At 62.7% G+C, this 57,671-nt stretch carries 39 protein-coding genes and 1 riboswitch (2 of these 40 cut by a window edge); of the genes, 21 read left to right on the top strand and 18 right to left on the bottom strand.

Annotated elements, in window-relative coordinates; all coding sequences use genetic code 11:
- From ACYQ6J_RS16520 to ACYQ6J_RS16530, 3 genes are all read right to left on the bottom strand, one after another.
- Positions 1 to 66, bottom strand: partial view of a beta-xylosidase family glycoside hydrolase gene (locus ACYQ6J_RS16520; protein ID WP_460185296.1) — the 5' portion only. The gene continues 597 nt to the left of window position 1, outside the view; only the first 66 of its 663 coding nucleotides appear in the window; its start codon is at positions 64 to 66; its stop codon lies off the left edge, out of view.
- A 72-nt stretch (positions 67 to 138) separates the two neighbouring features.
- On the bottom strand, positions 139 to 1,134 hold the full coding sequence (locus tag ACYQ6J_RS16525) for a hypothetical protein (protein ID WP_460185297.1): 996 nt from the start codon (positions 1,132 to 1,134) through the stop codon (positions 139 to 141).
- A 65-nt stretch (positions 1,135 to 1,199) separates the two neighbouring features.
- Positions 1,200 to 2,042, bottom strand: coding sequence for a sugar phosphate isomerase/epimerase family protein (locus ACYQ6J_RS16530; protein ID WP_460185298.1), 843 nt, complete (start codon positions 2,040 to 2,042; stop codon positions 1,200 to 1,202).
- Between the two features lie 218 nt (positions 2,043 to 2,260).
- On the opposite strand from ACYQ6J_RS16530, the gene ACYQ6J_RS16535 reads away from it, so the two are divergent.
- The 3 genes from ACYQ6J_RS16535 to ACYQ6J_RS16545 all read left to right on the top strand — a co-directional run bounded on the left by ACYQ6J_RS16535 (position 2,261) and on the right by ACYQ6J_RS16545 (position 5,476).
- Positions 2,261 to 2,986 (top strand): hypothetical protein, encoded by a 726-nt coding sequence (locus tag ACYQ6J_RS16535; protein WP_460185299.1) that lies wholly within the window; start codon positions 2,261 to 2,263, stop codon positions 2,984 to 2,986.
- A 129-nt stretch (positions 2,987 to 3,115) separates the two neighbouring features.
- Complete coding sequence (locus ACYQ6J_RS16540) at positions 3,116 to 3,970, top strand: PSP1 domain-containing protein (RefSeq protein WP_460185300.1); 855 nt, start codon at positions 3,116 to 3,118, stop codon at positions 3,968 to 3,970.
- 210 nt (positions 3,971 to 4,180) lie between these two features.
- Positions 4,181 to 5,476 carry a cytochrome-c peroxidase gene (locus ACYQ6J_RS16545; protein WP_460185301.1) on the top strand — a complete coding sequence of 432 codons (1,296 nt, stop codon included), beginning with the start codon at positions 4,181 to 4,183 and terminating at the stop codon, positions 5,474 to 5,476.
- Between the two features lie 115 nt (positions 5,477 to 5,591).
- Here ACYQ6J_RS16545 and ACYQ6J_RS16550 read toward each other — a convergent pair whose 3' ends face one another.
- Positions 5,592 to 7,175 (bottom strand): class I SAM-dependent methyltransferase, encoded by a 1,584-nt coding sequence (locus ACYQ6J_RS16550; protein WP_460185302.1) that lies wholly within the window; start codon positions 7,173 to 7,175, stop codon positions 5,592 to 5,594.
- 201 nt (positions 7,176 to 7,376) lie between these two features.
- Between ACYQ6J_RS16550 and ACYQ6J_RS16555 the strand changes: the two genes are divergently transcribed.
- From ACYQ6J_RS16555 to ACYQ6J_RS16570, 4 genes are all read left to right on the top strand, one after another.
- A complete protein-coding gene (locus ACYQ6J_RS16555) occupies positions 7,377 to 8,396 on the top strand; it encodes a leucine-rich repeat domain-containing protein (protein ID WP_460185303.1) in 1,020 nt (339 codons plus the stop codon).
- Between the two features lie 300 nt (positions 8,397 to 8,696).
- Positions 8,697 to 10,850: a TonB-dependent receptor plug domain-containing protein gene (locus ACYQ6J_RS16560; RefSeq protein WP_460185304.1), complete on the top strand. Its 2,154-nt coding sequence runs from the start codon at positions 8,697 to 8,699 to the stop codon at positions 10,848 to 10,850.
- A gap of 112 nt (positions 10,851 to 10,962) precedes the next feature.
- On the top strand, positions 10,963 to 11,544 hold the full coding sequence (locus ACYQ6J_RS16565; RefSeq protein ID WP_460185305.1) for a YfiR family protein: 582 nt from the start codon (positions 10,963 to 10,965) through the stop codon (positions 11,542 to 11,544).
- Positions 11,545 to 11,619: 75 nt separating this feature from the next.
- The gene (locus ACYQ6J_RS16570) at positions 11,620 to 13,728 is read left to right on the top strand and encodes an ATP-binding protein (protein ID WP_460185306.1); all 2,109 of its coding nucleotides are present in this window, start codon (positions 11,620 to 11,622) and stop codon (positions 13,726 to 13,728) included.
- A 77-nt stretch (positions 13,729 to 13,805) separates the two neighbouring features.
- Here the strand turns inward: ACYQ6J_RS16570 and ACYQ6J_RS16575 are convergent, their stop codons facing one another.
- Positions 13,806 to 14,642 carry a sugar phosphate isomerase/epimerase family protein gene (locus tag ACYQ6J_RS16575; protein WP_460185307.1) on the bottom strand — a complete coding sequence of 279 codons (837 nt, stop codon included), beginning with the start codon at positions 14,640 to 14,642 and terminating at the stop codon, positions 13,806 to 13,808.
- Positions 14,643 to 14,931: 289 nt separating this feature from the next.
- On the opposite strand from ACYQ6J_RS16575, the gene metH reads away from it, so the two are divergent.
- Positions 14,932 to 18,738, top strand: a complete 3,807-nt coding sequence (gene metH, locus ACYQ6J_RS16580) for a methionine synthase (RefSeq protein WP_460185308.1) — start codon at positions 14,932 to 14,934, stop codon at positions 18,736 to 18,738.
- Between the two features lie 112 nt (positions 18,739 to 18,850).
- Here the strand turns inward: metH and tkt are convergent, their stop codons facing one another.
- Together tkt and ACYQ6J_RS16590 are read right to left on the bottom strand one after the other, a co-directional pair.
- Positions 18,851 to 20,914 carry a transketolase gene (gene tkt / locus ACYQ6J_RS16585; RefSeq protein ID WP_460185309.1) on the bottom strand — a complete coding sequence of 688 codons (2,064 nt, stop codon included), beginning with the start codon at positions 20,912 to 20,914 and terminating at the stop codon, positions 18,851 to 18,853.
- A gap of 542 nt (positions 20,915 to 21,456) precedes the next feature.
- Positions 21,457 to 23,154 carry a DUF4091 domain-containing protein gene (locus ACYQ6J_RS16590; protein WP_460185310.1) on the bottom strand — a complete coding sequence of 566 codons (1,698 nt, stop codon included), beginning with the start codon at positions 23,152 to 23,154 and terminating at the stop codon, positions 21,457 to 21,459.
- Positions 23,155 to 23,544: 390 nt separating this feature from the next.
- Here ACYQ6J_RS16590 and ACYQ6J_RS16595 point away from each other — a divergent pair, with 390 nt between their 5' ends.
- Positions 23,545 to 23,934 carry a PilZ domain-containing protein gene (locus ACYQ6J_RS16595; protein WP_460185311.1) on the top strand — a complete coding sequence of 130 codons (390 nt, stop codon included), beginning with the start codon at positions 23,545 to 23,547 and terminating at the stop codon, positions 23,932 to 23,934.
- Positions 23,935 to 23,971: 37 nt separating this feature from the next.
- Here ACYQ6J_RS16595 and proB read toward each other — a convergent pair whose 3' ends face one another.
- Positions 23,972 to 25,117: a glutamate 5-kinase gene (proB, locus tag ACYQ6J_RS16600; RefSeq protein WP_460185312.1), complete on the bottom strand. Its 1,146-nt coding sequence runs from the start codon at positions 25,115 to 25,117 to the stop codon at positions 23,972 to 23,974.
- A 434-nt stretch (positions 25,118 to 25,551) separates the two neighbouring features.
- Between proB and ACYQ6J_RS16605 the strand changes: the two genes are divergently transcribed.
- From ACYQ6J_RS16605 to ACYQ6J_RS16615, 3 genes are all read left to right on the top strand, one after another.
- Positions 25,552 to 26,235, top strand: coding sequence for a lysophospholipid acyltransferase family protein (locus tag ACYQ6J_RS16605; protein ID WP_460185313.1), 684 nt, complete (start codon positions 25,552 to 25,554; stop codon positions 26,233 to 26,235).
- A 75-nt stretch (positions 26,236 to 26,310) separates the two neighbouring features.
- Positions 26,311 to 27,276: a phosphatidate cytidylyltransferase gene (locus ACYQ6J_RS16610; RefSeq protein ID WP_460185314.1), complete on the top strand. Its 966-nt coding sequence runs from the start codon at positions 26,311 to 26,313 to the stop codon at positions 27,274 to 27,276.
- A gap of 203 nt (positions 27,277 to 27,479) precedes the next feature.
- Positions 27,480 to 28,145: a metallophosphoesterase family protein gene (locus ACYQ6J_RS16615; RefSeq protein ID WP_460185315.1), complete on the top strand. Its 666-nt coding sequence runs from the start codon at positions 27,480 to 27,482 to the stop codon at positions 28,143 to 28,145.
- 78 nt (positions 28,146 to 28,223) lie between these two features.
- Here ACYQ6J_RS16615 and ACYQ6J_RS16620 read toward each other — a convergent pair whose 3' ends face one another.
- From ACYQ6J_RS16620 to ACYQ6J_RS16630, 3 genes are read right to left on the bottom strand one after another with little or no spacing between them, the layout of a single operon-like run.
- On the bottom strand, positions 28,224 to 29,636 hold the full coding sequence (locus ACYQ6J_RS16620) for a 3-hydroxyacyl-CoA dehydrogenase family protein (RefSeq protein ID WP_460185316.1): 1,413 nt from the start codon (positions 29,634 to 29,636) through the stop codon (positions 28,224 to 28,226).
- Positions 29,633 to 30,763, bottom strand: coding sequence for a HEAT repeat domain-containing protein (locus tag ACYQ6J_RS16625; protein ID WP_460185317.1), 1,131 nt, complete (start codon positions 30,761 to 30,763; stop codon positions 29,633 to 29,635). The genes ACYQ6J_RS16620 and ACYQ6J_RS16625 overlap by 4 nt, the downstream gene beginning before the upstream one ends.
- A gap of 28 nt (positions 30,764 to 30,791) precedes the next feature.
- Positions 30,792 to 32,231 carry a HEAT repeat domain-containing protein gene (locus tag ACYQ6J_RS16630; protein WP_460185318.1) on the bottom strand — a complete coding sequence of 480 codons (1,440 nt, stop codon included), beginning with the start codon at positions 32,229 to 32,231 and terminating at the stop codon, positions 30,792 to 30,794.
- A gap of 247 nt (positions 32,232 to 32,478) precedes the next feature.
- Here ACYQ6J_RS16630 and ACYQ6J_RS16635 point away from each other — a divergent pair, with 247 nt between their 5' ends.
- The gene (locus ACYQ6J_RS16635) at positions 32,479 to 34,548 is read left to right on the top strand and encodes an alpha/beta hydrolase family protein (RefSeq protein WP_460185319.1); all 2,070 of its coding nucleotides are present in this window, start codon (positions 32,479 to 32,481) and stop codon (positions 34,546 to 34,548) included.
- Positions 34,549 to 34,619: 71 nt separating this feature from the next.
- Here ACYQ6J_RS16635 and ACYQ6J_RS16640 read toward each other — a convergent pair whose 3' ends face one another.
- A complete protein-coding gene (locus tag ACYQ6J_RS16640; RefSeq protein WP_460185320.1) occupies positions 34,620 to 37,460 on the bottom strand; it encodes an alpha-amylase family protein in 2,841 nt (946 codons plus the stop codon).
- A gap of 350 nt (positions 37,461 to 37,810) precedes the next feature.
- Here ACYQ6J_RS16640 and ACYQ6J_RS16645 point away from each other — a divergent pair, with 350 nt between their 5' ends.
- Complete coding sequence (locus ACYQ6J_RS16645; RefSeq protein ID WP_460185321.1) at positions 37,811 to 38,014, top strand: DUF6485 family protein; 204 nt, start codon at positions 37,811 to 37,813, stop codon at positions 38,012 to 38,014.
- A gap of 159 nt (positions 38,015 to 38,173) precedes the next feature.
- Here ACYQ6J_RS16645 and ACYQ6J_RS16650 read toward each other — a convergent pair whose 3' ends face one another.
- The 5 genes from ACYQ6J_RS16650 to ACYQ6J_RS16670 form a co-directional block, all read right to left on the bottom strand.
- Positions 38,174 to 39,106 carry a dienelactone hydrolase family protein gene (locus ACYQ6J_RS16650; protein WP_460185322.1) on the bottom strand — a complete coding sequence of 311 codons (933 nt, stop codon included), beginning with the start codon at positions 39,104 to 39,106 and terminating at the stop codon, positions 38,174 to 38,176.
- A gap of 62 nt (positions 39,107 to 39,168) precedes the next feature.
- On the bottom strand, positions 39,169 to 39,744 hold the full coding sequence (gene thpR / locus ACYQ6J_RS16655; RefSeq protein WP_460185323.1) for an RNA 2',3'-cyclic phosphodiesterase: 576 nt from the start codon (positions 39,742 to 39,744) through the stop codon (positions 39,169 to 39,171).
- Positions 39,745 to 39,800: 56 nt separating this feature from the next.
- Positions 39,801 to 40,703 carry a PfkB family carbohydrate kinase gene (locus tag ACYQ6J_RS16660; protein ID WP_460185324.1) on the bottom strand — a complete coding sequence of 301 codons (903 nt, stop codon included), beginning with the start codon at positions 40,701 to 40,703 and terminating at the stop codon, positions 39,801 to 39,803.
- 205 nt (positions 40,704 to 40,908) lie between these two features.
- Positions 40,909 to 41,868, bottom strand: a complete 960-nt coding sequence (gene fmt, locus ACYQ6J_RS16665; RefSeq protein WP_460185325.1) for a methionyl-tRNA formyltransferase — start codon at positions 41,866 to 41,868, stop codon at positions 40,909 to 40,911.
- An 866-nt stretch (positions 41,869 to 42,734) separates the two neighbouring features.
- Complete coding sequence (locus tag ACYQ6J_RS16670; protein WP_460185326.1) at positions 42,735 to 44,801, bottom strand: hypothetical protein; 2,067 nt, start codon at positions 44,799 to 44,801, stop codon at positions 42,735 to 42,737.
- A gap of 925 nt (positions 44,802 to 45,726) precedes the next feature.
- Between ACYQ6J_RS16670 and ACYQ6J_RS16675 the strand changes: the two genes are divergently transcribed.
- A complete protein-coding gene (locus ACYQ6J_RS16675) occupies positions 45,727 to 47,256 on the top strand; it encodes a sulfatase (protein WP_460185327.1) in 1,530 nt (509 codons plus the stop codon).
- A gap of 17 nt (positions 47,257 to 47,273) precedes the next feature.
- Here ACYQ6J_RS16675 and ACYQ6J_RS16680 read toward each other — a convergent pair whose 3' ends face one another.
- Positions 47,274 to 48,881, bottom strand: coding sequence for a PP2C family protein-serine/threonine phosphatase (locus tag ACYQ6J_RS16680; protein ID WP_460185328.1), 1,608 nt, complete (start codon positions 48,879 to 48,881; stop codon positions 47,274 to 47,276).
- 586 nt (positions 48,882 to 49,467) lie between these two features.
- Here ACYQ6J_RS16680 and ACYQ6J_RS16685 point away from each other — a divergent pair.
- The 6 genes from ACYQ6J_RS16685 to ACYQ6J_RS16710 all read left to right on the top strand — a co-directional run.
- Positions 49,468 to 51,195 (top strand): NPCBM/NEW2 domain-containing protein, encoded by a 1,728-nt coding sequence (locus tag ACYQ6J_RS16685; protein WP_460185329.1) that lies wholly within the window; start codon positions 49,468 to 49,470, stop codon positions 51,193 to 51,195.
- Positions 51,196 to 51,303: 108 nt separating this feature from the next.
- Positions 51,304 to 51,554: riboswitch (cobalamin riboswitch) on the top strand.
- 171 nt (positions 51,555 to 51,725) lie between these two features.
- Entirely contained in the window at positions 51,726 to 52,610 is an 885-nt protein-coding gene (locus tag ACYQ6J_RS16690; RefSeq protein ID WP_460185330.1) for a DUF1559 family PulG-like putative transporter, read from the top strand.
- Between the two features lie 77 nt (positions 52,611 to 52,687).
- Positions 52,688 to 53,554: a DUF4465 domain-containing protein gene (locus ACYQ6J_RS16695; protein ID WP_460185331.1), complete on the top strand. Its 867-nt coding sequence runs from the start codon at positions 52,688 to 52,690 to the stop codon at positions 53,552 to 53,554.
- A 427-nt stretch (positions 53,555 to 53,981) separates the two neighbouring features.
- On the top strand, positions 53,982 to 56,102 hold the full coding sequence (locus tag ACYQ6J_RS16700) for a right-handed parallel beta-helix repeat-containing protein (RefSeq protein ID WP_460185332.1): 2,121 nt from the start codon (positions 53,982 to 53,984) through the stop codon (positions 56,100 to 56,102).
- A 158-nt stretch (positions 56,103 to 56,260) separates the two neighbouring features.
- Positions 56,261 to 57,406: a hypothetical protein gene (locus ACYQ6J_RS16705; protein ID WP_460185333.1), complete on the top strand. Its 1,146-nt coding sequence runs from the start codon at positions 56,261 to 56,263 to the stop codon at positions 57,404 to 57,406.
- 192 nt (positions 57,407 to 57,598) lie between these two features.
- Positions 57,599 to 57,671 carry the 5' end (the start) of a sulfatase family protein gene (locus tag ACYQ6J_RS16710; RefSeq protein WP_460185334.1) on the top strand. It continues 1,472 nt past the right edge of the window, so the window shows 73 of its 1,545 coding nt (coding positions 1-73); it begins with the start codon at positions 57,599 to 57,601; its stop codon lies beyond the right edge, outside the window.

Here is a 57,671-nt window from a genome sequence, read left to right on the forward strand (position 1 = left end):
GCGCCCCATCATAATGAAGACGGCAAAGGCGAGCACGGCGACAACCGGCGACGATCGCAGCAGCATGAGTTTGTCCTCCAAGATTGCAACGGCATAGCAACACAGTTTTGTCGGCTTGATGACTCGGCCGCCGAAGCGTTAGGCGCACCAGGGGCGCGACCGGTTTTGCGTCGCGGCGATGATTTGGGCGGCCAGCGCGGCATCTTGGGCGATTTCGAAGTCGAACATACCGGCTACGATGAAGTCGGCTCCGTTCTCGTAGGCGTGACGAAACGCGCTTTGCGGCGGAATCGCGCCCGCCGCCATGACTTTGAAGGCGATCCACGGTTTGCGCACGTTCTGCATCAGGGCGGCCAGTTCGTCGGGTCGGGCGCACCAGCGCGAATCGAAGTTGAGTTTGGCGGTGGGGTATTTGAGGTGATGGAACGTGACCATGTAGAAATCGTTGTCCAAACCCGCCTTCTCGCAGTCTTCCACCACGCCCATCCGATGACCGCCGATCCCGACCGGCAGGCCGGATTTCTTGGCGTACTCTAGAGCTTGCGCCAGCATTTCCATCCGCGGCGCCCCAACGCGTTCCTCCGCCTCGGGGCCGGAAATATCGTTTACGTAGCCGCAAGCGTGGTCGCCCTCCACTCCGGAGATGTACAGGGCGTTCGTGCCCGCCGCGACGAGGGCGTCGATTTGCTGCTTGAATGCATCCAGACCGCCGCTGACCATGGCGTGCGCCGTGCAAGTGATCCACTGCATCTTGCCGCCGCGACGGCGATGCTCTTGCAGCAACTCGATGGCGTGCGGCACGTAGTGAATGATGAGCGTGTTGATGCCGTTGGCTTCGGCGACGGCCAGCGTCTGCAAAATCTTTTCGTCGGTGTTATATTCCCGGGCAAGGCTGTAGACGTAGCGAAGGTCCCGACTGTGCGTGTAATGCGTAAGCAAGTTGCCGCCCAGCAGCAATCGGCTGATCTCCAGATTCTTGATCTTGCCGCGGGGAAGCGTCACCGTCGTCGCCGCCGGCGCGACGCCGTCTTGATAAGTGGCGGCGGTCGCCGGAAGGCTCCATCCGGTCGCCAGCGTCGCGGCGGTCCACGCCGTCTTTCCCACAAAACCCCGCCGATGCGTCTTATCGGACATCGATCGTCCCTCCCTCACGTCCCATCCCTCAAGGCCGACGAAATGCGACCCTTTCGGAATTCGGTTTACACCAAAGACCGCATGAAATCAACGCTTTTTCGCATAAACTCGTCCGTGCCGAGGCATTCGATGGAGACCGCGCCGCTCCAATCGGTCTCTTTGAGGTAGGCAAACACCTTGCGGATATTGTCGGCGTTCACGCCGCCGCCGACGGGAACGAACGACATTCCGATGCCGGTGTCCTTGCCCCTGGCCTCGGCGGCCAAGTCCGGAGCCACGTCCTTGACGTGGATGTGAACCAGGTACTTGCGGAACTCTTTGCAGAATGCGAGCGGATCCAACCCCGCGATGAAACTGTTGCCCGTATCGAGGTTCCATCGCAGGTATTCCGACTCGAAATACTCGAACAGTCGCCGCATGAAATCCATGTCGTTGGTGTATGGTCCGTGAGGCTCCACGGCCAAGATGACGCCGTAATCCTCGGCCCAACTCAGGCAGTGGCGGTAATTCTCGCAGGTGATGCGAAAGACCTCATCGCGGGTCATGCCGGGTACGGTGGCCGCGCCGTCCGTGGTATCGACGATGGGGCAACCGACCTCCGCCGCGAAGCGGATGGTCTGCTGCACGTATTGCACGCCGTAGATCGTCCCGCGGGGACCCATCAGGGGGAACGATCCGTCGATTTGCGATACGCTCATCCCCTTGGATTCGAGGTAGCGTCGAATCGCGCGGGGATTGCTTTGCAGCGAGACGGCAGGATCGTAGCCCATCTCTTGGATAAAGTCTTGGCCGTGGATCACCGCGAATTCCACGTGCTTCAGGCCCAGTTCGGCCCCTTTCTCCACGGCGAACTCGAAGCTCTTGCTGAGCGGTCGCCAATTGTCGGTGTGAAACCCCAATTCGATCATGTCCGAGACCTCCTCATCGATTCGCGAAGGCGCTCATCCCCAAGTTCTGCCTAAACCGGCGCGGCGTGCATCCCGACCGGCGCGGCCATTATAACGCCTCCCCACGGCTTGCAAGAGGCAACTCCGCCGCAGGGTGACGGCGGTAAACCGCCGTGCGTTGCCGGCAAGCCTCATCTCGACACGGGTCGCGAAAAGACGGTAGAATGCGAGTGTTGGGCATGCGACGCCGTTTGCGCATGCCGCGAAGCGATTGTATTCCGGCAGACGGATTCCTCATCCGCGTTTCGATCGGTATGGACGTCCTGCGTTGGTTCATGGCCTTTGCGCCGGTCGCGATCTATTTGATGATCGTGGGCGGCTTGAACCTTGCGCGGAGGCCCGTCTTGTTGACGGGAACGCAGGATCGGCTTCTGCTGGGGTTGTCGCTGGTGGGCCTGATCATCGTGGGACCGATGGAATTGTTTCTTCCCATGGCCGCCTACATCTATTACGGCGGCGCGGTCTGGTTGATCTTGGTGATCCTCCTCGCGTTGGCGGTGGGGCTTGTGATTCTGACGGCGCCCCCGCGGTTGGTGGTCTTTAATACGGCACCCCATCAACTCCGCGCCATCGTCGCCGAGACGGCGATCGAACTGGATGCGGCGGCGCGCTGGGCGGGCGACTGCCTGGTGCTGCCCGGTTTGGGGATTCAACTCGTCTTGGTCGCTTCGCCCGGTTGGCGTAACGTCACCTTGTCGGCGATCGGCCCGCATCAAGACTATCTGGGTTGGCGAACGTTCGGAAGGGCCTTGGCTGGCCGCTTGGCGGCGACGGAGGTGCCGCCCAATCCCCGCGGTCTGGTGCTGGTCGCGGCGGGATTGACGCTCTTGGTCGCCGTCAGCGTGGGCGTATTCCAAGGAAACCCGACGGTGGCGGCAGTGCTCAACCGGGTCATCCCCTTCTAGGTCCGCTTCCGACCAAGGTCGCGCAGGCCGTTCGCAATCCGGATAGCCGGTTCCGGTCCGGCGTCTTCCAACGCCCCGGTTTCCCGATTCGGCACCCGATTGCCCGATTTGGCAGAGGAATCCCTTTCTATGGAAAGATACTTCGTTCGTTACGGCGTTACCCGGATCCTGGGCGTCTTTTCTCCGCCCAACGAAGAGCAAACGTTCGCGCGGGGCGATTCGGTCATCATTCGCACGGATCGCGGCCTGGAAGCGGGCGAGGTTCTCGGTCCCGCCACCGAGCGCGGCATCAACATGCTGGGCACGCCGCCGGAGGGACGCATTTTGCGGCGCATGACGCCGGACGATCAGCGTGAGGTGGTTCGCATTCGTCGCCAGGCGGAAGAGGAAATGGAGATTTGCGTCCGCCACATCCGAGAATTGGACCTCAAGATGGAGTTGGTGGACGTTGAGCACATCTTCGGCGGAGAGCGGATCATCGTCTATTATTTGGCCGACCAGCGTGTGGATTTCCGCGAGTTGGTGCGTCGCTTGGCCGCCGAATTCCATACTCGTATCGAAATGCGCCAGATCGGCGTCCGCGACGAGGCCAAGCTGTTGGGCGACTACGGCGATTGCGGCAAGCCCCTTTGCTGCAACACGCACCTGTGGACTATGCCGCCCGTCTCCATGAAGATGGCCAAGTTGCAAAAGGCGACCTTGGACCCGGCCAAGATCTCGGGGCGATGCGGTCGCCTGAAATGCTGCCTGCGTTACGAATTCGAGCAGTACGAGGAATTGCTCGAAAAACTGCCTCCCGTGGGAAGCGAGGTGGAAAGCAAGGACGGTCCGGCCAAGGTGATCGGACACGAGATATTGGCGCAGAAAGTGCTCATCGAGACGCGGGAGCGCGTCCGCAAGCTGGTTTCGCTCGATCAGGTGCGGGTCGTAGAACCGGTCGCTCCGGCGGAAGAGAAGTCGCCCAGCGCTGAGGACGACGCATAAGGCCGCCGCCGTGCCTGGGTCTCCGCTCCCGTTCGCCGGCCGGATTGCGGAAACCTTCGGCCGTTGCTTGCGACCGACCGGGGAACCGCTACACTATACGTAGTTTTGGGCTGTCAATTGCGGCAAAAGGGCGGCGAGGGCCGCGCGGGGCCGATGGCGGCTTGCCGCTGTGAAGAAAGCCCGGGAGATGTGGTCGAAGGAGGTTGTGGGATGAAGATGCGATGGCACGATGTACTGGGATTGATTTTGCTGGGAGGCGGCTTGCTGCTGCTTGCGACGGGGTGTCCGAAGCCGCCTGCGGACGAAAAGGCCCCGGCAACCACGACGGGGAGCGGCGGGGCGTCCGCGAAGCAGGAAAGTAGCGCCGAATCCGCCGCGGAGCCTGCCGCGGAGACCGCGCCTGCGGCATCCGCAACGGAGCAACCGGCCTCTGAACCTGCCGCCGGCACGTCGCAAGAACCGGCGCCCGCCGCCGAGAATCAACCCGCTGCGGAACCGGCCGCGCAGCCCGAGATGACGCCGCCCGCCGCCGCGGAGCCTGCCGCTCAGGCCCCGGTCGCCGGAACGCCCTACGAGTTGAAGATTCCGGCGGGGCTGCCGCCTTTGGAAATCCCCGCGGATAACCCCTTGACCGTGGAAAAAATCGAATTGGGCAAGATGCTGTACTTCGACAAGCGGGTGAGCAAAGACGGCACGATCTCGTGCGCTACCTGCCATGATCCGCAAATGGCTTGGGCCGAGCACACACCCACCAGCAAAGGCATTCACGAGCAGATCGGCGGTCGCAATGCCCCGACGGTGATCAACGCGGCATACGCCGCGGCGCAGTTCTGGGATGGTCGTGCGGCCACTTTGGAGGACCAGGCCGTGGGACCGGTCGCCAACCCCATCGAGATGGGCAACACCATGGAGGGCATGATCCAGAACTTGGACGCCATCCCGCAGTACCGCGAGATGTTCCAAAAGGTCTTCGGGACGGGCGTCACGCCGGAGGGCTTCGCCAAGGCCGTGGCCGCCTTCGAACGCACGGTCTTGAGCGGTGATTCGCCCTACGATCGCTTCAAGGCCGGACAAGAGGACGCCCTCACCGACGCCCAGAAGCGAGGTCTCGAGCTATTCGAGAATTCCGGTTGCGCCGACTGCCACACGCCGCCGTTGTTCAGCTCGTACGACTACTACAACGCGGGTGTGGGCATGGATAAGGAGAAGCCGGATGAGGGCCGCAAGGCGGTGACCGGCGAAGACCACGACATGGGCGCCTTCCGCGTCCCCAGCCTGCGCGAGGTGGCGAATACCGCCCCGTACTTCCACGACGGCAGCGCCGCCACCTTGGAGGAGGCCGTGGCGCTGATGGCCGCCGGCGGCAAGGATAACCCGCACCGTTCGGTCGAGTTCGACACCGTCCGCGAGGCCAAACTGACGCCCGAGCAGCAGAAGGACATCGTGGAGTTCCTCAAGGCGTTGTCGGGTACTTATCCGATCATCGAACCGCCGCAACTGCCGTGATGCCGACCGGTTCGCGTGTTCGCGTCCGCGACGGAATCGCGTCGTGAGCGCGGCGAATCCTGCAATCTGGAAGTCGCGAGAAAGACGCCTCCGGGATGCAACGCTCTCGGAGGCGTCAGCCTTTTCGTTCCGCAAAGACCGAGACGTAGACCGTCCGCTTCATCAATCCTTGATGGACCGTCAATTCGCTACAGGTCAGTCGGGAGCAATGCGGTCGGAGCCATTCGGTCAACGCATCGGCGCTCAGGGCTTGCTGTCTCTTGCCGCCGGTGCCCTGCGGCAAGGCCGTGGGCTCGATGATGAGGATGCGTCCGCCCGGGCGAATCACGCGGCAGATCTCGGCGATGGCGTTGCGCGGCAACAGGGAATGCGATAGGGCGTCCACGCAAAAACCGCCGTGGAAACTGCGTTCCGGCAGCGGGATTCGCAGCAAGCTGCCCTCCACGGCGCGGATGCCGTGCGGGAGTCGATGCAGGGCTTCGGGGATGAAATCGATGCCGGTCCACTGGAGGTGCGGGTAACGAGCCGCCAGGATGCGGAGGTATCGTCCGGTGCCGCAACCGAGGTCCGCGAGGGCGGCGCCTTCGGCAAAGGCTTGGGCGAAACGGGAGACGAGTTGCAGGCGAGGGTCTTCCGGGTCGAGCGGTTCTTCGCCCATCCCGCGTAGTTGCAGTTGGTACTCGCAACGCACTTCGGCCTGCACGGCATCCAGAAAGAACTTGGCGGCGAGGGCGTCTTCCTCGCGATCACCGCCGTTTTCGCCCGCCAAGTAACGCGGAAAACCGCCCGAGGGAAGGCGGCGCCGCTCGGCGAATCGCAAGGCGGCTTCGCCGTACTCGGGTCGCAGGTATTGGAACCAAAGGCCGGCGGCCTCCAGAACGGTCGCGGTCAAGACGTTTGCCTCGCCGGGCCTTTCCGGAATCGCGCCGGAGGCGGCTTGCCGCTTCTCCACTTCTTGCAGGGCCTGGCCCGCCTCGTTGCGACGCCCCCATTCCGAATACATCCGCGCCCGGCGCACCAGCGACGAGGACCGTTCGGCGGGATGGCGGCGATGTCCGTGAGCGAGCCAATACTCCACGGCGCGGATGCCGACCGAGGTCCAATCGGTGTCGGGCCACCGCCGCCCGGCCAGAAGCAGCGGCGTGAGGTCAGGCGGATCGAGCCACAACGACTCCGGTTCGTAATTCCAATCCCGCCCGCGCGGCGGCAAAACGCGGCCTTCATCGGTGATCCAGCGGCGAAGGGCCTGGCAGGCGGCCTGTGCCGACGCTTCGAACTCCGGCAGATCCGGCAGGGCCGAGAGCCAACCCCGAACTGCCGCCGCCGTGGCTCGAAACACCGGTTCCGGTGCGCGCGATTCCGAAAGCGTGGCGTCCGACTGTTGCATCGATTGCAACCAGCGCCCCACTTGCCAAGCGGCGTCGCGCACCCCGAAATCCATGAGCGTGGCCATGCTCCATCCGGCGGCGAAGAGGAGCGGTGGCGCGGGGCGCGGGCGTTCCTCCCATTGTCGCAAGTGGTGCACCAATCGCTCCAGCGTGGACTCCAGCGTGGCGAGCGGACGCCCCCAAAGGCCGCTCCAAAGGCGCTTCCACCAGGCCGACCCTCCGCCTTTTTTTGCAGGCTCGTCGTTCCGAGAAGGTTCCCCCGGCGTGGGCGACATGTCGGGCGATGCCGCCCGTTGCAACGGTTGATCCATGGCCGTCCTCCACTTCTTCCGGGATGGGCACTTGCCATGAGTACGCGTGATGCTCATGATAGGCGGACGAGGTCGGCAACTCAAGTTGCGAGGGCGAGACTACACGGTACGCCCCGACCCCGAAGGCAATGCCGCACGCCGCGGCGTTGGCAGCAGTTTTGTTTGAGCCGTAAACACACTGCAAACAAGGAATCTCTCTCCATGACTCGACGATTCGCGGTGACCATTTCGGCGACTCTGTCGTTCGCGGTCCTGCTGTGCGGTTGCCCCGCCGGCCAAAAACCGGCGTCGCCCGGGTCCGCCGAAGCAACGCAACAAGACGCGGGTCAAGCCCCCGGCAGCAAACCCGGTTCTGCGACCGCCGAAGCGTCCTCGACAAACGAAGCCGACCTAGAGCGAAAGCTGACCGAACTGGGGGCGAAGGTCCGCTTGGATGACGACAACCACATCATCCAGATCGACGCGACGGGCAGTCGCGTGGACGATGCCGTGCTGGCCGAGGCGGCGGCCTCCGGGAGGCTTCGGGCCGTCAAGTTGACCGGCCTGCCCATCACGGATAACGGTCTCCAAGCACTCGCCGGTTGTTCCCGCCTCAAAAGCCTGGGCTTGGACGATACAAAGGTTACCGACGCCGGACTGGCCGCCTTAAAGGACTGCCAAGAACTGGAGGAGGTCTTTTTGACCCGCGCCGGGATCACGGATGCAGGCGCAGCGGAACTGGCCAAGCACCCTGCGCTCCGTCGCCTGAGGCTCCGCGGCACGGCGATTACCGACGCCGCCATGCCGCCCCTGGCTGCACTGCCCCAATTGAGCGATCTCGATATCAGCGAAACCGCCGTGGCGGACGCAGGCGTGGAGGCCCTGTCTCAGGCCAAGGCCTTGACCAAGCTCAACCTCTGGAGCACCCAGGTGACGGACGCCGGGCTAGCGCACCTCGGCAAAATGACGCAACTCACATGGCTCAATCTGGACAACACGAAGGTCACGGATGCGGGCCTGCCGCATCTCTCTTCTCTTCAGGCTCTGGCGTTCCTCCACCTAGGCCGTACCGCCATTACCGACCAAGGTCTGGCGCCGCTGACGGAATTGAAGAAGCTGCGGACGCTGCACGTGACGCGGACGCCGGTGACCGATGCCGGCGCGGAGATTCTGCGGCAAGCCTTGCCGGAATGCGAATTGATCGCGAAGGTCCCGGAGGACTCGCCCGCAACGCGCCCGTGATTCCCGGGCGACCTTTTTCCAATGCTTCGTATCGCGCTCCGGCGCCGGTCGAGGCGGCGAGATGTTGGGTGCGCTCTCGAAGGGAGGGATAGGGGGGATTCTTTGCAAAATAGGAATTGTACGGAGAATCCGCTAAAGCCCTTGCTCGCGGAATGACGAACTCGCTCAATACGGCGGAGTCTTGGATTTGCCGCTTGAGATTCCTACTTCCCGTTCCGCCCTCCGAGTCGCGTTCTGCGCGTGAATCATGGATCGAGTCAGACCGCCCGTCGGTGGCGAGTGCCGCTTGGGGAGGTGGGTATGTTGCCGCGTGTCGTACTGAAAAGGGGCGGCGGCGTCGGCAAGGTGGCGCACCCAGCATTGGCCGGGCTGTTGCTGTTCGGATGCATCTGCGCCCAAGGACTGTGCCCTGCCGTTGGGGCCGAGGTCGCGCCGGCACCGCCCCAGTCCGTAATCGCGGCAGTACCGGAACCGGCGGACGATCGCGAACCGGACGCGCAGTCGATTCTCAAAATGGATATCGAGCAATTGGCCGGCCTCGACGTGGTCGCGCCTTCGATGAGCGTGGAGGTTTCCACGGTCTTGCGTAGCGAAAGTACGGTGGGGCGCTCGCCCGCCGCCGTGTACGTCATCGACAACGAGATGATTCGCCGCTCCGGGGCGCGTTCCATCCCGGATGTCCTGCGATTGGTGCCCGGCCTGCACGTGGCGCGGATCAACTCGAACACCTGGAGCGTCACGTCGCGGGGTTTCACCAGTCGTTTTTCCAACAAACTGCTGGTGCAGATCGACGGTCGGACGGTGTACACGCCGCTATTCTCGGGAGTGTACTGGGACGCGCAAGACGTCCTCTTGGAGGACGTGGAGCGGATCGAGGTCATCCGCGGACCCGGCGCCAGCGTTTGGGGCGCCAACGCCGTGAACGGCATCATCAATATCATCACGAAGAAGTCATCGGACACGCAGGGGGCGTTCGTGGAGGGCGGGGCAGGCACGGAGGAACGCGGGTTCGCCTCGGCTCGATACGGCGGACGACTGGGCGACGACGCGAGCTATCGCGTTTATGGAAAATGGCTGGATCGCGATGCCGGATACGCACCCGATCCGCGCGAGACGGATGATTGGCGACAAGCCCGGACCGGATTCCGCATCGATTGGACGCCCTCCGATCGAGACCTGGTCACGTTCCAGGGCGACTATTTCGACGGTCACTCGGGCGCGTTCTATCGCTTCGACGACCCCACGCCGCCGCTCTTCCGTCGCTACGCGATCGAAGATGTTCATCAATCGGGGGGGAACGTCTTGACCCGGTGGACTCGCACTTTGGACGAAGAGAACGAGTACTCGATACAGTTCTATTACGACCGCATGGAGCGGCACTCCACGGCCACGGACTTCGCGGAGGATCGCGATACCCTCGATTTCGACTTCCAGCATCACTTCCGACCGCTGGAACGGCACCTGATCACTTGGGGATTCGGTTATCGGTATACCGAAGACTTTTTGACGCCGGCGCCGTTCTATCTGCAATTCGCCCCCGCCAAGCGAGCGGACGATCTATTCAGCTATTTCGTCCAGGACGAGATTACGTTAGTGGAAGACCGCTGGCATTTTATCGCGGGGTGCAAGTTCGAACATAACGATTATACGGGCTTCGAGTATCAACCGACGGGCAGGCTGCTCTGGACGCCCTCCGAGCGATACACGATTTGGGGGGCGGTATCCCGCGCCGTGCGAACGCCTTCTCGGGCCGAGGCCGATCTGGATAAGTACCCGGTCCTCCTCGATATCTATCCCGGCCCCTTGCCATCTTTCGGCTTGGTTTCCGGCGATCCCGAGATCGAATCCGAGAAGATGATGGCTTACGAGATCGGCATTCGCGGGCAGCCGAACAAGGACTTTTTCTGGGACTTTTCGGTGTTTTATAACAATTACGACGATATTGCGGCGTGGCGGGCGGGCAGTCCGTCGCTGGGAATCCTGCCCGGCGGTTGGCCCGCCGTGCTAACTCCCGCCTGGTTCGCCCGCGGGGCCGACGCCGAGACCTACGGCTTCGAAATCGCCGCCGATTATAAGTTCGCGGCTGACTGGACGCTGCGTGGGGGCTATAGTTTCCTGAGAATCGACGTGACCGATCACCCCGGTTACGAGAATGCCGTCAGCGGTTGGCCTGATCCCAAGAACCAGTTTTTCCTATGGCTCTCGGGACGGCCTTGGGAACGTTGGGAGTTGGATGTTATCGGCCGTTACGTGGATAACACGCATTATGCCCATCGGTATTTCGTGATGGATGTTCGCTTGGCGTGGCATCCCCGTAAGCAGTGCGAATTGTTTGTGGCGGGACGCAACTTGCTCGACGGCGAGCACGCCGAAGGCGACGGCCTCGATTTCATCGGATTGACGCGCACGGAAGTGCAGAGCGAAGTGTACGGCGGCGCCGCTTGGCGGTTCTGAGACTTCGCACGACGGGGCAGACATGGGAGAAAAGGTTGTGGCAGACACAACCGCAGCGGGCAAACGGACGAGCGTGGCGACTTCGCGGGCGGTAGGCCCGAGGAGTCTCGCGGTGCGTCTCTTTTCTGCCGGGTCGTTGGGGCTTTATTTCGTTGCGTTGCTGTTGCCGTGCGTCTTCGTTCGCCCCGGCCATGCCCAAGAGGGGTTGGTCAATCGCGAAAACCTAATCAAGGCGGCCTATTTGGCCAACTTTTTGCGATACGTGGATTGGCCGGAGGAAGCCGAAGACGCGAATCGCCCGCCCATGATCGCGGTCGTTGGGCGGCATCCCGTGGTCCCTTACCTGCAACAGGCCGCCCAACAGAGTGATGAGACGCTCTTTCAAGTGGTCGTCGTGGACGGGGAAACCGTTTCGAGGGAATACCGGATACTCTTCTTGCCCGGTTCCCTCGATCCGGACCTTCGGCGGAAATTGCTGCAATCGGCGCGGAATTTTCCCGTCCTGACCGTCGGGGAGAACCTAGAGTTTCTTCAAGAGGGCGGCGAGGTTCGATTCGTCATCGAGGACAACAAGCTCCGTCTGGAACTGGCCTTGAGAGCGATCGAGTCCAAGAAACTCAAGGTCAGCTCAAAGTTGCTTCAGGTCGCTCGCGTCTTGGACGCCGAGCCTCGCGTCTCTAAAAGTTCCCGATAGATCGGTGTTTCCGTTTTCGCCTCACGGAACTGAAGCGCCTTGCGACGGCGCACCGAACGAAAAAACTGCGCAACGATGATCCGCTATTTCACGATAGGCGGTTGGCGATTGGGATGCACCCTCGCTCGACGCTTCGCCGACGCGCCGATTCGCAGAAAGTTACAGATTCTGCTGGCGGCGGCGCTGGGGGTGGCTCTGTCCATCACCAGCGCGGCCTTCATTTCCACGCAGCTTCGACTTTTGATGGAATCGGAGGCCCGTCAGATCGAGGCCCTGGCGGGCGTGGTCGGCGCCAATGCCACGGCGGCGCTGGAATTCGGCGACGTCGCGACCGCCGAGGAGCTTTTGTCCGCCATGGCTCTTCAGAAATCGGTGCAAACGGCGGCCATTTACGACGGTAAGAAATGCTTGTTCGCCGAATATGCCAATCGCGGTGACGCAACCACCTTCTACCAGGCGCCAAACGCTTTGGCGATGCCCGTCGGAACGCGCATTGCACGTTTCATCGAGGTGGTGCGCCCGATGGTGCAGAAAGGGCGGACGGTAGGTTACCTTTATGCCCGCGCGGAGCCGATCGATGCACGGCGCCAATTCTTCGTGCAAGTGTTATTGGCGATCGGCGTGATCGCCGCGGCGGGAGTGATCGCGGCTTGGATGTCCGTTCCGCTTCGGCACTTCATCGCGCGGCCGATTCTGGAATTGACGGACGTCATGCGGACCATCGCCCAAACCGGCGACTATTCGCTACGGGTGCCGGTACGCTCCGCCGACGAATTGGGTGCCTTGGCGTGCGGTTTCAATTCCATGCTCGATTACGTGCAGGCCGCTCAACAGGCCTTGCAGCAAGCCCACGACGAACTCGAGGATCGGGTCCGTCAAAGGACGGCGGCTTTGGAAGAGGCCAAATCGGTCGCCGAACAGGCCAATCTCGCCAAGAGCCAATTCCTGGCCAACATGAGCCACGAGATTCGCACGCCGATGACCGCGATCCTCGGCTACACGGACCTTTTGGCGGACCCCGCGACCGATCCCGAAACGCGTACCGAATACCTCCAAACCATACGCCGCAACGGCGCACATCTCCTCGACCTCATCAACGACATCCTCGACCTTTCCAAGATCGAGTCGGGCAAGTTCGCGGTCCAAGACGCCGACTGCAACCCGCTTGGATTGATGCAGGACGTGGTGTCGCTCCTGCGGACGCGGGCGGAGGCCAAGCGACTCACACTCGCGGCGGAATGCCTCGGCGAGGTGCCCTCGCTCGTCCGTACCGATCCCATGCGGCTGCGGCAGATCCTGCTCAATCTGGTGGGTAATGCCGTGAAATTCACGGAACAGGGAGGAGTCCGCGTGCAATTGCGGTTCGTCGGGCACGGTATCCCGGGGAATTCGTCTTCGACGGAAAGCGATGCCGAGCCGCCCCGTGCGGGCGATCAACCCGTGCGAGGCATCCTCGAATTCGCCGTCGTCGATACCGGTCCCGGGATCGCGCCGGAAGACCAGGCCAGAGTCTTCGACCCCTTTGTGCAGGTGGATGATTCGATGTCGCGCCGTTACGGCGGCACGGGCTTGGGCCTCACCATCACGCGGCGCTTGGCGGAATTGCTGGGCGGCGAGATTCTGCTGGAAAGCGAACCGGGAAAAGGCTCCACGTTTCGCCTGCGACTGCCGACTGCGGCGGCGCCGAATGCGGAATGGATTCGCGAGTGGCGCGAGGCATCCTCGCCCGACTCGCCTTCTCCGCAAACGGCTTCCGTCACCATCCGCGGGCGTGTGCTCCTCGTGGAAGACGGCCCGGACAATCGGCGTCTGATCTCGTTCCTATTGAAGAAGGCGGGAGCCGAGGTGGTCACCGCCGAGAGCGGGCAAGAAGGGGTTGATGCCGCGGAAGCCGCCGCCAAGGAAGGCCGACCTTTCGACGTCATCCTGATGGACATGCAAATGCCCATCCTGGACGGATATGAGGCCAGTCGCATTCTCCGCGAGCGCGGGTGCCGCGTTCCCATCATCGCGATTACGGCCCATGCCATGCACGGAGATCGTGAAGTCTGTTTGGCCGCTGGCTGCGACGACTATCTTTCCAAGCCCATCCAACGGGCCGGACTGCTCAACATGGTGGCGAAGTACGTCACCCAGGACCGCCGAGAGGGAGTGCCGGGCGATCTGTCGGCCCGACATATCTAAAAAAGACCGGGAAGCGGCGCAAGACCGCTTCTCGGTCGGTGCCTTTCAGACCAAGCCGCGTTCGCGGCGGATCGGCGTCACTTGCCCATCTTGCGGAGGTTTTGGATGCAACCGCGGATGGCGTCGAGCGGCCCACCCGCGTAGCTCTCTTGCTCCACGATGTACCACTCGGTGCCGCCCGTGGTTTCGCAAATCTTGAAAACGCGTTCCCAATCGACGTCGCCCTCGCCGATCACGGCGCCTTGCTTGCCGCCGTGCTCCTTGAGGTGGACGGTCTTGGACTTGCCGGGGAATTTTTCCAAGATGGCGTACGGGTCGCCGCCGCCGCCCAGACAGTTGCCGATGTCCATCTGCATGACCACTTCGGGTTTGGTCGCGGCGAAGAACACCTCCCAGGCGGTTTCACCGTTCAATTTGCGGAAGTCGCCGCCGTGGGCGTGGTAGCCCACCAGCATGCCTTGGTCCTTGACCTTGTCGGCCAATTCGTTGAAGACCTTGGCGGTTTCCACGGCCTTCTCCTTGGTTGCGAAAAAGCTCTCGGCGAGATAGGGGCAAATCAGATACTTGTTGCCGATAGTCTGGTTGAACTCCACGGTGGCGGCCAGGTTTTGCGGTTGCAAAGTGTCCCAACCGGTGTGGGTGCCGCAGCATTTCAGGCCGGCATCATCCAGCATCTTGCGCAGATCGGCGGCGGAGTGCCCGTAATAGCCGGCGAATTCGACGGCCTCGTAGCCCATCTCCTTGATGGCCGCCAACACGCGGGCTAGATTTTTGGCTGCCGCTTCGCGGACCGAATAGAGTTGGACGCCGATGGGAATTTTCTTCTCAGCGGCCCAGGCCGGCAACTTGCCGCACGCCGCAAACAGTCCCGCCGCCGCGGCGGTTCGCAACACGTCTCGTCGTGAAAGACTCATCTCCAATCCTCCCAATGCAAGGCGATCGCGGGAATCTCCGGGAACAACGACACAGGCGGAGATCGAAACCTTTAGTATAGCCCGAGCGTGCGACGGATTCTCTCCCTTGCGCTGCGACGGCGAACAGGCGACCGACGAGCGTCGGCCGATGGCCTCGCGAACGAAGCCGGCGCGGATGCCGCATATAATGTAGGATTACCGGAGGCTCACGATGCGGCGGGCGTTTCCGGCGCTCGCCGCGGCACGGACGGCCTCCCAACGGCTTCAGGAATGGAAGGAAGATAATAGCATGGCGTCCACGCAGTCGGCGGAATCCGCCGAGGTTTCGCGATCCGAGCCTTCGTTTTCCGCATGGCCGGGGGTGCATGCGGACCACCCGCTTTCCGCCTTGTTGCGGCGGCGGATCGCCGTCATCGACGGGGCGATGGGGACCGAAATTCAGCGTCTGGGTTTGGATGAAGAGGCTTTTCGGGGAATGAATTCCGCGACGGGCGGTGGCGGTTGCTCGTGCCCCACGCATGCCCGGGCGGCGGACCTGCGGGATCACGAACGCCCCCTGAAGGGCTGCAACGACTTGCTGTGCCTTACCCAACCCGACGCCGTGAGGGAGATTCACACGGCCTATTTGCGGGCGGGGGCCGATATCCTGACGACCAACACGTTCAACGCCAACCGCATTTCGCTGGCCGACTACGATTTGAGCGACCGCGTGCGGGAAATCAATCTGGCGGCGGTCTGTTGCGCCAAACGTGCCGTGGAATCCCTTGCCCGCGAGGGCGGTCGCCCCGGTCCGCGGTTCATCGCCGGTTCCCTCGGCCCCACCAATCGTACGGCCTCGCTTTCGCCGGACGTCAATCGTCCCGGATATCGCGCGGTGAGGTTCGACGATCTTCGCGCGGCGTATTACGAGCAGGCGGAGGCCTTGCTGGACGGCGGCGTGGACGCGCTGCTTTTCGAGACCGCCTTCGACACGCTGAACCTCAAGGCGGCCCTATTTGCTGTGGAAGAGCTTTTCGAGCGGCGCGGGCGAGCGGTGCCGGTGATGGTGTCGGGCACGATCGTCGATCGCAGCGGACGCACGCTTTCCGGCCAGACGCTGGAGGCCTTTTGGATCTCGATCGCCCATGCCCGACCGTTCAGCGTGGGAATCAACTGCGCCCTCGGCGCGGCGATGATGCGCCCGTTCGTGGAGGAGCTTGCGGGCTTGGCCCCGACGTGGACGAGCTGTTACCCCAACGCGGGCTTACCCAACGAATTCGGCGGCTACGACGAAACGCCGGAACAGACCGCATCGGTGTTGGGAGAGTTCGTCGCCGAGGGTTGGCTGAACATGGTGGGCGGTTGTTGCGGCACGACGCCGGAGCACATCCGCGCCATCGCCGAAACCGTAGCCGGCAAGTCGCCGCGGACCCCGCCGGAGCCTGCGCCCTGGACGTCGCTGGCCGGGTTGGAGCCTTTGTTGCTGCGGCCGGGCGGCAACTTCACGCTGATCGGCGAGCGGACCAACGTGGCCGGATCGCGCAAATTCGCACGACTGGTCCGCGAAGGCCGCTACGAAGAGGCCGTCGCCGTGGCCCGGCAGCAGGTGGAAGCGGGTGCCAACATCTTGGACGTCAACATGGACGACGCCCTTTTGGACGGCGAGTCGGCCATGACGGAGTTCCTGAACCGCATTTCGGCCGAGCCTGACATCGCCCGCGTCCCCATCATGATCGACAGTTCGAAATGGTCGATTTTGGAGGCGGGGTTGAAATGCCTCCAAGGCAAGCCGATCGTGAACTCCATTAGCCTCAAGGAGGGCGAAGACGCGTTTCTCCGCCAAGCCCGGCTTGTTCGTCGTTACGGTGCGGCCGTGATCGTCATGATGTTCGACGAGGAGGGTCAGGCCGTTACGGTGGAGCACAAGGTCCGCATCGCCCGCCGGGCCTACGATCTGCTGACGCGGCGGGCGGGCTTTCCGCCGCAGGATATCATCTTCGATGCCAATATCCTCACCATCGGTACGGGCATCGAGGAGCACAACCGCTACGCCGTCCATTTCATCGAGGCCGTGCGGCAAATCAAGCAAATGTGCCCGGGCGCCAAGACATCCGGCGGCGTTAGCAATCTTTCCTTCGCCTTCCGGTCCAACGAGACGGTCCGCCGGGCCATGCATTCGGCCTTCCTTTATCACGCCATTCGAGCGGGGCTGGACATGGCCATCGTCAACGCCGGCCAGTTGGATGTGTACGAAGACCTCGATCCCGAACTCCGCGAACACGTGGAAGACGTGATCTTGGACCGCCGACCGGACGCCACGGAGCGACTGATCGCCCTGGCCGCCCGTCTGGAGCCTGAAAAGGACGCCGCCGCAACCACTCGCACGCTTTGGCGCGAAGCCCCCGTCGAAGAGCGACTCCGCCATGCCCTGGTTCACGGCATCGACGAATTCATCGAGCAGGACGTGGAGGAGATTCGGCGTCGCCTGCCGTCCTGCCTGGCCGTCATCGAGGGTCCCCTCATGGACGGCATGAAAGTCGTGGGCGACCTGTTCGGCGAAGGCAAGATGTTTTTGCCCCAGGTCGTCAAGTCGGCCCGGGTTATGAAAAAAGCGGTGGCCTACCTGACTCCGTACATGGAAGCCGAAAAGAAGGCGGGAGGAGCCTCGCACCGCGGCACCATCGTTTTGGCTACGGTCAAAGGCGACGTCCACGACATCGGCAAGAACATCGTGGGGATCGTGCTGGCCTGCAACAACTTCCGCATCGTCGATCTCGGCGTCATGGTCCCCTGCGAGACGATCCTCGACACTGCGGTTCAGGAAGGCGCCGACATCGTGGGGCTTTCCGGACTGATTACGCCCAGCCTGGAGGAGATGGCCCACGTCGCCAAGGAGATGCGGCGTCGCGGCATGAACATCCCGTTGCTCATCGGCGGGGCGACCACCAGCGCCAAACACACCGCCGTCAAGATCGCTCCCGAGTACGACGGTGTGACCGTCCACGTACCCGACGCCTCGCGGAGCGTCGCCGTCGTGGAACGCTTGATGAGTCCCGCCGATCGCGAGGTCTTCGCGACCGAGGTGCGTCGAGAGCAGGAAAAAACCGCCAAGAGTTATGCGGACCGCAGGACCGCCAACATCGTCCCCTACGCCGAAGCGGCGGCCAAGCGATTCACCTGCGATTGGGCGACCGTGGAGATCGCCGCGCCCTCCTTCTTAGGCGTGAAGACCGTCGAGATCTCTCCGGCGGAATTGGCGGAATACATCGACTGGACGCCTTTTTTCATCGCCTGGGAGTTGCCGGGCACGTTCCCCCGGATTTTCGACGATCCCAAGTTGGGGGCGCAGGCCAAATCCCTGTGGGAAGATGCCGGTCGGATGCTCCGCCGCATCATCGATGAGGAGATGTTTCGCCCGCGCGGCGTGTACGGTTTTTGGCCGGCCAATTCCGACGGCGACGACATCCTGCTCTTCGCCGACGAATCGCGAACCGAGGCGGTGGCGCGGGTATTCACGCTGCGGCAGCAGTGGCGGCGGCGCGGGCAGGAGTGTTACCATGCCCTGGCCGACTTCGTGGCCCCCATCGAAAGCGGTCGCCGCGATTACCTCGGGGCGTTTGCCGTGACCAGCGGTCCGGAGGCGGTCGAGTGGGCACGGCGGATGGAGGAACAACACGACGACTACGCCGCCATCATGATCAAGGCCCTGGCGGATCGCTTGGCCGAGGCCTTCGCCGAGCGATTGCACGAGATCGCCCGTCGCGATTGGGGATACGGCCGAGAGGAACGACTTTCGCGGCAGGACCTGATCAAGGAACGTTATCGCGGCATCCGCCCGGCGCCCGGCTATCCCGCCTGCCCCGATCACACCGAGAAAAGAACGCTGTTTCGCCTGCTGGAGGCGACGGAGCGGACGGGCATCCGTCTGACGGAGAGCCTGGCCATGGACCCGCCCGCATCCGTTTGCGGCTGGTACTTCTCGCATCCCCAAGCCCGGTACTTCGCCGTCGATCGCATTCAGCGCGACCAGGTGGAAATCTACGCGCGGCGGAAAGGCCTGCCCGTCCGCGAAGTGGAGCGTTGGTTGGCGCCGAACCTGGCCTATGATCCCGATTGATCGGCGGAACCTTCTCCCTTGCGATCGCCGAACCGCCGTCGATTCGCGAGGCCGTCCGTCCCGCCGTGAATGAAGCGGGAAATGCACCGGAAACGCGATGCGACGGCGTGAGTCAGTCGGCGGTCGCGATCCGCTTGGCCTGGGCGGCGACGTTTTCCGCCGTGAGGCCGAAGTGCTTCATCAGCACGCCGGCGGGCGCGGAAGCCCCGAATCCGCTCATGCCCACGAAGACCCCGCGCGGTCCGATGTACCGGTGCCAGCCCAGGTCGATGGCGGCCTCTACGGCCACGCGACGATCCACTTGCGGCGGCAGCACGGCCTCGCGGTAGTCTTGCGGTTGCATCTCGAACAATTCCCAACTGGGCATGCTGACTACTCGGGCGGCCACGCCGTCTTTCGCCAACAGTTCTTGAGCGGCCAAACAGACGTGGACCTCGCTGCCGGTGCCGATGAGGATCACGTCAGGCTTGCCGCCTTCCGCCTCGCGCAGGATGTACGCCCCCCGCTGCAATCCCTCCGCCGAAGAATAGACCGAGCGGTCCAGTGTGGGCAGGTTCTGCCTGGTCAGCACGAGGGCCGCCGGCCGATCCTTCAAGCTCAGCGCGACGCGGTACGCCTCGGCGGTTTCGTTGGCGTCCGCCGGGCGAATGACGACCAGATTGGGAATCGCCCGCAGCGCCGCCAAATGCTCCACCGGTTGATGCGTCGGGCCGTCCTCGCCGACGCCGATGGAATCGTGCGTAAAAATGTACAGGATCGGCAACTCCATCAAGGCCGCCAACCGCATGGCCGGTCGCATGTAGTCGCTGAAGACGAAGAACGTGCCGGTGTACGGTCGCAAACCGCTGAGCGCTAGGCCGTTGGCCGCCGCACCCATGGCGTGTTCGCGGATGCCGAAGTGGAAATTCCGTCCGGCGCGGTCTTTGGCGGAGAAGTGTCCCGCCCCTTCGAAGCCCAGCAGCGTGTTGTTCGACGGCGCCAGGTCGGCGGAACCGCCCAAGAGCCAGGGCACGCGCTTGGCGACGCCCTGCAAGACCTTGCCCGACGACGCCCGCGAGGCGATACCCTTGGCGTCGGCCGGAAAGACCGGAATGTCCGCGTCCCAGTCCGGAGGCAACTCCCCGGCGGCGATCCATCGCAGTTCCTCCGCCTCGCGCGGATAGCTTCCCGCATAGGCCGCCAGCAAGGCCTCCCATTTTTCCCGCAGGGTCGGTCCCCGCGTGCCGATGCCTTGCTCAAAATGCTCGACCACCTCGGGCGGGACCAGGAATTGGGCGTCTTCCGGCCAACCGTAGGCCTTCTTCGTCAGACGCACCTCCTCTTCGCCGAGAGGTGCGCCGTGAGCGTCGTGCGTATTTTGCTTGTTGGGAGCTCCCCACGCGATCACGCTCTTGACCACGATCAGCGTGGGACGCTCGCTCGCCGAATCCGCCGCCGCAATCGCCTGCCTCAACGCGGGCAGGTCGTTGACGTCATCCACCTTCAGCACGTTCCAACCGTAGGCGCGGAATCGCGCGGCGACGTCCTCGCTGAACGCCAATTCGGTGTGGCCTTCGATGGTGATGCCGTTGTCGTCGTAGATCCAGCACAGGTTGCCCAGCTTAAGGTGCCCGGCCAACGAAGCGGCTTCGGCGCTCACGCCTTCCATCAAATCGCCGTCGCTGCACAGGGCGTAGACCTTGTAATCGAAAAGGGGAAACTCCGGACGGTTGTACCGGGCGGCCAGCCAGCGCGAGGCAATCGCCATGCCCACGCTCGCGGCTACGCCCTGGCCCAGCGGGCCGGTGGTTACCTCCACGCCGCTGGTGTGGCGATACTCGGGGTGGCCCGGGCAACGGCTGTGCAACTGACGGAATTGCCGAATGTGTTCCAGCGGCACGGCCAACTCGCCGGTCGGCTTGCCGCCGGGACCCAACTGACGCACACCCGCCAAATGCAGGGCCGAGTAAAGCAGCATCGAGGCGTGCCCGCACGATAGAACGAACCGGTCGCGGTTGGGCCAATCCGGTCGCAACGGATCGTACCGCAGGACCTCCTGATAGAGCAAATAGACCACAGGCGCCAGGGCCATGGGCGTGCCGGGGTGCCCGCTCTTGGCCGCCTGCACGGCGTCCATGGAAAGCGTTCGGATCGTATCAATGGCCAAGCGTTCGATGGATGCGGACGTCGTACTCACGTTTTCCCCCGGAATCTGTGGTCTTGCTCCCGTACCGAAAAGCGTGCCGCGGCATCACGCCCGCCCCCGGCAGTCTGCTGTAGCGAGGCTTCCGTCGCCGGGGAACCGTGGGCAGGTTCAGGGCGCCAAAATGTGCGGAGAATTCAATGTAGGAACCGCCTCCGTGGACGTCAACGCACCCCAGTGTCCCGCTGGCGTCATCCGTAAATAGGAATGCCGCCTTGTGTGGTGAATAAAAATGTCCCTATCAATCCTCCGAAAGGCCTGGAGTGCGGGAGCGGGTTTGGAGTGCGGCAGCAAAACTGCCGCTTTGAACGGCGGCCGCAAGCCGCCGCACTCCACAGTCAGCGACAAGCCGCGGACCACACGTGGAGGAAAGATCGCGGCGGCGACGTCTGGGGATGCCGAGGGGGGAGGGCCCGTCGAATCGGGCGACTTTGCTTCGGATTCGCTCCCCACCCGATTCGGCACTTCCTTAAATCCCTAGTAAGAGATGTTTCCATTGGTGGGAACTCTGCGAAAGCCTTGTGATTTTTGGGGCTTCACGGCGCTTGGATCTGTTGCAGAATCTCGGCCGTGCGTTGACGTGCCTGATCGTATACCGACGGATCGGGGTTCCAGGCGAAAAAAGAGGTCGTCAATTCTCGGACGATCGCCTCGGCATCGGCGCGTTGCCCTGCCCGCTCCAACATGGCCAGGTATTCGTAATCTTGAATACCGTCGCGGAGGGCCTTGAGGCGAAGACTGGGGACGATGCCCTCGTAGCCCGCCGGCCCGGCCGGGTACACCAACGTCCCCTCGCCGTTGTAGACCCGACTGGTGCCGTCGCTCCGTCGACCGTAGGTCCAGGGATCGGTCCAGGGGTCGTTCGTCTGATCCCAGTAGGCCATGCCTCCCCAGTAGAGGATCCCTCGCATTCGGTCGTTCCACGCCATCCACAACGGGACGCGGTAATGGAGCAGCGGAAAGTCGATCTGCCACCATGGGGTCGGCCGTGCGCCCTGACAAAGGGCCGTGTAGGTCCAGACCGTCTCCCCCAACGCCAACCGCTCCAGCGCACTCTCGGGTCGATGCAGACAGAAGAGCGGGCACCAGATGTCCACCGCTCCGTAGAGGTCGCCCCATGCCGCATCCTGCGTCCAAGTCTGCTCGACAACGAGGACCTTCAACGCAGAGCGAAAATCCTTGATCGCCCGCCCCCACGTCTGCACGTACTGATAGGCTTCGGCATCGTTCGGTTCGTCTTTGAGGTAGGTGTAAAAGACGACGTTGGGCCGATCCAAGGCTTGAGCGGCGGCGTCCCAGGCGGCCAGCCATGCACCCAGACGATCGCGTTCCGCCGCCGGATCCTTGATCACCGAAGACGGATGCGGCGTTTGGACGGCGTTCACATGGTATCGGTCCACGAAATCCCGAAGCAATCCGAGGCGATCCTCCGGAATCCGAAAGCTACCGTCCGGTTGTTCCACGGGAATCAACCACTGCCGGGGGGGCGTGGCGTTGATCCGATGCTCACTGACGAGGGCCGCGCATTGCTCTTCCACCTCGGCCCAATCGGAGGGCGGTTCCTCTTTCCCCGCCCGCGCTCGCTTCTGATAGTATCCCCGCATCCGATCGGCGGGCGACCCCAAGGCCGTCTGAACGGTCGGCACATCCGGCAGGGCAAAGTTCCAGACCGTCAGCGAGACCGGAATCTCGATCGTCGCCTGCCCCTCCGCCGTCAATCGATAGACGCCGCGATAGGTCCCCGCCGCCGCATCGCGAGGAACGAACAGATCGATCCAAAATCCGTGCGTCTGCTCGGCGGGCAGATCGAACGGCATGGCCGTGTACCGTGCCGGTTCCAAGGGTGCTCCCGTCAAGGGATGGAAAACCGGAATCAGGGCATCGGGATACCATCCGGCGCGGAATCGGTCGTTGCGCGGACTGGCGGCGGTCAATTCGAACTGATGTTGACGATACAACCGGGCGGCGGTCCTTGGCAGTGCACTGCCGTTCGGCCCGCTCAAATTACCGGCGGCGACCGATATCCCGGCGATCGGCCGATCGCTCCGCATCAGGATTTGAAAGCCGCGCCACTCGTTTCGTGCCGCGAACAGTCGCACCTCCGCGGTATCGCCCGGCGGATCGTCTCGCAACACCCGGACGGTAGCGGTCGTGGTCCAAACCCGCAATTCCGCCTGAACCGGCCAAGCCGAAAGCATGATCCCGAGCAGCGCAAAGTACTTTGCCGCAGTCATGGACGAACCCTCCCTAAAAACGCCCGTCGATGCCGATCCGCCGCAATTGCCCCTGGAACCATCGCCCGAATGCTGGAGATAACCGGACGATCGGTCGAAGTGCATCGCTCCCCTCCCTCATGACGTCTTGCCGGTTTGGGTAGCTTAAATCCGGTAATCGCCGACGGCAAGGCGCGACCGCCCCCCGCAAGGACGGACGCGGTGACCGCAGATTTTCGCAGGGAATCGATCGTGCCGATTGTGCGGAGAAGCCTCCCCCCGTGTCGTAACCGCATCGAAAGGGCTACGTCGGCCGAAGCGGCGGGCATGGCGTAAACTTGTGTACGGAAACCGGTCGGACGTCAGCCGACACCGTCGCCTTCCCAAGCGTTCCCAGTCGAGAGGGCAGTCATGGGGTCACCCGTTATCGAAACCCAGAACTCCGAACAACCGCAAGTCTCGCATCCCACGCCTGAGCAGCGTCGCAAGCACGAGCGCTTCAACTATCCGGTCGTTCAAAAGATATGCCCCTATCGGGGCGATGTGGTCCCCGGCGCAGCACGATTTTTTCCCGTAAAGTGCAAGGACCTCTCGCGGAACGGGCTTTCCTTTTACCTCGACTACGAACCATCCTTTGAACGGTTCATTGTGCTGATCAGAACGGGCGATCGCCATGATTTTGTGGCCGGAGAGGTCGTTCACGTGCAGCCTATGCCGGAGGACGCGACGGGCCGCTTTCTGGTGGGATGCCGCCTGCTCAAGAAGGTGCAATCTCGCGTCCAACTCGAAGACGAGGAGTAACGACGAAAAGCGGCGGAGCGCGCCCGGCGAAACGGCATCAGCGGGACACGAATAGATTGTTCCGGTGGATGATCTCTTCGTAGGGCAACCATCCGAGGATTTGGGCGATCTGCTTGGTTCGCAGACCTTTGATGCGGCGCACCTCGTCCGCCGAGTAGTTGCTCACGCCCCGCGCGAACTCCACGCCTTGCGGATCCCGCAGGGCCACCAAATCGCCCTTCTGGAAGGAGCCGACCACGTCGGTCACTCCGATGGGCAGGAGACTGGTACCCCGACTCTCGATCGCCTGCCGGGCGCCGGCATCCACGACCACGTGCCCTCGCGGTTGAATGCTCAGCCCGAACCAGCGTTTTCTAGCCCCCACCGTTTCTCCCTGCGGGAAAAAGAGCGTGCCGACGGTTTCCCCGCGGATGATCTTGCGCAAGGCCCCCGGTTGCCGCCCCGCCGCGATGATGACGCTGCCGCCGGCGGTGGCCACCAATCGCGCCGCCCGCAACTTGCTCTCCATACCGCCTTTGCTCAGACCGGTCTTGCGATCGCGGACCAATTGGAACACGTCGTCGTCGAATCTGCGGACGAGCGGGATCAATTGCGATTGCGGATCGCGCGGATCGCCGTCGTACAGTCCCTCCACATCCGAGAGCAACACCAGCAACGGGGCGCCCAGCAGCGTCGTCACCAAGGCCGCCAAGCGATCGTTGTCGCCGAAGGTCATGCGCAACTCCTCGACCGCCACGGTGTCGTTCTCGTTGATGACGGGGACGGCGTCGTACCGATGCAGCAACGTCATCAAGGTGTTGCGCGCGTTGAGGTAGCTGATGCGGTTCTCGATCACGTCGGCGGTAAGGAGAATCTGCGCAGCGACGTCGCCGAAGCGCCGGAACTGTTCGTCGTAAGCCTCCACGAGAAGACTCTGTCCGATGGACGCAACAGCCTGAAGTTCGGCCAAATCGCTGGGTCGCTGCTTCAAACCCAGCCTTCCCATGCCGGCACCCACGGCGCCCGAGCTGACCAAGACCACCTTCCGTCCCGACTGCCGTATGTCGTGCAACTCTTCCGCCAATGCGGCGATCCGCTCTTCGTTCAGACGACCGTCGGAATGGGTCACGACCCGCGTGCCCACCTTCACCACGATTAGATTTGCCTCACCGGCAATCTCGCGACGCACCAAATCGATCATCATGGAAGACACCGCCGTGACTGAACGGGAAACGCGCGTCGAGTCCGTCTCTCGGAGCCGAAAACACCCCCACGCGAACGTCGTCGGCGCCGGGTAAGCCGACGGTCCCTTTGGCTTGGCACACGAGGGGGACCGAATCGCCGCCGTATGATCCCCGCCCGTCGCAGACGGCCTGACCGATGCACGCCGCACCCTCGCAATCCCTCATCCTAGCCCTTCATTTTTTTGCCGACAATGCGAGGTCCGCCGCGCTGCCCATTACTACGGCGAGATCACCGCCGAATCGGTTTTGCGCTTTGTCCGCCGGTTTGCCGACGACGGGAAACCGCGCCGCACCGCAGTGCATCTCCACGCGATGGGAAGATTTCAAGCGATGTCCGGGGGTTTGCTCACCACGCACGGGGGGGTAACATGGACAAAGACGGGACGCTTTCGACATGGATTCACCAACTGCGGCCTTCGCCCACGAAGTCGCCGCGGTTCCTATTTTTTCTGCGGCGCGGGACATGATCCCCCACCTTTTGCGGATTCTTTTGGCTCAGATCGCACAGTTGCTGAGCGGCGCCAGTGTCCGCTGGGTTGACTGTCAGCCCGATACCTGCCAACGCATCTATTTCGCCAATCACACCAGTCACTTGGACGCGGTGGTGATTTGGTCGTCGTTGCCGATGGCGGTGCGAGCGGTGACGCGACCGGTGGCGGCCAAGGACTATTGGGCGGCGGGACCGATTCGGCGCTACCTCTCCGAAAAGGTTTTCAATGCCCTCCTGATCGACCGGCAAGACATCAAGGTTCACCAAACGCCCATCCATGAGATTCTGAAAGCGGTGGGCGATCGCTATTCCCTGATCTTGTTTCCGGAGGGGGGGCGATCGTCGGGAGAGGACGTCGGCGAGTTCAAGAGCGGACTCTATCACCTCGCTCGCCGCCGCCCAGACTTGGAGTTGATACCCGTTTACTTGGACAACATGAACCGCATCCTGCCGCGGGGAGAGTTCTTGCCGGTGCCGCTTTTGACCCGAATCACCTTCGGCCCGCCCATGTGGCTGGAGCAGGGCGAACACAAGCAGGCTTTTTTGGAACGGGCCCGCGCCGCCGTGGTTCGCTTGCGTGATTTATAATCAAAGGCGAGCGTCCGCCTCGGCGGTCTTCGCGTCTTCGTCTTCCAGCGGTCTTCGCCGACCTTCGAGCAGAATATGGATGCCGTAGCCTGGGGTTTGATGGGGGGAGTCGTCGCGCTTTTGATCATCGCCACGGTGGTGGTCAATCTGCTGCGGCGCAGGCTTCCCGACCGACTCAATCCGGCCCTGCTGGAGAACATCTCCAGTCGGTTGCGGGCATGGTGGTTGCTGCTGGCCGGGTTGGCGGGGGCCTTGATGATCGGCAAGACCGCCACCGTCGTGCTGTTCTTCTTGATCTCGTTTTGGACGCTCCGCGAGTTCATCACCATCGCACCGACTCGACCGGGCGACCATCGCGCGCTGTTCTGGGTCTTCGTCCTCGCGACCCCCGCCCAATACATGCTGGTGGCCTTCGCTCAATACGAGTTGTTCGCCATTCTGATTCCCGTTTATGCCATGCTGTTCCTGCATGCGCGGATCGCCCTCTCCAACGATCCCGTGCAATTCTTGGAGCGGACCGCCAAGATCCAGATCGGACTGATGATCTGCGTGTACTGCCTCAGCTACACGCCCGCCCTATTGACCGCCTTGCCGCTGGATCCCAACGGTTATTCCCCCAACATTCGCCTGCTGTTTTTCTTCGTGCTGATCACGCAACTGAACGACGCGCTCCAATTCGCCTGGTCGCAATTGCCCAGTCGCCATTACATCGTGCCCAACATCAATCCCGCACGGACCTGGGAAGGGCTTTTGGGCGGAGCGGCCAGCGTGACGTTGATGGGAGCGCTGTTGAGTTGGGCCACGCCCTTCGCCTCGGGTTGGGTCGCCGCCGGGATGGCCTTGGCCGTGGCGTTGGCCGGGTTTGCGGGCGGAATCACCATGTCGGCCATCAAACGCGATCGCGGCGTCAAGGACTACGGCACGCTCGTGGAAGGGCACTCCGGCGTACTCGACCGACTGGATTCGCTCTGCTTTGCGGCCCCGGTCTTCTTCCATCTCACCAAGATTTACTTTCACTATTTCCCGTACGTCGCGGGATAGGCATTGCCCGTAATCACCGGGATTCTCGAATACCCGGTCGAAACGGACCTAAGTTGCCAATAGGAGACACCTATCGCCTCCAAGCGACGGCGCGGTCCCGAAGCAGGGATCGGGACGCCCGGCGCCGCTGCCATTTCGAAACAGAACAACCAACGGTGCGGCACCCGAACCCCGGTTGCCCTCACGACTGAAACGACTCTCGCATGACCGCTTCCGCCCGTATCATTGCCATCGGCGACATCCACGGCTATTCGCAATCGCTGGCCGCGCTGCTGAACGCCGTGCGTCCTCAGCCCGAGGACACCATCGTGACGCTGGGCGATTACGTGGATCGCGGGCCGGACAGCAAGGGCGTCCTCGAAATGCTCCTCGCCTTGGAACGGCATTGCCGATTGGTGCCGATCCTGGGCAATCATGACGAAATGATGCTGGACATCGCCCACGGGCGGACGGAGTTCTTCGAAAACTGGTTGAGCTACGGCGGGACGGCGACGCTGGCCTCTTACGGTTGCGCCCGGCCTTCGCAAATTCCCCCTTCGCACGTCGCCTTCTTGGAACGCTGCCGGGACTACTTCGAGACGGAGCATCACTTCTTCGTCCACGGCAACTATTGGCCCGGCCTGCCGCTGCCCGAGCATCGTGCTTTGGAACTCCGCTGGGAATCGCTGCGTCAGCGGACCCCCGGTCCCCACATGTCGGGCAAGGTCGCCGTGGTCGGCCATACGGCACAAAAAGACGGCGAAATCCTCGATCTCGGCTATCTCAAGTGCATCGACACGTGGTGCTACGGGGGAGGGTGGCTGACCGCGCTCGAGGTTCAAGAGGGAACGGTCTGGCAGGCCGACCAAGAGGGGCGTTTGCGCCCGTGACGATTCGGAGACTGCGTAGCATCGCTCGATCGTCGAACCCCTCGATGCGTCCCGCGGACCGCTGCCGCCGCGATCGGCTCAGTCGAAGTCGCTCTCCTCGCGATGCACGACGCGGCGGATCACGCGTTCCGTCCTTTCATTGATCGCGAAGAAGGGGCTGAACGTTGCCAATTCCGCCAAGTCCTCGAACAGCGTCGTCGCCCCCATGGCCTGCGCCAATCGGCAGGGACCGCCCCACCGCTGAGGAAAGCCCAGCCCAAACACCGCCGCCGCGTCCACGCTCCGCAGATCATCGACCACCCCGTCGGCCGGCAGGCGAAAGCCCTCCAGCATCATGCCCAGGATGACGCGGCGCACGATGTCCTCGCTCGGCGGTCGCGATTCGGCCTCGATCTCCCACCAAGCGCGAATCCAATCCTCGCACGTTTCATCTCGTTGCGGAGGCGTGGTCCACGCGGTCGTGCCGGCATAGCCGTAGAATCCGCTCCCGCATTTTCGGCCTAGCCGTTTTCGCTTGAGCAAGGTAACGAGGATCGGCGACGGGGCCACGCGATCGGGGAAGGCCTGCCACAGCACGCGACCGACTCGAAACGTGGTATCGATGCCGATTTCGTCCATGATCTTGCAGGGTCCGCCGACCCAGCCGCAGCGCTCGACGGCGGCATCGACCTGGTGCGGCAATAGTCCCTGCCGAAGCACTTGCAGCGCCTCGCTGAGGAACGGAAAAAGAAGCCGATTCACGACGAAGCCCGGTCCGTCGTTCACCTCCAGGGGCAGGCGGCCCAATCCCGTGATCCGGCGCCGCGCCGCATCCAAGACCTCCGGCGCGGTGGCGGGTGCTCGAACCACCTCCACCAGCATGCGATCCCGCACCGGATGAAGAAAGTGCAGCCCCAGAAAGCGATCCGGCCTCGTCAAGCCGGCGGCCAGGGTCGCCAGCGCTATGCTTGAGGTGTTGCTGGCCAGCACAGCCTCCCGATTCAAGACGGCCTCCAGTCGCGCCAGGAGGTCGCGTTTGACGGCTTCATCCTCCACCACGCACTCCAGCACGAAATCGCAGTCTCGGAGATCGGCGATCGTTTCGCTCAGACGCAGTCGGGGGAGTAAGACTTCGAGATCGGATTCCGCGACTCCCGCCGCCAAGCTATCTTGCGCAATCCGATCGGGCGCCGCTTGCAGGGCCTCCGATTGCACGTCTTGCAGGGTCACATGGTGACCGGATCGCAAGAACAAAGCGGCAATGGTACACCCCATCAGCCCGGCCCCGACGATACCGGTCCGCCCCGCCGTTTTCCCCGCGTCCGCATGCCCAAACGCCGGAACGCTCGCCGGAGAGCTTATCGCGAATGAAGGCAGGTCGTTGGTCGGTTGGCCGGTTTCCCGTGCCGTGCTGCTTCGCGTGCAATATCGCCGCAGTTCGCGGACGTATTCCGCCGAGTCGGGCAGACCCGGATGGGAGTCGTCCAACAGGAGTTTCCAGACGGCGGTCATGGCTGCCGCTCCGGCGAAGCGGCCCTCGGCACGGGGTCGGGCGGAACCGCCTCGACGCGTGTCGCCTCACGATCGCCGCCCAGAGGATAAGCCTTGGCGAACTCCTCTCGCAGCGCATCCAAGAGCGCTGCGTTTTCGGCGGGAGCGGCTTGCCAGGGAAAGTCGCGTGCGGGAGGCCACCGCTCGGAGAGTCGCTCATGCGACAATTTGCGCGCGGCGAACACTTGTGACGCCAGGCCTTGCAGAAAGAGCGGAGCGGCCTGCCGCCACGGCCAGCGCGAAACGGAACGAATCACCTCCACTTGGATGTCGCCGCCGGGATCCTGCAACAGACGCCACGCCGCCGCCCCGACCTGGTCGTCCGGTCGGTCCGAGGGTTGGACTTCCGCTAAAAGCCGGGCAGCGTGAAGACGAACATAGGGCGAGCGGTCGCTCGCGGCACGGCGCAGCGCGTCCATGTCGCCCGCCATTACCAGGGCCTTGGCCGCCGCCGCGCGAAAGGCTTCCCCCTCCGCCTCGGCTAAGCGCCGCAGTTCGTCCCGCGCGGTCGGTGTGTGGATTCGGCCCAAGGCGGCCACGGCCGCCAACCGCACGGCCAAGTCGGTATCCGTCAGCGCCGCACGGACCGCCGCCTCCAACTCGGGATCCGCGCCATCGATTCGCTCCAGCGCTGCGATGCGGTCCGCGGAGCGCAAACTCTTCAACGCGCCGGCCAGGCTTTCGCGTGACGATTCTTCCACCCGAGCGACCTTTTCATCGGTTACGATTCGTTCTTTCGCCGGGTCAACCGTGCCGCCCCCGTCGTCCAACCGGGGAGGCACTTCGCCCGACTTCGATTTCGAGGCCGTTCCCACCCCTTCGCCGTTTCGGGGATCGCTTTCCGGCATCACCTCTTGCGTTGATTCGGGCGGTGACGGTCGATTGGAGGACGCGGTCTGACGGGGTTCGCCGATCGAGGGCAGGCTGGAACAACCGCAGACGCAGCAGAGAACCGCGAGCGGCAAGAGCGACCGCCGGAGTACGAACCCTTTTTTCGCCGGCAGCACCTGCCGCCTGACGGCCCACGAGAGTTGCCGCGCGAACGACGTCGCGACGGTTCGTCGATTGCAGGGAGATTCCGCGTCCATGCGTCCGGTCGTCCTTCCCGGCTTGGGTTTACCCGGCGGGCGCTGCCGCGGTCGCGGGAGCCCCGGTCGCAGCCGGGGCGGCGGGTGCCGCCGGTTGCAGACCCTGCACCGCCGTGCTCAGCGTACCCAAGGCTTGCGGCAATCGCTGGAGCAAGTCGGCGTTGGGATCCCGGGCGTTGGCCGCGTCGTTCAGCGCCTTGGTCACGCCGTCCAGCGCCGTGGAGAGCTTCCCGGCGGCTTGTTCCACGGGTTGTCCGCTCACAGCGCTCCGCACGGCACGCAAGCCCGTCTGGGCCGAGTACACATACGACGCGATTTTCCGCGACGACAGTTTATTAGCGCTCCCGGCCAGTGAGGCCTGCACATCGGCCACGCACAAATCGAGCACCATCTTACCCAGCGCCTGAGCCATCCCGGCAAAGTCCGCGCCCTGGGCGGAGGCCAGGTTCAATCCACCCAAGGCTTGAGCCGCGGCCAATCGCACGCGAACGGGTTCCGCGGCGTCGCCCACCATGCCCGCCAAAGCCTGCACGACTTGCGCATTGGCGCCCAAGGCCTGCATTCCTCCCAAGATGCCGATCGCGCGAGCACGGAACCAGGCGTGTACCTCAGGCTCGCGTCCCGCCGGCGGATTCTTCTCTTGCGCCATGCTCAACAGCAACGGGATGACCTGCGAATTCAGGACGTTCGCGTCGGCAATGCCGACCACGCAGTGCCGCTCCAATCCCACCAGGGCGGCCAGTTTCACGGCGTCGCTTTGCTGGGCGTCGGTGAGCGCTTCGATGAGGACGGGCAAAGCGGCAGCGCACGGCGCCGGAGGCTGGGAACTGCCGACGCCCCGCTCGCGATCGTTCAATTCACCAATCGCCAGCATCGCCGTCACTCGCACCGCCGGATCGAGTTGATCGTTCTTGACGTAATCGGTCAACGTCTGGACGGCGAGTTGCACCAAGAGATCGTGCGGCGGACCGCCCGCCCGGCCCATGTTCCCCAATTCCGAGTTCGTGAGCTGCGTCCGCAACTGTTGCAACTTGGGGCGGTTAGCCGATTGCGTCCAGCTAGGAAGAAAGTAGTTGACGTAATAGTCGCGGAAGACCTGCTGTCCGTTGGAGACCGCGTTGAAGTTGCCGTCACGGAGCATCCTTTGTACGTTCTGGCGCTGGGCCGCCAAGGATTCATCCACCGTCAGCTCAAGGTAATTGGGCACTGTCGGGGGAATGGGTTTCGGCTCGGGCACCTCCGGCGTGGTGCCGGGGATCGGGGGAAGTCCGGGGATGTTCGGAACGCCGCCCGGCGGTGCGCCCCCCGGCGGCGGTGCGCCCGGTCCCGGCGGCGGACCCGGCGGTTGCGCCGCGACCATGCCCCAGGTCCACAATGCCGCCCCTAATGTCGCGGTCCCCATCAACAAAACCGCGACGCCGCGACGAGCCGGGAAGATCGAGAAGATAGCGCCCAACAGATATAGCATGTTCTTCATTTCCGTTGCCAAACGGACCGACGAAAGGGGACGAGAAACCACCTTTTAGGCTACTCTCGACCGAATCGGCATGTCAAGCTAAACCTCAACCACATCGCAGCTTTTGATTGATCGTGACGTTCCAGGGCGGTAAACTTCCCTTCAACACTTGGGCACCCCGGCGGCAAGCGAGACGACTCGGTCGCCGTAGGGCGTTTGCGCGTGCGTCTTTTGGTCCCTTAGCCTGGGAGAATCCGCCATGAAACACCCCAGCGCCGGTTGCGTCGTGCTCGTCTTGGCCGCGCTTTGCGTCGTTCCAACGCCGCCGCCCGCTGCCGCGGAGGAGGATCCCTATCGCGTATTGGCCGAAAAGGAAGATTTCGGCCCGCCGGGCGAAATGATGACCCAGTATCTTTTCGTGCAGGTCACCCAGGCCGAACAGGCTTGGAAAGACGCCTACGAGGCCCGCACGACGCCGGAGGCAATCCAGGACTATCAAAGGCGTCTCAAGGAGGAATTCGTGAGCCGCATTGGAGGGTTTCCGGAACCGACGCCGCTGAACCCTCAAGTCGTAGGCTCGCTCCAACGGCGCGGTTATCGCGTGGAGAAGATCATCTTCGAAAGCCAACCGCGGCACTTCGTCACCGCCGCCCTCTTTTTGCCGGATGCCGACCGCTATCCGCCGCCGTATCCCGGGGTTCTGGTGCCTTGCGGGCACTCCAACGACGCGAAAGCCTATCCCAACTACGCCGGTTACGGTGCGCTTTTGGCGACGAACGGATTGGCGGCCTTGGTTTTCGATCCTATCGACCAGGGCGAGCGGCATCAATGGCAGGACGCCGACGGCAAGTTCACCCTCTGGGGCACCTCCGCCCATAACATGGTCGGCAAGGGCTGCATCCTTTTGGGATGGAATACCGCGCGGTACGAAATCTGGGACGCCATGCGGGCGGTCGATTATCTGCAATCGCGACCCGAGATCATCGCCGACAAAATTGGCTGTTCCGGCATCAGCGGCGGCGGTACGCAAACCGCCTATCTGATGGCCTTGGACCCTCGTATTCAAGCGGCGGCGCCGGGTTGCTACATTTGCGGCCTGTTTGGGCGACTGTTGAAAACGAACGGCCCCCAAGACGCCGAGCAAAACATCTTCGGACAACTAGCTTGGGGCATGGATCACGCCGATTACTGCATGATGCGGGCACCGCAGCCCACCCTCTTGCTGACAGCCACACGCGACTATTTCGATATCGAAGACGCCTGGGCATCCTTCCGCATGGCCAAGAGGCTGTATGGTCGCTTAGGCTACCCGGAACGCATGGAGTTGGCGGAAACGGACCAGGAACACGGCTTCACCAAGCAACTCCGCGAGGCCTCCGTGCGCTGGATGCTCCGCTGGTTGGCCGGGCGCGATGAGGCGGTCTTCGAACCCGACGACCTCGATGTCCCCAACAAGGCCGACCTGCAATGCACGCCGCAAGGCGAAGTGATGCTACTGCCGGGAGCGCGATCGGCCTACGACTTGAACCGGGATCAGGCGGCGGCGCTGACCGCCCGGCGGCAACGACTGTGGAGCGAAACGCCGCGCGAAGTATTGGTGCGGCAAGTCGCTCAAACGGCGGGCATCCGTCCGATCGACGACTTGCCGGAGCCCAAGGTCGATGTGCGCGGCGACCTGGAGCGGCCCGGTTACCGCGTGCAAAAGCTCGTTTTCCAAGTCGAAGAGGGCGTGGTCCTGCCTGCCTTGCTCTTCGTGCCGGAGGGTGCGCCCACGGGCAAGGTCCTGTATGTCCACGAGAAAGGCAAGGCCGCCGACGCTGCCCCCGGCGGGGCCATCGAGTTGCTCGTTCGGTCGGGCAAGATCGTCTTGGCCGTCGATCTCCGCGGCACGGGTGAGACGCAGCGAACCGGCCAGCGGTATTTTCAGACCGATTTCCACGGACCGGACGGGCAAGACTTCTACGTCGCCTATTTGCTCGGGCGATCGTACGTGGGCATGAGGGCCGAGGATTTGACGATTTGCGCCCGTTGGTTGCGGCGGAACCATGCACCGCAAGACGCCGCCGCGGAGTTGATCGCGGTGGGCCACCTGGGTATTCCGGCGCTCCATGCCGCGGTAGCCGCACCCGATCTGTTCGGCCCGGTGACGCTGGTCCGACCCTTCGTCTCGTGGACGAACGCGATCGAGTTGGGCGTCAACAAACTGCCGCTGGTGGGGACGGTCCACGGCGCGCTGGCGCTCTACGATCTGCCCGACCTGGCCGCCCTGCTGGGCGATCGGTTGCACACGGTCGAACCGGTGGACGCTATGGGACGCCCGCTACAGTGAAGCCGACGTCACGGTCTCGCGGCGCCAACGCCACTGTAGTCGCGCCGCCGAAAAAACCATTCCCCAGCGGGTCAGTCGATTTCCACCAAGTAGTACGGCGTTCGATCTCGGGCGCCGTCGATCGTGAATCGACCGCGTTCGACGGGCAATTCCCGGCCCGTCTCTTGTCCCGCCTGATCCAGGACCAGAACGCGAATCTTGCCTTGCCGGCGGATGGTGATTTCCGCAGAAACCGGTTCCATGCGGACCGGTCCTTCCCCCGGCACCAGCAACCGCGCTCCGTCGGGGGAGACCTTGGCGTTGGTGTTGCGGGCGCGAGCCATCGCGGTGATCAGCAGTTCGCGTGAACCGGTCAGCGTGCCGTCTCTCTCGCGTGCCGTGACATAGACGGCCCCGAAGCGACTGCGCGGCGCAAGGACCACCTCGCCCAAGTCGAAGACTTCGCCCCGGAAAAAGCCGACGGCGGCCTTGGTCGCCGGGGTATTGATGGTGATGCAGCCGCCGCCGTTCGCATCGCCTTCCCTCCACACCAAGCGACCGGTTGACGCAACGATGGCACCGTCGCGGAGATACGGGCTGAAATCGAACGGCGGCGTCGGGCGGAAGGCGTCCGTAAACGTGACGACGCATCGCGCCGCGGCCAAGGCCTCGGCGGGCACCTGGCTCCCGCTCAACTCCTTCGCGTCGTACCCTTGAACCACGCGATCCTCGAATCCCAGTTTGCCCTCGAAGAGCGAGGGGATGTGCACGTTGCGCGAGACGACGCGGTCGGATTCGATCACGTCGCCGCGAAGCACCTGCCGCGCCACCGCGGGGAAAACGCCGAGCACTTGCGGGGCTGTGACGTCCCATTGCTGCCGTCCCAGTCGCTTGCTGAAGCCCCCGTCGTCCCCGTTCTGGAACATGAAGGAGACGTCCCAGCCTTGCAATCCCATGCCGTAGGCGCCGATGACCGCCGGTCCTTCCACGCCCATTTCGTTGGGGAAAACGTGAATCCACTCGGACAGCATGAAGGGGCGATCCGCCGCCTGCTGCAAGCCGCTGCTGAGCATGCCCGACCCCGCCCGCGACAGCATCGTCGCATTCACCTTATCGCCGCCGAAATAGTTGTGGCGATCGATGGTACCGACCAAATAATCGGAATGCAGGTTGGCGAAGTGACTGAACGCCCGCCCGGCCTGCCAATTGGACGCTACCAACTCGCCCGAATAACCGGCCTCTCGCACCGCATTGACGTACCGCCCGTAGAATTCGCACTGCAATTCATACAGGAACTGTAGCGTGTCCAGCAATCGCTGCTTGCGGAAGGCTTGCGACCCTTCCAACTGATCGGGGTCCCAAAACCAGGGATTTCCCAGCGGCAGGATCGTTCCCCGCTCCAGTCGCTCCGCTTCCATCCCGGGCATTTCATTGGAGAAACTGTCCAGGGCCGCTTTCCCCCAGGCTTCCACCAGCTTCTCTTGGCTGCCGTATTTCTCGGTCAACCACCGGCAAAAGCGCTCGCCCACCGTCCGCCGCAACGTCGCGCTTTTCTTGAGCGGTTCCATGGAGGAGTAGAAGAGGATGCTTTGCTCATTGATGATCTCGATGAAAGCCACGACCGGATCTTCCGCGTAGGTCAATCCCGTGTAGGGGTTTCGGTGTTCCAAAATGCGGCGAATCTGGCGGATTTGCACGTCCTGCAACTCCGGCGAGTAATGCACGGCGCTGTGCGGCGGGCGAATGCGTGCCGGCTTCCCCGAAAAGGAGCCGAATTCTTCGATGTACGGCACGTATGGCACATCCTTCGGCCCCAGGGACGGCGTCCCGAAATGCGCGGAGAGCTTGACGAAGATGCCGGCCTCCTTGAACTTCGCCACCTGGTAGTCCATGCGATCCAAGGCTTCGGGATCGAAATCCAGGCAGCTTTCCGGGGACTGAATGCCAGCCCAACCGGGCCCGTCCGCAAACTTGTGCAGGCGCACGGCGTTGATTCCGTAACGGGAATAGAGCCGCGCACGCTTCTCCGCCAGTTCCTTTTCCGGCGCACAGGCGCTATAGCACAGGTTAAGGCCCCACAGCTTGATCGGCCGATCGCCGTCATAGAGCTTGTCGTCGCGGCGGACAATGCGTCCGCGTCCTCCCGCCGGCTTTTCCAGCCAGTCCTCCAGTCCGATCCGGCTTCCCTCCTCCAAGCCCGCGGCCGTCCAATCGTACCACGTTTCCATTCCCGGTTCGTCGGGGATGTCGGCCGTAGTGGGATACCAGGTCATGTCGTCGGGCAATTCCAAAGTCAGTCCAATCCGCGGATTCTGCGAAGCCTTGAGATGGTCGGCCGCCAAGACGATCCGCGCCGCCCCGTCGGCCTGAATCGTGACGGGAGACGCAAATTGCAGCGTGGTCGTGCGACCGGCGTCGTCGCGCAAGACCATTTCCTTGACGTCGCGACCAAGAACGCCGCGGCCGAAAGGGATATTCACGCGAGTTTCACCGTCCGCACCGCGGAGGACGCCCTGCCGTCCCTGAAAGGCCCGACCGGTCGCCATCTCCAGCACGATCAACGTGAGATCGGTGTCGCGTTCGGCCTTCAACTCCACGGACAGGGCGAGGCGTTTCGCGCCCGCCGGTTCCGCGCGAAGGACGCCGCGAATCGGGACTCCCGTCCCGCCCAGCACGGCGGAAAGGTCGCTCACCGCGGCGACCCCTTCCTTGCGGGTATCGGCCTTGATGCCCGTCCAGGCCCAATTCGGTCCCCAGGCGACCATTTGAAAGCGGAGATAGTCGCCTCCGCGATCGCTGACCACCAATTCCCGGCCTTGAATAAGATAGGCATCCGAGGCCGCATACGCTTGGCCGCACAACGCGGTCCACCCCAACACCAGGCCCACGATGACCGTGGTGAAACAAGTCGAAAGTCGCCTATTTTTGTCCATGTCGCACATTCTCCCATCCGTCGCGTTCTTAGAAGCAGAAGAGTGTTGGAACGTCGGGTGGCAAGGTCGTTCCCAAAGGCTAGGGGCAGGCCAGCGCCACCGATTGTCAAACTGCGACCGCCCCCGCGGTTCGGAAGCGTGGCGACGGCGCGCAGTCCTTCGGCCAAGTATAGTTGCCGCCGATTTCGGTCGCCACGTCGCACGGATGACCGTCGCAGCCCGACGCACGGCGCCGTCACTCTCCTTGCCGGGGATTGTGGCGCAGGCCAAGCCGCACTATTCTGCGGTGAAAAGGGGAATAGGGAGGGCCGAGATCGGCCCCGCTCGAGCAAACGGGAGGACCCCGCGAAATGGACTGCAAAAAAGATCGCAATCTGGGCTTTTGCACCTGCACCTACGAACCCTGCTCGCGCAAGGGCGTGTGCTGCGACTGCCTGCAATACCACCTGAGGAATCGGCAACTGCCGGGTTGTTGCTTCCCAAAGAGCGCTGAAGCGACCTACGATCGCTCTTTCGCCCATTTCGCGCGATTGGTGCAAGAGGGAAAGGTCTGACTCGTTTCACGCCGATGGGACATCCCCATGCGGCGTGCGAAGACGATACCGGCGGCGATCGCGCCGCAGCACGCCCCAATCGCGGCGGTTTGCATATCGGGGGCCGGAAAAAACTCGCTCCGCTTTCGGTGAAGGCGATGCGCGCACGGGGTCTTCGGTTCAGCCGCGAAGGTGTCGGGCGAACCATTCCCGGGTGCGTCGCCACATCTCATCCGAGAGCACGTGGCCCGCCCCCGGTTCGATGTAATGGCTGAAGTTCTCTTCCGCGCCGGCGTCACGATAGGCCGCTCGAATGATTTCGATCCCTTGGCGGACCTCGGGAATGGGACTGCCGCCGTCCTCTTCGCCGAAGTTCAGGTGCAAGGCTCGCGGCGCCGTCAAGGCGGCAATATCCGGCGTGTCGCCGTACTGCAACCAACCGGGGATAAAGTTCGGGAAGCAGTGTAGGATGTGCGTGCGGTGGATGGCCGCGTAGGTCGGCAAGCAGCAGTTGCCCACCAAGCACCGCAAACGCTCCTCCCAAGGCCCCACCAACCACGTGAACGTGGAACCCATCGAATGCCCGTAACAGCCGATGCGATCGGCTTGCACGTACGGCAGGCTCACCAGCAGATCGATCGCCCGGCGCATGTCCAGGATGTTCTTCCAGGCCATGCATTTCCCCTGCACCACGTAGCGGAGGAACTCGAATCGCTCATAATCGCCACCCTTCAGATGGGGGCTTTGCCGCTCTTCGAAGCAGAGGGCGTCGGGACATAACACCACGTACCCTTCGCGTGCCAAGGCCGCGCCCGTGTGGTGCATGGGATTTCCCGCCAAGCCCGCCGGTTCGCTCTTGCCCAGGTGCCACTCGCCGTTGTGTTGGTGCCACACCGCGACGGCGGGTGCGGGATGGGCTTCGTCCACGCCGTCCGGCACCAGCAGCAAGGCGGGGACCCGATCTCCCGGTTCCACCTCGTAACGCACGCTCAGCAGGCGATAGCCGTCTTTCTGCTCGACTTCGCCCCACTGCGGATCGAGAGGCTTCGGCTCCGGCCAAGGCCCGCCCAAACTTTGCAAGAGCTTGCTCTTTAGGTATTCCTTGCGATCCACGAGAATGCCCTCCGAAGAGGCCGGCGGCGCACACATCGAATGACCGACAATCCCCCTATTCCTCAACCGCCCAGTTCGGCGCGTCCCATCGGTTCGTACACCGGTCCGCTCGGTTGCAATTCGCTGGAGAAAACCACCACTTCGTCCACCGAGGACGGCCCGAATTCCAGGTCCTGCACTTCGCGGATCATTTCCGCGAGGTCCTGAACGGCTTGATCCTGCTTGCGAACCCGCCCCAACGTGAGATGGGCTTGGAATCGTCGCGCCTCGCGCGGGTAACCCAGCGAGTGGAGGGCCGACTCGACCCGGGCATTGAGATCGCTCATTTGCTCGGCGCCGTAGTCCACGCCCAACCACAGCACCCGCGGACGCGCGAGCGAGGGAAAAGCCCCCACTCCGCGGACCTCGATGGAGAATGGTTCCACCGCCGCGACCGACTGCTCGACCGCCAGGCAGACGTGATAGACGTCCCGCAGGTCCACATCCCCCAAAAACTTCAGGGTGATATGCATCTGTCGGGTATCGACCCAGCGCACGTCGGCGCCGCTCTGTTGCAGGCGGCGAATCAATTTGGCGGCCCGATTGCGAACCCCCTCATCGACTTCAACGGCGACAAAGGTCCGAACCTTCCCCTTCATAAATATCACTCCGACCCGCCCGGCGAACGCGGCGGACGAGATTGCCGCACCACATCCTAAAAAGCCAACATCCGGCGATACTCTTCCATGCGGTGTTCCAGGTCGTCGCGCGTGATTTTGAGAAGACGATCGACGCTGAAATCCTCGACCGTGAAACTGGCGGCGACAATCCCGTAGGCCATCGCGCGTTTGAGCGTCTCGGGCGAGTAATCGGCCTGTTCGGCCAAATAGCCCATCATGCCGCCCGCGAAACTGTCGCCCGCCCCCGTCGGATCCGCCACGCGGTCCGTGGGATAGGCCGGCAACACGTACATCTCGTGCTTGCTGAAGAACAGCGCCCCGTGCTCGCCCTTCTTGATGACGATGAAGCGCGGCCCCATTTCCAGCAGCGATCGCCCGGCGCGGAGCAGGTTTTCGTCTTCCGCCAACAGTTTCGCCTCGGCGTCGTTGAGCACCAGACCGTCCACGCGACGCATCAGTTCACGCAATTCCTGCGGTTCGTTGCGAATCCAGTGATCCATTGTGTCGGCCACGGTCAACATCGGTCCCACGCATTGCGACAGGACGTTCAATTGCATCTTCGTCGAACCGTTGGCCAGGAACAGGAACCTGCAACGACGCAATTCCTCCGGCAGGACCGGGTTGAAGTTGGCCATGACGTTGAGTTGAACGTCCAGCGTCTCACGATCATTCATGTTGGAGAAGTAGCGCCCCCGCCAAAAGAACGTCTTGGCCCCCGGCACCACTTGCAATCCGCTCGTATCCACGCCTTGGTCTTGCAACAGCTTCGTGTACTCGGTCGGCCAATCCTCGCCGACAACGCCCACCAGGCGCACGCCGGTGAAGAACCTCGCCGCCAACGAGAAATAGACGGCGGAACCGCCCAAGACGCGATCCCGTACCGCTTGCGGCGTCTCTACGCTATCGAAGGCAACCGAACCTACAACCACCAAGGGCATCTCGCTGTTCTCCCAACCTGTCATTTCCCATCGAAGATCGCCCGCGGCGCATCGCGGAAAGCGGCCCACCCGTCGCACGGGACCCCTGCTTCGGCGGCAAGGAAATCCGCTCCCGTCCCCGCGGCTTTTTCAACATGTTACACGGACCGGGCGCCGTCTGCATGTGGGAGTCCGAGCATGGCTTCCCCGGCGACCGGAACCTTCCTCACTCGGCGCCCTGCGGAGTTCCCCATCGATCGCCCGGTTGAAGCCGATAGCCTCGCAGAAAGTCCTCGGCCGACATCACACGTTTGCCGGCGGGTTGCAGAGCACGGACCAGCACGGCATCCTCTCCCGCCGCGACCAGAATTCCGCGAGGTCCGGCATCCAGAACCGTGCCGGGTGCCGCCGCCGGATCCGTCCGCGCCGCGGTTTGCACGCTCTCCAAGATCAGTCGCAAGGGCGGTTTGCCGGGTCGCAACCAATAGGTGTACGTCTTGGGCCACGGGACCATCGCGCGAACCTGGTTGCGAATCGCCTCCGCCGAACGACGCCAATCCACCAGCCCGTCCGTCTTTTTGAGCTTCGGGGCCTTGCAAGCCGCGGCGGGATCCTGCGGCAGGGCCTCCAGCAAGCCCGCCTCCAAATTGTCGATCGTGCGCAACATCAACCACGCGCCGATGTCTGCGAGTCGCGTCTCCAATTCCGCGGCGGTCTCGTCCGGCAGGATGTCCACCTCGCTCTGCGCAATCACGGGGCCGGCGTCCACTTGCGGCGTCATGTGGATCACGCTGACGCCGGTGGTCTTTTCGCCGTGGTAGACGGCCCACTGAATGGGCGCGGCGCCGCGATACTTGGGCAGCAACGAAGCGTGCAAGTTGACCCCGCCGAGTCTGGCGGCAGCCAGCGTCTGCGCCGACAGAATCTGCCCGTAATCGCACACCACCAGCAAATCCGCATCCCAAGACGCGATCGTCCTGCGAGCCTCTTCCTCGTTGATATCCGGCGGATCGAAGACGGGAACGCGGTGGGCCGCCGCGATTTCGCGCAAAGGGCTGGGGGGCACACTGCGACCGTCCCGCACGGTGGGCGCGGTCACCAACCACAGCACCGCGTGCCGCGATTCCAACAGCCGACGAAATGTGGGGACGCCGAACGGGCCGGTCCCGACCATTACAAGCCGCATGTTCGCCCGACTACCCTGCCGTCCGCCGACAACGGGCCGCCCAAAAGACTGTGCACCGAGCGGTCGCCGAGACGGAGCGAAAATGAGTAAACGGAGTCTTCTCCCCCGGCAAAACCCGCTCGCGACAACGAGCACCAACTCCACAAGCCATCAGCATATCGCGACCGGAAAGCGACGTCACCCCCATCCAAAGCGGTGTTCGCCTGCTGTTGGGCTCTTGCAAAGAGGGTCAAGAACCTGCTTTACAGAACCGGGAACTGAAACATGAAAGGCAAGCCGGCCCCGATAATAGACCGCTTGACACCGAGGAACACCGAAGACACGATACCGCCGCGGGTCGCCAACCGTGGCATCTCGCGACGCGGGACGGACCATTCCGCGCGGGATACAAATGGAGCCTCGGGCGTCAGCTCCAGGTGGATCCCGATGTGGATGTAGCGCCGCAAAGCCTCGAAATCACAACGCAATCGCTGTGCCCCCACCGCCGGCTTACGTCGGCGGCTCATTCTTGCCGTTCACGCAATCAACGCGAGTCGTGAGCTCACGTGCAGCGCGCAAACACAAACCCAAGGCACTGCGCACCGCCTCGCCCTGAACCTTAGCCGCAGGTCAGATCGCCGATGTTGCGTTCTTTGCGATGAGAGAGATAGACAATAGAGATGAAAGCATAGCCGACATGCGATAGACCGGACAAAACGGCCGACAATTCCGCCCGTTTACCGCTAGATAGTCGAAACCAAGGCCGAGATAGTACACACCCGTCGTCGTGGAGGTTGTTCAGGTGTTTTACGCGCTCTCAGCGAGCACTTCGCAGCCTCAGATCGATACCCCGATCGCAGAGCAACAGCATCGCTCCGCGTTGTGTTCTAGGGCGACTGCTCCAAGGTGAGAAACAGAACGCTGTGCGGCGGCAGAGTGCCCCGCATCTCTGTCGCACTGCCGCCGGTCTCGGTCTTCCAACCTTCGGCGACATCCCGCACAAAACTCTCCGGCGAAGTTAAAAGCGGCGAGCGGTCCAGATCATCGTCAGAGAGTAAGCTTGCGCGGGCCAATCGTCCCTTGAAGTTTTTGAGGACAAGACGGCAGGGGACCTCCTGCGTCCAAGAACCGTTGGCCAGTACGCAGAACACCTGCCGCTTTTGGGCATCGGTGGTCACTAGGACGGGGGTAACAGGGCCATCAAGCTGTTGATCAGTGATAACGCCGCGTGTTGTCACAAACGGGGCGGTTCCCTCGAAGTCCACCACAAAGTCGCCCACATGGCGAATGAATTGGTGATACAGCCAGTACAGCATGGTTCGGGCGGAGGGCCGATCCGTCACCAAAATATCGAAACCCAACCCCCGCGAGTTGCCCAGCATTTGCCAGGCGGACGCCCCCGCCAACGGTTGCTCACGGACATAGTAGATCATGCGTATCGCCCGATGGAGCACGCCAATGATGTTTCCGTTACGGTTGGCGTAGTCGGGCCGCTCTCCATTTGGACCGGAGGAGTGCATGCCCCATTCGGTGTCGAGTTGATAGACCCGGCGATTGGGGTTGTACTGGTCGATGAGGGCCTGCGTCTGCCGGATGCGATGCAGAACTCGATAATTCTGCCCGAGAACAAGCTCTTCAAACGAGTTTTTGTAGGCGTTTTCAAAACCATAATAGTGCGCAACAACGAAGTCATAAGAGCCTGCCGCGTTTTTTAGGACGTAATTCCCCCAGCGCGGCCGACCGATGTGGATGGCCGCCCCCACTTGGGCCGTGCGATCGACCCTGCGAATGGCAGCGGACACGGCTTTGACATGGGCGACATAGTCATCGGATGTAGGAAAAGCCCCACCCTTGCCATCAGGGTCGCTGAATGTTCGCGAATAAGGTTCGTTGGATACCTCCCAGTAGCGAAAACCGTAGCCCTTCGACCGGGCGTAACGAACGGCCTGGGCCCAGGTCTGAGGCGGCAGTTTGCGACCGGCACTTTGCTCCTCTAACTCTACGACCATCATCTCGTAGGGCAGATTGATCCGCCGGCAGAGTTCCGCGAGCCGATCGATGGCCATTTCAATCGACCAGGGAGACTGATCGTTTTGCGGCGGTTCATGCCCCACCCCATACACCCGACTTAACGGCAAGTTTAATTCGCGGATTGCCGTTTCCAACTCGCCCGGAAGGTTATACTCGCCTTTGGCATCGAACGGAAAACCGGTAAAACCGACCAATCTGTGGAATGACAGACCGCAGGCCGTTTTCAGGGCCGGACGCTCGGTGTGCAATACATCGGCAGTAATATCCAACGCCGACCCCGGCGTCAAACGGTGGGAAAGAGGTGCGACTGCCAAACCGGCGGGGTTGATCAGTCGGGCACCCGTCGCCATACGCCGCGGGATGACCGCCACATCATCCACCCACATCGTGCATTCCACGCGCGAATCGCCTGCGGCCTGAAATCCGATGACGAGATAACGGGCTGTTTCGGCGAAGAAATCCACGCTCTCGCGGATTTCGAAGCGATATTGCCGCCACTGGGTGTCCAGCGCAATCGCGGCGTTCAAGGGTGATTCCGCGTCAACAAAGGGGCGAATCGACTGATAGCCGATGACCATAAAACGCCCCTGGCAGGGCCTGTCCGCCCGGGCAAAAAAGCTGATATCGTAGGCCGTGCCCGGTTCCGGCTGAATTGCCGACTGCGGATCGGTTACGATGTAGCCTGCCGAATCCTTAGGGTGAAAAATCCGCAGGCTTGCCCGACCGCTTCGGCGGACCTGGGTGTCCCGCCGGAAATGTTCGGGATTCTTGTATTGCTCGGCCCCCCACATGACCCAGCCTAAAGGCGGCTTGCGGTCTTCATCGATCTCCAGATCGCCATTTACGATGAGATTCCGCGCTGCCGCCACCGCGGGCGGTTCGCCGGCAACCAGCGGCCCAACGCTGCCGAGACCCACTAGCAAGATCGCCGCGAGGGCCGGAAGTGACGGGAGAATTGGACAAATACTGAATTTGCGAGTCATTGCTTTTGCCCCCGCATTTCGTGCTGCGGTCGTGCTTGAGGACCCTTTGCCGAATTACTCTGCATCGCCATTACACTCCGGCGGTGCGGCTTTCAAGTAGATAGCAAACTTAGAGCGGAGATTGTTTTCCAGGCGGGACGGAACGATGGCGAAACGACAAAACCACCGGCAGCGGACGTTTGCGGGACGCCGCGGGACGGCGGCCTGGAGGTGCGGCATCAGGATAAGGCTGACTCGCACTGGTGCGAACTGTGACCTCTTTCGGCGCCGGGCAGGCCCTTGCGCGAGGAATCGAAATAGAGCCTCAGGCGTCAGCCCGAGGTGGATCCCGATGTGGATGTAGCGCCGCAAGGCCTCGAAATCACAACGCAATCGCTGTGCCCCCACCGCCGACTTACGCCGGCGTCTCATGTTTGCCGTTCATGCAATCAACGCCACCTCGTGAACGCACAGCCTCAGGCGCGGAGCGAGACCCGAAGGCACTCCGCGACGCCGCGCCCTAAACCTTAGAAGCCGGCGATATTGCTGATAGTACGGGCCACTTCGACTATAGAGATGGACGATAGAGATAGAAACATGGCCGACATGCGATAGACCGGACAAAACGGCCGACAATTGCTCCCGCTCACCGCGTAGAGTTGCAAACAAGGCCGATATCATCGAAACCCTATCAAGATGGATGTTGCTCGGAGGTGCCTTTGACATCGCCGCCGCGCGGCAGGACGGATAATCTTGCCGTTCGCTTGATCGACCGCCGGGCGGCGAACTACAATTCGCGGTGTCTTGGGGCTTTCGTCGGCTCGCCGTCGGCGAATCGAGTCGGAATGCCCCGCCATCCACTTTTCCTGTTGGGGAGGCCGCGGTCATGAAGCGTTCTTTTCGGATTTGGCGATGGTACGGAGCAGCGGCGGCGTTGATCGCGTTTTGGGGGGCGACGGCCTCGCCGGCATGGGCGGAGAATGGGACCGCGGATGCGTTAGCCTCATCCGAGCGACCGAACGTGTTGTTCATCGCCATCGACGATTTGAATGATTGGACGGGGTTTTTGGGTGGACATCCGCAAAGCAAGACCCCGAACTTGGATGCACTGGCCAAAGAGAGCTTGATTTTCACCCGAGCGTATTGCGCGGCCCCGGCGTGCAATCCGTCCCGGGCGGCCATGTTGTGCGGAGTGCTTCCGTCCACCTCGGGCGTGTATCACAACGACAACCCGTGGCGTCCCCGGATGCCGGACACCACGACGCTGTTCCAGCACTTTATAGCCCACGGATACAAAGTCCACGGCGGCGGAAAGTTGTTTCACAATTCCTTCAACGATCTGAAGTCGTGGGAAGCGTATTGGGCGCGACCGAACGACCCTGTGCCGCCGAACCCGCCGTTGAACGGGATTCCCAACGCCGCCCATTTCGATTGGGGACCTCTGGATGTGGACGACTCGGCCATGGGGGACGCCAAGCTCACCGATTGGGCCGCGGACTTCCTGGGGCAAAAGCACGATCGGCCGTTCTTCCTGGCGGTGGGTTATATTCGGCCTCACTTGCCGTGGTACGTCCCTCGCAAATACTTCGACGATTTCCCGCTCGACGGCGTCGTTTTGCCGCAAGTCAAAGAAGACGATCTGGCCGATGTCCCTCCGCCGGGCGTCCGCATCGCCAATCCGCAAGGCGACCATGCCAAGGTCTTGGCGACGAATAACTGGGAAAGGGCGGTGCAGGGATATTTGGCCGGCATCGAGTTCGTGGACGGTCAAGTGGGTCGGCTTCTGGAAACCTTCCGAAACAGCCCTTACGCGAAAAACACGATCGTCGTCTTGTGGGGCGATCACGGTTGGCACTTGGGCGAAAAGCTGCACTGGCGAAAGTTCACGCTTTGGGAGGAAGCTACCCGGGTGCCGCTGGTGATTCAGATTCCGGGCGTCACCCGACCCGGCAGTGTGTGCGAGCGGACCGTCAGCCTGATGGACATCTATCCCACGTTGTGCGAACTAACAAACCTGCCGATTCCGCCGCACGTGGAGGGCGTCGGATTTTCGCGACTACTGCGAGATCCGGGCGCCGAGTGGAATCGTCCCGCCCTTACGACCCACGGCTACATGAATCACGCGGTCCGCTCGGAGCGGTGGCGTTACATCCGCTACGCCGACGGCAGTGAGGAGCTTTACGATCACGAGAACGACCCCATGGAGTGGACGAACCTCGCGGATCGCCCGGAGTATCGCGGGGTGAAGGAGGAGTTGGCGAAGTGGTTGCCGCGGGTGAATCGGGAGGAAGGCCCGAAGGCTCAGCCCGCTCGACAAAATCGAGGCCGCGCCGCCCGGGCCGCACAGGAGGCCGGTTGGCCGGCGGGACTTCGCGAGTATTTTGCCCGAGAGTGGTACGGCGAATTCGATCCCTGAGGGATCCCCGACCCGGCCTACGCGGTTGCCGATCCGCGACCAAGTCGTCGGATGATGAGCAGCGAGGCGCTGCCGCGCCCTTCATCGACTGCCGACTGTTCCCAGGCATCGCGCAATCGCTCGGCGGCTTGTTTGGCCGAGTGCCGCGCCAAGCCGGGCAGCATGGGGAGCAGTCGAGTTTCCCAGAGGGGGCGTTCGCTTTCGTCTTTGGCGCGTCGCACCGCCGCATTGCACACCAGCACCAGTCCGCCGGCGGGGATCGTCCAGCGGTACTGTGGAAATCGCGTTTCGGGATCGATGCCGAGCGAGGTCTCTCCGGAGCAAATCCGGGCGCGTTTGCCGCCGAGCAGTAGTCCGTGGACCGACCCGGCGGCGGATGCCCGCAACGAGCCTTGCCGCGGGTCGAGCAGGCCGCAGAACAGCGACGCCTTTTGGTCGCCCGCCGAACCGGTCCAAAGCGTGAGGTTGACGCGCTCCAGCAGTTTTCCGGCGTCGCGTTGGCGGTCGGCAAGGGAGCGGACCGCCGTACGTAGAGCGGCGGCGGCGATCGCGGCTTCGACACCGTTTGCAGCGGCGTCGCCAAGGACGATCAGGACGCGACCGTCGTTGCCGCACGACCAATCGTGAAAGCTGCCGGCGAGGTCGTCGCCGCTTTCCGTCCAACCGGCGAACTCCCAGTCGTCCAAGAGCGGCGCCACGGCGGGCAACTGACTACGCTGCAAACGCCGCGCCGATTCGAGTTGCTTGCGGAGTCCCGCCGCTTCCAGGGCGGTCTGAAGGGCGACTTGGCGTTCGAGTTCGGCCGTGATGCGTCCCGCCGCCACCTCGAGCAGGTCGGTATGCCGCTCCGAGAAGCTCCGCGGTTGGTTGCAGAAGATCCAGAGCGTCCCCAAGATCGTGGTGGGACCGGCGATGGGCAGGCACACGGCGGAGGCGGCAGGTTCCGGCGGTTGCCATCGGGTCAAGTCGCGAGTGTTTTCCAGGACCACGGCATGGCCGAGCATGGCTTCCAGGTCCGCCAGGGCGGTCTTGAGGGGCCGAGGCGGGGCGGCCAATCGACCGGGCGGCAACCCCCACGCCGCGCGGAGTTTCAATTCCGTGGTGCCTTCGTCCAGCAGGTATAGGGCGGCGGCTTGGGCCGAGATGCTTTCCGCCGCCGCTCGCAACACTTCGGTAAGACGCTCCGCCAAATGCTTCTCTTCCGCCACGTGCGGCACGAGCGGTATGGCCGTCGCCAACTCCGCTTCCCGTTCCCAAAGGGCCGTTTGCACGCTCAGCAGTTCCCCCAACATTTCGGCGATGGACTCGGCGAAACGGCGGACGGGCGGCGGGATGGGGGCGTCCTGGCGCGTCGGTTCCGCAGCGTCCAACCGCAGCAGGCCCAGCGTCGGGCGCGACTCGCGAGAGGCGGCGGAATCACCCGCGACGCATTGCGGGACCGGCACCGGGATCTCGTTGGCGGATCGGGCCGTCTCGTGCGGCAGGAACCTCAGCAAATAGCCGGTCAACTCGAGAAACGAACGGCTCAGTTGCCGCCATCCGGAGATTGCGGAAGGGTCGGGCGCGCGCGAGGGCTGCGGTTCTTCTCGGGCAACGCGGAGGTATTTCGGGGTCGAGGAGTCCACGGTTGCATCTCCAGCGGGCGGCACGGAGCAAGGGCGGCGTTTGCGATCTTTAGGGTCCAACTCGGTTCTTCGAACGGGCCGGTCGCTCAGCGGCGGCACGCCCGACTGTGATACGTCCGATTGCAGTTTGCTATTCTCAAGTGAATACCTAGCCGAAAATGCCTATCTTTCGTAAATCACTATCGTCACCCAAAGCGTGCAATCGTGTGCTGTCAATCATCGGTTAGGCTTGTGACGCTTGCTGTATTTTCTCTAAAGCCTGTAAATCTCCTGCATTTCTTATTCGAAGGATGGCGGCGGGCATGCCTGTGCTAGGGTTGGGGTTTCGAGACGTTTGTTAGGTTCTACCGGACTTTTTGTCGCAGGTTGATTGCGCGGAATGAGGCAACGGGTAAGGCAAGTTCCGGTTGGGGTGGTTCCGTGGTTCTGTTATCAAGAGAGGAATAGGCAAGATTCAGCGGCTATTGCGGTCGTAGGACCAACACCGTCGCGGTTCGTGGTTGGCGGAAACGTCGGCCAATCGCGCAAGATTCCTGATCGCGGTACGGATTGGAGAAGGCCGAGGGACAAGTCGGAAGGAGGGACCATGCACTCTTGGGTGAGTATTCTTGCGATTTGGGTGGGGCTTGCGGCGGGGTATCAAGAGCCTCCCCCGCTTCGGGTGGTGTATTTTGTCCCTTCCGATTGTGATCCGCTGCCGCACTACCAGGAGCGTGTGGATCGAGTCATGACGGAGGTACAGCGATTCTATCGCGAGGGGATGCAGGCCGCCGGTTATGGGCCGACGACTTTTTCCTTGGAACGAGACGACCAGGACCGGTTGCGACTGTATCTCGTGCGCGGTCGCTATCCGATGCGGGAATACGGTCGGAACGACGCGGCGAAGGTCCGTCGCGAGGTGAAGGACGCCCTAACGCAACAGGGGATCGACGCGGATCGCGAAACGATCGTCATTTTCCAAGTGCTGTTGGCATGGGAAGGCGGTCGCGCGACCGAAGTGGGGCCTTACGTGGGTGGGGGCAATCACCTCAGTGGAACCGCCTGGGTATACGACGACCCGCGACTGGATCCCCAACTGCTGCCCTCCAAGGAGCCGGGCGGCTATTACAACGGGCCTTGCTCGCTGGGGCAATTCAATACGCACTATATCGGCGGCACGGCATACGAGTTGGGGCACGCCTTCGGATTGCCGCACGATTGCGAGACCCGCGCAGAGCGATCCGTGCGGGGACGATCTCTGATGGGGAGCGGGAATCACACCTACGGTCGGGAGTTGAGAAACGAAGGTCCGGGGACGTTTCTCAGCGAGGCCTCCGCCATGCAGCTTTTCGGTACGCGACCGTTTTCCGGCGAACTCCCGGATGCCCGGGTGAGGCCGACGTGCCTTTTGAAGGCCCTGGACGCCGATTTTGAGGCGGGCAGGATGGTATTGACGGGGACGCTGGAGGCGCGACCCTCCGCCTTTGGCGTGGTTGCCCTGAACGACGGTGCGGCGCAGCCTGCCGATTACGATGCCGTGGGCTGGACGGCGAAGGTGGACGAGCAGGGAAGGTTCCGCGTGGAAATCGGTGAACTGCAACCGGGGCGTTCGCAACTTCGTCTGCGAGTTTGCCACATCAACGGCGCCCAAAGCGTTTTCGCCTTCGACTACGACGTGGACGCCGGCGGCAGACCCCGACTCGATGTTTTTCGCATGCGCGTGCCGTTGGGCGAAGCCATGCGAGCCTTCGCCGCTCGGGACCGGAGCAGGCTGAAGGACCTGGTCGCCGATTGCCGGGACCGTTTCGCCGATCTGCCCGAGTTGGAAAAGAGACTGGCCCATCTGCTGAGACTCGTGGATGCCGCTCCGCCGCGACCGTTGGCCGAGGTGCCGCCGGATCGAGACGGTTGGGTCCCGATCAGCGGAGCCGTGTTCCGATCCGCGACGACGGGTTGGGGCCGACCTTTGCGAGATCAGGTATTGATGGAGCGCGGCGAGCCATGCTTCATCCAAGTGGACGGGCAATTCTTCGAAAACGGGTTGTTCGCCCATGCGCCGTCGAAATACGAACTGGAAATCGGGGGCAAATTCGCGCGTTTTCGGACGGGATACGGGCTACAAGACGGGCACGAGGGTTCGGTGGTGTTCGTGGTACGAGGCGACGACCGCGAGCTATTCCGCTCCCCGCTGATTCGCGATGCCAAACTGCGGGATATCGACGTGAACGTGGAAGGAATCCGCGTCCTGGAACTGCTGGTCGAGACGGGAGACGACGGCCCGAGCGGTGATTGGGGCGTGTGGATCGAACCCCGGTTGAGACCGACCGCGAATTGACCTTTGCCTGGAATGGCTCTCCAAAGGCAAGTACCCCCTATGCGAGGCATAGCCGACAAGCAATTTCGCGGAAAAGAAACGCTTGACGGGAAAACGGGGCGTGGTATCATGGCATTCATGGACGTTGGTGGTCGAACGCAACGGTTCGGCGTTCGACGAACAGGGAATCCGGTGAGAATCCGGAGCGGTCCCCGCCGCTGTAACCAGGCGTTCGAAGATTCGCCCAGTCTCCATCGGCCATTGTCGCGAACAGCACCTGTGACGAAGCTCGGCGATTTGCCGTGCGACGACTTGCGACGAGAAGGCCGGGCTGAATCGAGCCTGGAAGTCAGAAGACCTACCAACGTAGGGCCTTTAACCTTTGCGTGGGACGAAGGTTATTGAGCTAACCTTTCGTGCGGTAGCGGTTGTCAATCTCGCCCCGTTGTGGTCGTTGCGCGGTGTGCGTTTGCGCTTTCGGCGTGCGCGACCCCGCCGGGATCGGCGATTCGGGCAATAAGACGACCTCCGCCGCGGAAGCGTCTTGCGCCATGCCGGTTTCGACTCTACGTTTTCTGCACCGCCCCGCATCGGGCCGGACTCGAAGCGCAGCAAGAACACCGCTTTTCGGGCGCCGACGGCGCGCTTTCACGCTGGTCGAGTTGCTGGTCGTCATTGCGATTATCGGAGTGTTGATCGGGCTGCTGTTGCCTGCGGTTCAGGCCGCCCGGGAGGCCGCCCGCCGGGCGTCATGCACGAACAACCTCCGCCAGATCGGACTGGGCTTGCACAACTATCATCAGGCCCTGAGCTGTTTTCCGCCGGGGGGGATCGAACACCGAGGTACGATCAATCCCAAGACGGGCAAGCCCTACGGCGCGTCGGGCAGGCAGTTGGCGTGGTCCCTGTTCTTGCTGCCGTGCGTAGAGCAGCAACCGTTGTACGACCGGATCGACACCGGCAAGCCCTTCGACGCCCCCGAAAACGCTGCCGCCGCCGCGACCATCCTCTCGTTCTACATCTGCCCCAGCGCCACGAATCAGCGAGAGTTACGCCAAGGACGCGGACCGTGCGACTACGGCGGGATCTACGGCGAGCGGATTACCGGCCCCAACAATCCGCCGAAGGGCATGATGCTCTATGACCGGTCGCTTACCGTGGCCGACGTGACGGACGGCACCTCCGGCACGATTATCGTCTCGGAGGATTCGGGGTTTCGCGACGGGCAGTGGATCAACGGTTTGAATGTGTTCGATCAGGCCTACGCAATCAATCAGGCGCCGGCCTTCGAAAACGATATTCGCAGCAAGCATCCCGGCGGCGCGAACGCCTTGTTCACGGACGGTTCCGTTCACTTTTTGAAGGAGACCATGGATTTGCGGGTCTTGGCCGCCCTGTGCACAAGGGCGGGCGGCGAGGTCGTCGCAGAGTGGTGAGGCTTGCTCGCCCGTCGGGATGTTGGATTCGCGGAGATGTCAATGTTGTCGAGGTCTTTGAAAAGAGGAGATGCAACATGAGTAGCACCTGGTGGAGACGGCCGATCGCCGTCGCGTTGGCGGTCGCCTTAGCGGCGACCCTGGGCGGGACCCGGGCAAGCCCCGCCGGCACCGTCGATTTCGAGGACTTGTCCCTCAACCCGGATTCCTATTGGAACGGTTCCCCGAACAACGGGACGAACACGTTCTCCTCCGGCGGGTTCACTTTCTACAACACTTTCGACAACTCGTGGGGAGTAGACGTTTGGAGCGGCTTTGCCTACTCGAACAAGACCGATACCACCACGCCCGGCTTTGTGAACCAATATTCCGCCGCGGCGGGTTCCGGGGCGAGCGGTTCCGCGAACTACGCCGTGAGCTTCGTCGATGCTTGGGGCACTCCGCCGCGGATCGAGGTCCCGGAGGGCCTGTCGTTGGTCTCCGCCGCCGTCACCAATACTACCTACGCCTATCTCTCAATGCGCGACGGTGATGCCTTCGCCAAGAAGTTCGGCGGGGCCTCCGGCGACGATCCCGATTGGTTCAAGCTGACGATCTTGGGGAAAGATGTGACCGACAACCTCATCGCCTCGGTCGAGTTCTACCTGGCCGACTTCCGATTCTCGGATAATGCCCTGGACTACATCTTGAACACCTGGGCCGTGGTGGATTTGTCTCCCATCGCGTCGGCAAGGATCTTGGAATTCGCCTTGGATTCCTCCGACGTCGGTCAGTGGGGCATGAATACGCCCGCCTATTTCGCCCTGGACAATATCGTCTTCCAGACGGCGGGCCAGGCCGGACAGGTGGTGCCGGAACCCGGTTCGGCCTTGCTGCTCCTGAGCGGCGTCTTGGCCGGCGGGTACTTCTATCGCAAACGCAAGAAAACAGCGATCGCCGCGTGACGGCGTCGCTAAGAATCCCCTCCGATGACGCCGCGATTCGGCGTCGCTTCAGCCTCGGGTCCCCTCCCCGGGGCTGAACTTTTATCCCCGGCACGTTTAGGCACGTGTGACGGGCATGATAACACGCGCTGCGGTGACTAAGGAGTGCGGCGGCTTGCCGCCGCTTTTGAAAGCGGCAGCTTCGCTGCCGCACTCCAGACCTTTCCAAAGATTGATGGGGACATTTCCATTCACGCCGCAAGGGGGCATTTCTTTTCGCGTATAACACGGCCGGTTTGCGGCGCTGGTATTCGGAGATGGCGGGCATTACAATGGTCCGCGCAATGGTCCGCCGGGCATTCGAGAACCGAATCTTGCCGACTGCGGCAAAAGCATCATGCCGCCGCGTCCCACCCTTTGTTGGAAGCTACCTATTGCGAGGTGAACCATGCTGAAGCGACAAATCCTTGTTCTCTTCATCGCCGCCGTATTGGGCTGGACCGCTCGATCGAACGTCTCGGCCCACGATTTCTTTGTGGCGACCGACGGCAACGATGCCTGGTCCGGCAAATTGGCGACCCCCAACGCCGACCGAACGGACGGCCCGTTCGCCACCGTCGCTCGCGCTCAGCAAGCGGTGCGGGAATTGAAGAAGCGGCAGCCCGACGCTGCGATCACCGTCGCCCTCCGCGGGGGACTCTATTTTCTAAACGAGACGCTGGTGTTCGGTCCCGAGGATTCCGGCAGCGAGAACGCACCGGTCGTCTATCAGGCCTACGGAGAGGAAACGCCGATCCTGTCGGGCGGTCGCATCATCACCGGTTGGCAAGTGGACGCCCAAGGAAGCTGGCACATCACCTTGGAAGAGGTGAAAAACGGCGATTGGAACTTCGCTCAACTCTTCGTCAACGGACAGCGGCGATTTCGCCCTCGATTGCCGAAGACGGGCTTTTACCAGGTGGCCGAGCAACTACCGCCCTCCACGGAGGATGCCGGTCGCGGGCACGATCGATTCCGCTTCTCCGGCGAGGAGTTGAATCCCCAATGGCACAATCTTGAAGACGTCGAAGTCATCGTATTCCATCAATGGTCGGCCTCGCGATTGCGGATCGCGTCCATCGACCCGGTCGAGCACACCGTGCTGTTTCGTTGGGGAACGGGCTTCAACACGGGTTGGGCGAGCATGCCGACCGGTCACCGGTGGTTCGCCGTGAACGTTAAGGAGGCGCTCTCTCCCGGCGAATTCTACCTCGACCGCAAGTCGGGCGAGTTGATCTACCGGCCGAAACCGGGCGAGACGCCCGAGTCCGCGCAGGTCATCGCCCCCCGGGTGGAAACGTTGGCGGCGGTGGTAGGACGCGGCGATACCCGGCAATGGACGCAGCACATCCATTTTCGCGGTCTAGTCTTGGCCCATACCAACTGGACCTGTCCCGACAAAGGTCAGGCCTTTCCCCAGGCGGATATCGGCCTGAACGCCGCCGTCACGCTGTTCTCGGCCCGAAACATCGTGTTCGACGGTTGCGCGGTCTTTCACACCGGGGGCTACGCGGCAGCATTCGGCGAAGGCTGCCGTGACTGCCGGGTGGAAAACTGCGAATTGGCCGATTTGGGCGGCGGCGGCGTCAAGATCGGCCACGCCGGCGCGGGGAGTTGGAGCGACGCCAGTCGCGTTCCCACCGGCGAAGACGCCGCCACCTCGCACATCACGGTCCGCAACTGTACGATCGCCCACGGCGGTCGATTGCATCCCGCCTCCGTCGGCGTCTGGATCGGCCATTCGCCGTTCAACGTCGTCGAGCACAACGACATCTACGATTTCTATTACACGGGCGTGTCGGTCGGTTGGACTTGGGGCTACGCCGAGAGCAAAGCCCATCACAACCGCGTGGACTACAACCACATCTACAACATCGGGCAGCGCCTCCTTTCCGATATGGGCGGCGTCTACACTTTGGGCGTCTCCCCCGGCACCACCGTCAACCACAACAAAATCCACGACGTCTACGCCTTCTCCTACGGCGGATGGGGACTCTACACCGACGAAGGCTCCACAAACATTGAAATGGCCTACAACCTCGTTTATGACACTAAGACGGGCAGTTTTCACCAGCACTACGGTCGCGAAAACCGCATCCACAACAATATTCTGGTCAATTCGTTCGAGCATCAGATTCAGCGGACTCGAACCGAGGAGCACATTTCCTTCTTCTTCGAACGCAACGTCGTCTTTTGGGAAAACGACAGTCCGCTGCTGGGAAGCAATTGGAAGGACAACAACTTCCGCATGGATTACAATCTGTATTGGCATGCGGGCAAACCGGTGGTCTTTCCCGGCAACTTGACGCTGGAGCAGTGGCGCGAGCAACGGCAGCAGGATTTGCATTCCGTGATCGCCGATCCCAAGTTCCGTAATCCGGCGGCGGGCGATTGGCGGTTGCAGCCGGACTCTCCGGCGTTTACCTTGGGTTTCCAGGATTTCGATCCCAACGAGGCGGGACGGACGACTCCCGCCAAGTTGACCGCCGATTTGCCGCCCGTTCCGCCGGGCATCCACAAGGGCGAATGATGTCCGCGACGATCCGCCGGCGACGGGCGCACATGGTTATCGGGGGACACGCAAGGGTCGCCGATTCACCAAAGAGCGAGTCGTAGCGCGGTTGCCGCTTTGGGCATCCGCGTTGGTTCTTCCACGGTTCCATGACGGGGGTGCAGTCGGAGGATGCCATGAGTCGCTCGATTCGAACGCTTTGGATCGCCCTGCTGCTGGGGCTTTTTCTGGCGCAAAGCGCCGCGGCCCAAAAGATTCGCGTCTTGGTCGTCTCAAACACGACGGACGACGCCGAGGGTGAGTACGGGCGGTATGCCACGATCCAGGCCGTACAAGGTCTCTTCGAGTATCTCGTGCCCGCCAACCTGTACGAAATTCGTGTGCTGCACAGCGAGCGGGACAGTTACAACGCGGATTCCATTCTGCGAACCATTCGAAACACGCGCGTCAATCCGGAGGATACGTTCGTCTTTATCTTCGACGGTCACGGCGGTCGCGATCGCTGGAGCCTGTTCAGCCGCGAGCATCACTTTCTGTCGATGCCCGACGGAGGACGACTCTGGAGCGCCGACCTGCAAGAGGAAGTCGACGCCAAGCCCTGTCACCTACGATTGATTCTGACATCGAGTTGCAACACGTCCGTTTCGGCGTTCGCCTTCAGCAGACCCGAGGGGGAACCCGCGATGGAATATTGGGACGTGGAACAAGACGGGATCGCGCCCATCATGAAGCGACTCTTTTTCGAGCATCGCGGCTTGCTGCACATGAACGGGGCCTACCCGGGCCAATACGCCTTTTCCAATCGCGACGGGGCCTGGTTCTTCCAGTGCTTGTTCGAGTACATCCGCTCGAATCCTCGGGCGCGACCCACCTGGCGTGCCGTGGACGCGGCAATGGATCGAGCGTTGAACGACAAGTTTCAACAGACGAAGAGTTCAAATTTGGATTTCCAACGGAGGTTCGGCAACCAGGATCGCTTGGTGCCCGTGGCGTGGTCGTACCCCGAACCGGATGACGGCGGCGGACGCGTGCCCAGTCGACTCAGCTTGGAACCGGGCGACGTGATTCTCACTATCAACGGGCGACCGATTTCCACCCGCGATGAGTGCATCAACGCCGTCAACAACTCCCCGCCCGTCATGACCTTTACCGTTCGGGACCGCCGAAACGGAATTGTTTGGGAGATGCAGGCGGAACTGCGAGATCGCGGGGCGCGTTTCGGGATCGACATCGCCAACAACGGCGGAGACGGCGTTCGCGTGACCTACGTCCAACGCGGAGCACCGTGCACCAGCAATCGCGTCCTCGGTAGAGTAAACTGAATGCATCCGACCGGTAATCGTTCGCCCCGCCCGGAGCGGCGGACTGCGGGAAACAAAGGCGGATCGATCTTTCAAGACCGATCCGAGTACGGGTTGAGGCTTGCGGCGTTGTCGTGCCGCCGGAAATATCGTCGGTGACTTCCGGCGCTGCCTCGGCGGAGCCTTTTTCCTTCACTTTTATGGGAGGCTGGAATGATGTTTGGTTTCAAGTCCGTGTTTTGGGCCGCATCGGCCTCGCTGCTGGGAATGCTGTGGCTGGGAGGGA

This window comes from Thermopirellula anaerolimosa (assembly GCF_054657335.1).

What these genes read in the sequence shown, in the direction of transcription:
- ACYQ6J_RS16525 (WP_460185297.1), bottom strand. Translation starts at nt 1,134, where the DNA reads ATGTCCGATAAGACGCATCGGCGGGGTTTTGTGGGAAAGACGGCGTGG.
- ACYQ6J_RS16530 (WP_460185298.1), bottom strand. Translation starts at nt 2,042, where the DNA reads ATGATCGAATTGGGGTTTCACACCGACAATTGGCGACCGCTCAGCAAG.
- ACYQ6J_RS16535 (WP_460185299.1), top strand. Translation starts at nt 2,261, where the DNA reads ATGCGACGCCGTTTGCGCATGCCGCGAAGCGATTGTATTCCGGCAGAC.
- ACYQ6J_RS16540 (WP_460185300.1), top strand. Translation starts at nt 3,116, where the DNA reads ATGGAAAGATACTTCGTTCGTTACGGCGTTACCCGGATCCTGGGCGTC.
- ACYQ6J_RS16545 (WP_460185301.1), top strand. Translation starts at nt 4,181, where the DNA reads ATGAAGATGCGATGGCACGATGTACTGGGATTGATTTTGCTGGGAGGC.
- ACYQ6J_RS16550 (WP_460185302.1), bottom strand. Translation starts at nt 7,175, where the DNA reads ATGGATCAACCGTTGCAACGGGCGGCATCGCCCGACATGTCGCCCACG.
- ACYQ6J_RS16555 (WP_460185303.1), top strand. Translation starts at nt 7,377, where the DNA reads ATGACTCGACGATTCGCGGTGACCATTTCGGCGACTCTGTCGTTCGCG.
- ACYQ6J_RS16560 (WP_460185304.1), top strand. Translation starts at nt 8,697, where the DNA reads ATGTTGCCGCGTGTCGTACTGAAAAGGGGCGGCGGCGTCGGCAAGGTG.
- ACYQ6J_RS16570 (WP_460185306.1), top strand. Translation starts at nt 11,620, where the DNA reads ATGATCCGCTATTTCACGATAGGCGGTTGGCGATTGGGATGCACCCTC.
- ACYQ6J_RS16575 (WP_460185307.1), bottom strand. Translation starts at nt 14,642, where the DNA reads ATGAGTCTTTCACGACGAGACGTGTTGCGAACCGCCGCGGCGGCGGGA.
- metH (WP_460185308.1), top strand. Translation starts at nt 14,932, where the DNA reads ATGGCGTCCACGCAGTCGGCGGAATCCGCCGAGGTTTCGCGATCCGAG.
- ACYQ6J_RS16590 (WP_460185310.1), bottom strand. Translation starts at nt 23,154, where the DNA reads ATGACTGCGGCAAAGTACTTTGCGCTGCTCGGGATCATGCTTTCGGCT.
- ACYQ6J_RS16595 (WP_460185311.1), top strand. Translation starts at nt 23,545, where the DNA reads ATGGGGTCACCCGTTATCGAAACCCAGAACTCCGAACAACCGCAAGTC.
- proB (WP_460185312.1), bottom strand. Translation starts at nt 25,117, where the DNA reads ATGATGATCGATTTGGTGCGTCGCGAGATTGCCGGTGAGGCAAATCTA.
- ACYQ6J_RS16605 (WP_460185313.1), top strand. Translation starts at nt 25,552, where the DNA reads ATGGATTCACCAACTGCGGCCTTCGCCCACGAAGTCGCCGCGGTTCCT.
- ACYQ6J_RS16610 (WP_460185314.1), top strand. Translation starts at nt 26,311, where the DNA reads ATGGATGCCGTAGCCTGGGGTTTGATGGGGGGAGTCGTCGCGCTTTTG.
- ACYQ6J_RS16615 (WP_460185315.1), top strand. Translation starts at nt 27,480, where the DNA reads ATGACCGCTTCCGCCCGTATCATTGCCATCGGCGACATCCACGGCTAT.
- ACYQ6J_RS16620 (WP_460185316.1), bottom strand. Translation starts at nt 29,636, where the DNA reads ATGACCGCCGTCTGGAAACTCCTGTTGGACGACTCCCATCCGGGTCTG.
- ACYQ6J_RS16625 (WP_460185317.1), bottom strand. Translation starts at nt 30,763, where the DNA reads ATGGACGCGGAATCTCCCTGCAATCGACGAACCGTCGCGACGTCGTTC.
- ACYQ6J_RS16630 (WP_460185318.1), bottom strand. Translation starts at nt 32,231, where the DNA reads ATGCTATATCTGTTGGGCGCTATCTTCTCGATCTTCCCGGCTCGTCGC.
- ACYQ6J_RS16635 (WP_460185319.1), top strand. Translation starts at nt 32,479, where the DNA reads ATGAAACACCCCAGCGCCGGTTGCGTCGTGCTCGTCTTGGCCGCGCTT.
- ACYQ6J_RS16640 (WP_460185320.1), bottom strand. Translation starts at nt 37,460, where the DNA reads ATGGACAAAAATAGGCGACTTTCGACTTGTTTCACCACGGTCATCGTG.
- ACYQ6J_RS16645 (WP_460185321.1), top strand. Translation starts at nt 37,811, where the DNA reads ATGGACTGCAAAAAAGATCGCAATCTGGGCTTTTGCACCTGCACCTAC.
- thpR (WP_460185323.1), bottom strand. Translation starts at nt 39,744, where the DNA reads ATGAAGGGGAAGGTTCGGACCTTTGTCGCCGTTGAAGTCGATGAGGGG.
- ACYQ6J_RS16660 (WP_460185324.1), bottom strand. Translation starts at nt 40,703, where the DNA reads ATGCCCTTGGTGGTTGTAGGTTCGGTTGCCTTCGATAGCGTAGAGACG.
- fmt (WP_460185325.1), bottom strand. Translation starts at nt 41,868, where the DNA reads ATGCGGCTTGTAATGGTCGGGACCGGCCCGTTCGGCGTCCCCACATTT.
- ACYQ6J_RS16675 (WP_460185327.1), top strand. Translation starts at nt 45,727, where the DNA reads ATGAAGCGTTCTTTTCGGATTTGGCGATGGTACGGAGCAGCGGCGGCG.
- ACYQ6J_RS16685 (WP_460185329.1), top strand. Translation starts at nt 49,468, where the DNA reads ATGCACTCTTGGGTGAGTATTCTTGCGATTTGGGTGGGGCTTGCGGCG.
- ACYQ6J_RS16690 (WP_460185330.1), top strand. Translation starts at nt 51,726, where the DNA reads ATGCCGGTTTCGACTCTACGTTTTCTGCACCGCCCCGCATCGGGCCGG.
- ACYQ6J_RS16695 (WP_460185331.1), top strand. Translation starts at nt 52,688, where the DNA reads ATGAGTAGCACCTGGTGGAGACGGCCGATCGCCGTCGCGTTGGCGGTC.
- ACYQ6J_RS16700 (WP_460185332.1), top strand. Translation starts at nt 53,982, where the DNA reads ATGCTGAAGCGACAAATCCTTGTTCTCTTCATCGCCGCCGTATTGGGC.
- ACYQ6J_RS16705 (WP_460185333.1), top strand. Translation starts at nt 56,261, where the DNA reads ATGAGTCGCTCGATTCGAACGCTTTGGATCGCCCTGCTGCTGGGGCTT.